General features: G+C 61.6%; 50 protein-coding genes. 27 read left to right on the top strand and 23 right to left on the bottom strand.

The genetic code is table 11. The features are described from left to right. Positions 1-137: 137 nt before the first annotated feature. From MESCI2_RS0105275 to MESCI2_RS0105320, 10 genes are all read right to left on the bottom strand, one after another. Entirely contained in the window at positions 138-1,592 is a 1,455-nt protein-coding gene (locus MESCI2_RS0105275) for an NAD-dependent succinate-semialdehyde dehydrogenase (RefSeq protein ID WP_027035656.1), read from the bottom strand. Then, on the bottom strand, positions 1,589-2,893 hold the full coding sequence (gene gabT / locus MESCI2_RS0105280) for a 4-aminobutyrate--2-oxoglutarate transaminase (RefSeq protein ID WP_027035657.1): 1,305 nt from the start codon (positions 2,891-2,893) through the stop codon (positions 1,589-1,591). The genes MESCI2_RS0105275 and gabT overlap by 4 nt, the downstream gene beginning before the upstream one ends. Positions 2,894-2,990: 97 nt before the next feature. Further along, positions 2,991-3,182: a hypothetical protein gene (locus MESCI2_RS01000000134300; protein ID WP_024502248.1), complete on the bottom strand. Its 192-nt coding sequence runs from the start codon at positions 3,180-3,182 to the stop codon at positions 2,991-2,993. 4 nt (positions 3,183-3,186) lie between these two features. After that, positions 3,187-4,884: a hydantoinase B/oxoprolinase family protein gene (locus MESCI2_RS0105290; protein WP_032900327.1), complete on the bottom strand. Its 1,698-nt coding sequence runs from the start codon at positions 4,882-4,884 to the stop codon at positions 3,187-3,189. 11 nt (positions 4,885-4,895) lie between these two features. Continuing rightward, positions 4,896-6,926 carry a hydantoinase/oxoprolinase family protein gene (locus MESCI2_RS0105295; protein ID WP_027035659.1) on the bottom strand — a complete coding sequence of 677 codons (2,031 nt, stop codon included), beginning with the start codon at positions 6,924-6,926 and terminating at the stop codon, positions 4,896-4,898. Positions 6,927-6,952: 26 nt separating this feature from the next. Then, complete coding sequence (locus tag MESCI2_RS01000000134305; RefSeq protein ID WP_024502245.1) at positions 6,953-7,654, bottom strand: GntR family transcriptional regulator; 702 nt, start codon at positions 7,652-7,654, stop codon at positions 6,953-6,955. Next, the gene (locus MESCI2_RS01000000134310; protein ID WP_032900328.1) at positions 7,647-8,699 is read right to left on the bottom strand and encodes a branched-chain amino acid ABC transporter permease; all 1,053 of its coding nucleotides are present in this window, start codon (positions 8,697-8,699) and stop codon (positions 7,647-7,649) included. The genes MESCI2_RS01000000134305 and MESCI2_RS01000000134310 overlap by 8 nt, the downstream gene beginning before the upstream one ends. Further along, a complete protein-coding gene (locus tag MESCI2_RS0105310; RefSeq protein WP_027035660.1) occupies positions 8,699-9,613 on the bottom strand; it encodes a branched-chain amino acid ABC transporter permease in 915 nt (304 codons plus the stop codon). The genes MESCI2_RS01000000134310 and MESCI2_RS0105310 overlap by 1 nt, the downstream gene beginning before the upstream one ends. Before the next feature lie 11 nt (positions 9,614-9,624). Beyond that, positions 9,625-10,395 (bottom strand): ABC transporter ATP-binding protein, encoded by a 771-nt coding sequence (locus tag MESCI2_RS0105315; protein WP_032900329.1) that lies wholly within the window; start codon positions 10,393-10,395, stop codon positions 9,625-9,627. A gap of 95 nt (positions 10,396-10,490) precedes the next feature. Next, the gene (locus MESCI2_RS0105320) at positions 10,491-11,687 is read right to left on the bottom strand and encodes an ABC transporter substrate-binding protein (protein ID WP_027035662.1); all 1,197 of its coding nucleotides are present in this window, start codon (positions 11,685-11,687) and stop codon (positions 10,491-10,493) included. A gap of 165 nt (positions 11,688-11,852) precedes the next feature. Between MESCI2_RS0105320 and MESCI2_RS0105325 the strand changes: the two genes are divergently transcribed. Beyond that, on the top strand, positions 11,853-12,581 hold the full coding sequence (locus MESCI2_RS0105325) for an ABC transporter ATP-binding protein (RefSeq protein ID WP_027035663.1): 729 nt from the start codon (positions 11,853-11,855) through the stop codon (positions 12,579-12,581). A 26-nt stretch (positions 12,582-12,607) separates the two neighbouring features. Further along, positions 12,608-13,798, top strand: coding sequence for an L-2-hydroxyglutarate oxidase (gene lhgO, locus MESCI2_RS0105330; RefSeq protein ID WP_197031522.1), 1,191 nt, complete (start codon positions 12,608-12,610; stop codon positions 13,796-13,798). A gap of 338 nt (positions 13,799-14,136) precedes the next feature. Here lhgO and MESCI2_RS0105335 read toward each other — a convergent pair whose 3' ends face one another. Beyond that, positions 14,137-15,141, bottom strand: a complete 1,005-nt coding sequence (locus MESCI2_RS0105335) for a LacI family DNA-binding transcriptional regulator (protein ID WP_024502238.1) — start codon at positions 15,139-15,141, stop codon at positions 14,137-14,139. A gap of 179 nt (positions 15,142-15,320) precedes the next feature. On the opposite strand from MESCI2_RS0105335, the gene MESCI2_RS0105340 reads away from it, so the two are divergent. The 4 genes from MESCI2_RS0105340 to MESCI2_RS0105355 are packed head-to-tail and all read left to right on the top strand — an operon-like array spanning position 15,321 to position 19,694. Then, a complete protein-coding gene (locus MESCI2_RS0105340; protein WP_027035665.1) occupies positions 15,321-16,262 on the top strand; it encodes a sugar ABC transporter substrate-binding protein in 942 nt (313 codons plus the stop codon). Positions 16,263-16,311: 49 nt separating this feature from the next. Beyond that, complete coding sequence (locus MESCI2_RS0105345; RefSeq protein ID WP_032900330.1) at positions 16,312-17,835, top strand: sugar ABC transporter ATP-binding protein; 1,524 nt, start codon at positions 16,312-16,314, stop codon at positions 17,833-17,835. A 16-nt stretch (positions 17,836-17,851) separates the two neighbouring features. Continuing rightward, positions 17,852-18,847, top strand: coding sequence for an ABC transporter permease (locus MESCI2_RS0105350; protein ID WP_027035667.1), 996 nt, complete (start codon positions 17,852-17,854; stop codon positions 18,845-18,847). A gap of 10 nt (positions 18,848-18,857) precedes the next feature. Beyond that, on the top strand, positions 18,858-19,694 hold the full coding sequence (locus MESCI2_RS0105355; protein WP_027035668.1) for an N-acyl homoserine lactonase family protein: 837 nt from the start codon (positions 18,858-18,860) through the stop codon (positions 19,692-19,694). A gap of 276 nt (positions 19,695-19,970) precedes the next feature. Here MESCI2_RS0105355 and MESCI2_RS0105365 read toward each other — a convergent pair whose 3' ends face one another. Further along, complete coding sequence (locus MESCI2_RS0105365) at positions 19,971-20,747, bottom strand: SDR family oxidoreductase (RefSeq protein ID WP_027035669.1); 777 nt, start codon at positions 20,745-20,747, stop codon at positions 19,971-19,973. 93 nt (positions 20,748-20,840) lie between these two features. Beyond that, complete coding sequence (locus MESCI2_RS0105370; protein WP_027035670.1) at positions 20,841-21,608, bottom strand: SDR family NAD(P)-dependent oxidoreductase; 768 nt, start codon at positions 21,606-21,608, stop codon at positions 20,841-20,843. A gap of 635 nt (positions 21,609-22,243) precedes the next feature. Between MESCI2_RS0105370 and MESCI2_RS0105380 the strand changes: the two genes are divergently transcribed. The 16 genes from MESCI2_RS0105380 to MESCI2_RS0105455 all read left to right on the top strand — a co-directional run bounded on the left by MESCI2_RS0105380 (position 22,244) and on the right by MESCI2_RS0105455 (position 40,687). Continuing rightward, on the top strand, positions 22,244-23,107 hold the full coding sequence (locus MESCI2_RS0105380) for a DeoR/GlpR family DNA-binding transcription regulator (protein ID WP_050596465.1): 864 nt from the start codon (positions 22,244-22,246) through the stop codon (positions 23,105-23,107). Continuing rightward, entirely contained in the window at positions 23,094-24,188 is a 1,095-nt protein-coding gene (locus tag MESCI2_RS01000000134315; RefSeq protein WP_032900331.1) for a four-carbon acid sugar kinase family protein, read from the top strand. The genes MESCI2_RS0105380 and MESCI2_RS01000000134315 overlap by 14 nt, the downstream gene beginning before the upstream one ends. A 226-nt stretch (positions 24,189-24,414) precedes the next feature. Next, complete coding sequence (gene pdxA, locus MESCI2_RS0105390) at positions 24,415-25,446, top strand: 4-hydroxythreonine-4-phosphate dehydrogenase PdxA (protein ID WP_197031509.1); 1,032 nt, start codon at positions 24,415-24,417, stop codon at positions 25,444-25,446. 41 nt (positions 25,447-25,487) lie between these two features. Continuing rightward, the gene (gene aldA / locus MESCI2_RS0105395; RefSeq protein WP_027035674.1) at positions 25,488-26,978 is read left to right on the top strand and encodes an aldehyde dehydrogenase; all 1,491 of its coding nucleotides are present in this window, start codon (positions 25,488-25,490) and stop codon (positions 26,976-26,978) included. Positions 26,979-27,054: 76 nt separating this feature from the next. Beyond that, the gene (locus MESCI2_RS01000000134320; RefSeq protein ID WP_197031510.1) at positions 27,055-28,197 is read left to right on the top strand and encodes a substrate-binding domain-containing protein; all 1,143 of its coding nucleotides are present in this window, start codon (positions 27,055-27,057) and stop codon (positions 28,195-28,197) included. 65 nt (positions 28,198-28,262) lie between these two features. Beyond that, a complete protein-coding gene (locus MESCI2_RS01000000134325; protein ID WP_050596468.1) occupies positions 28,263-29,846 on the top strand; it encodes a sugar ABC transporter ATP-binding protein in 1,584 nt (527 codons plus the stop codon). Next, positions 29,843-30,790: an ABC transporter permease gene (locus MESCI2_RS0105410; protein WP_027035675.1), complete on the top strand. Its 948-nt coding sequence runs from the start codon at positions 29,843-29,845 to the stop codon at positions 30,788-30,790. The genes MESCI2_RS01000000134325 and MESCI2_RS0105410 overlap by 4 nt, the downstream gene beginning before the upstream one ends. 63 nt (positions 30,791-30,853) lie before the next feature. After that, entirely contained in the window at positions 30,854-32,476 is a 1,623-nt protein-coding gene (locus MESCI2_RS0105415; RefSeq protein ID WP_081714413.1) for a sugar ABC transporter ATP-binding protein, read from the top strand. Continuing rightward, positions 32,473-33,489, top strand: a complete 1,017-nt coding sequence (locus MESCI2_RS01000000134330) for an ABC transporter permease (RefSeq protein ID WP_050596469.1) — start codon at positions 32,473-32,475, stop codon at positions 33,487-33,489. Before MESCI2_RS0105415 ends, MESCI2_RS01000000134330 begins: the two co-directional genes overlap by 4 nt. Before the next feature lie 122 nt (positions 33,490-33,611). Beyond that, the gene (locus MESCI2_RS01000000134335) at positions 33,612-34,535 is read left to right on the top strand and encodes an ABC transporter permease (protein ID WP_050596470.1); all 924 of its coding nucleotides are present in this window, start codon (positions 33,612-33,614) and stop codon (positions 34,533-34,535) included. 204 nt (positions 34,536-34,739) lie between these two features. Next, complete coding sequence (locus MESCI2_RS0105430; protein WP_245265401.1) at positions 34,740-35,840, top strand: sugar ABC transporter substrate-binding protein; 1,101 nt, start codon at positions 34,740-34,742, stop codon at positions 35,838-35,840. Between the two features lie 59 nt (positions 35,841-35,899). Then, a complete protein-coding gene (gene hisD / locus MESCI2_RS0105435) occupies positions 35,900-37,189 on the top strand; it encodes a histidinol dehydrogenase (RefSeq protein WP_027035677.1) in 1,290 nt (429 codons plus the stop codon). 59 nt (positions 37,190-37,248) lie between these two features. Beyond that, a complete protein-coding gene (locus MESCI2_RS0105440) occupies positions 37,249-38,292 on the top strand; it encodes a LacI family DNA-binding transcriptional regulator (protein WP_081738599.1) in 1,044 nt (347 codons plus the stop codon). Beyond that, positions 38,279-38,842 (top strand): hypothetical protein, encoded by a 564-nt coding sequence (locus MESCI2_RS0105445; RefSeq protein ID WP_155936579.1) that lies wholly within the window; start codon positions 38,279-38,281, stop codon positions 38,840-38,842. Before MESCI2_RS0105440 ends, MESCI2_RS0105445 begins: the two co-directional genes overlap by 14 nt. 10 nt (positions 38,843-38,852) lie before the next feature. Beyond that, on the top strand, positions 38,853-39,743 hold the full coding sequence (locus MESCI2_RS0105450; RefSeq protein WP_027035680.1) for an N-acyl homoserine lactonase family protein: 891 nt from the start codon (positions 38,853-38,855) through the stop codon (positions 39,741-39,743). An 11-nt stretch (positions 39,744-39,754) separates the two neighbouring features. Beyond that, positions 39,755-40,687, top strand: coding sequence for a 3-hydroxyacyl-CoA dehydrogenase (locus tag MESCI2_RS0105455; RefSeq protein WP_197031511.1), 933 nt, complete (start codon positions 39,755-39,757; stop codon positions 40,685-40,687). 242 nt (positions 40,688-40,929) lie between these two features. Here MESCI2_RS0105455 and MESCI2_RS0105460 read toward each other — a convergent pair whose 3' ends face one another. From MESCI2_RS0105460 to MESCI2_RS0105480, 5 genes are all read right to left on the bottom strand, one after another. Then, positions 40,930-42,312, bottom strand: coding sequence for an MmgE/PrpD family protein (locus tag MESCI2_RS0105460; protein ID WP_027035682.1), 1,383 nt, complete (start codon positions 42,310-42,312; stop codon positions 40,930-40,932). Between the two features lie 33 nt (positions 42,313-42,345). Further along, positions 42,346-43,254 (bottom strand): NAD(P)-dependent oxidoreductase, encoded by a 909-nt coding sequence (locus MESCI2_RS0105465; protein WP_027035683.1) that lies wholly within the window; start codon positions 43,252-43,254, stop codon positions 42,346-42,348. Between the two features lie 45 nt (positions 43,255-43,299). Next, positions 43,300-44,100, bottom strand: coding sequence for an N-acyl homoserine lactonase family protein (locus MESCI2_RS0105470; protein WP_027035684.1), 801 nt, complete (start codon positions 44,098-44,100; stop codon positions 43,300-43,302). Positions 44,101-44,159: 59 nt separating this feature from the next. After that, complete coding sequence (locus MESCI2_RS0105475; protein WP_050596472.1) at positions 44,160-44,990, bottom strand: SDR family NAD(P)-dependent oxidoreductase; 831 nt, start codon at positions 44,988-44,990, stop codon at positions 44,160-44,162. 151 nt (positions 44,991-45,141) lie between these two features. After that, positions 45,142-46,131: a LacI family DNA-binding transcriptional regulator gene (locus tag MESCI2_RS0105480; RefSeq protein ID WP_027035686.1), complete on the bottom strand. Its 990-nt coding sequence runs from the start codon at positions 46,129-46,131 to the stop codon at positions 45,142-45,144. Between the two features lie 202 nt (positions 46,132-46,333). On the opposite strand from MESCI2_RS0105480, the gene MESCI2_RS0105485 reads away from it, so the two are divergent. After that, positions 46,334-46,810 carry a hypothetical protein gene (locus MESCI2_RS0105485; RefSeq protein ID WP_027035687.1) on the top strand — a complete coding sequence of 159 codons (477 nt, stop codon included), beginning with the start codon at positions 46,334-46,336 and terminating at the stop codon, positions 46,808-46,810. A gap of 22 nt (positions 46,811-46,832) precedes the next feature. Beyond that, entirely contained in the window at positions 46,833-47,711 is an 879-nt protein-coding gene (locus tag MESCI2_RS0105490) for an N-acyl homoserine lactonase family protein (protein WP_027035688.1), read from the top strand. Positions 47,712-47,844: 133 nt separating this feature from the next. Here the strand turns inward: MESCI2_RS0105490 and MESCI2_RS0105495 are convergent, their stop codons facing one another. After that, positions 47,845-48,627: an SDR family NAD(P)-dependent oxidoreductase gene (locus MESCI2_RS0105495; protein ID WP_027035689.1), complete on the bottom strand. Its 783-nt coding sequence runs from the start codon at positions 48,625-48,627 to the stop codon at positions 47,845-47,847. Between the two features lie 422 nt (positions 48,628-49,049). On the opposite strand from MESCI2_RS0105495, the gene MESCI2_RS01000000134340 reads away from it, so the two are divergent. The 3 genes from MESCI2_RS01000000134340 to MESCI2_RS0105510 all read left to right on the top strand — a co-directional run bounded on the left by MESCI2_RS01000000134340 (position 49,050) and on the right by MESCI2_RS0105510 (position 52,571). Continuing rightward, positions 49,050-49,979: a sugar ABC transporter substrate-binding protein gene (locus tag MESCI2_RS01000000134340; RefSeq protein WP_050596474.1), complete on the top strand. Its 930-nt coding sequence runs from the start codon at positions 49,050-49,052 to the stop codon at positions 49,977-49,979. A gap of 67 nt (positions 49,980-50,046) precedes the next feature. After that, positions 50,047-51,564 (top strand): sugar ABC transporter ATP-binding protein, encoded by a 1,518-nt coding sequence (locus MESCI2_RS0105505; RefSeq protein ID WP_197031512.1) that lies wholly within the window; start codon positions 50,047-50,049, stop codon positions 51,562-51,564. Continuing rightward, complete coding sequence (locus tag MESCI2_RS0105510) at positions 51,561-52,571, top strand: ABC transporter permease (protein ID WP_245270226.1); 1,011 nt, start codon at positions 51,561-51,563, stop codon at positions 52,569-52,571. Before MESCI2_RS0105505 ends, MESCI2_RS0105510 begins: the two co-directional genes overlap by 4 nt. Positions 52,572-52,816: 245 nt before the next feature. Here MESCI2_RS0105510 and MESCI2_RS0105515 read toward each other — a convergent pair whose 3' ends face one another. The 4 genes from MESCI2_RS0105515 to MESCI2_RS0105530 form a co-directional block, all read right to left on the bottom strand. Next, the gene (locus MESCI2_RS0105515; RefSeq protein ID WP_027035692.1) at positions 52,817-53,611 is read right to left on the bottom strand and encodes an SDR family NAD(P)-dependent oxidoreductase; all 795 of its coding nucleotides are present in this window, start codon (positions 53,609-53,611) and stop codon (positions 52,817-52,819) included. Between the two features lie 43 nt (positions 53,612-53,654). After that, entirely contained in the window at positions 53,655-54,575 is a 921-nt protein-coding gene (locus tag MESCI2_RS0105520) for an ABC transporter permease (RefSeq protein ID WP_050580522.1), read from the bottom strand. Between the two features lie 116 nt (positions 54,576-54,691). Further along, positions 54,692-56,143 carry a sugar ABC transporter ATP-binding protein gene (locus MESCI2_RS0105525; protein WP_197031513.1) on the bottom strand — a complete coding sequence of 484 codons (1,452 nt, stop codon included), beginning with the start codon at positions 56,141-56,143 and terminating at the stop codon, positions 54,692-54,694. A gap of 165 nt (positions 56,144-56,308) precedes the next feature. Beyond that, positions 56,309-57,457, bottom strand: coding sequence for a sugar ABC transporter substrate-binding protein (locus MESCI2_RS0105530; protein ID WP_197031514.1), 1,149 nt, complete (start codon positions 57,455-57,457; stop codon positions 56,309-56,311). Positions 57,458-57,671: the final 214 nt, after the last annotated feature.

Below are 57,671 nucleotides of genomic sequence, written 5' to 3' on the forward strand. Positions count from 1 at the left end.
CCCCGAGAAACCGTGGCGAATACGACGTCCCTGATCTCGGATAGCACCGGCGATGCCGAGCACGCTTATTCGCGGCGGCCGGCCCATCTCAGTCCCTTTCAAGGCCTGCTCCTGTCTCGCGAGATGGTCGTCATGTCTCATCCCACCTTCAGCCCGCCGAAGCAGGCATATTTCAGCTCCACATATTCATCGATGCCGTACTTGGAGCCTTCGCGGCCGAAGCCGCTTTCCTTGACGCCTCCAAAGGGGGCAAGCTCGGTGGAGATCAGGCCTTCGTTGATGCCGACCATGCCGAACTGCAATTCTTCCAGGACGTGCCAGATGCGGTTGACGTCACGGGCGTAGAAATAGGCCATCAGGCCGTAGCGCGTGTCGTTGGCGAGGCGGATGACTTCCGCTTCGTCCTTGAAGCGAAAGACCGGGGCGATTGGACCGAAGGCTTCTTCCTGCGCCAGCCGCATCGGCGCCAGCATTCCGCTCAGCACGGTCGGCTCGAACCAGGTGCCGCCGAGCGCATGCGGCTTGCCGCCAGTCTCGATGCGCGCGCCGCGATCCACGGCGTCGCCGACAAGCTCTGCCACCTTCGCCACGGCTTTCGCGTTGATGAGCGGACCCTGCACCACCTCCGGCGCAGCGCCGTCGCCGACTTTCAGGCTGGCAACCTGCTCGGTCAGCTTTGCCACGAAGGCGTCATGGATGCCGTCCTGCACATAGATGCGGTTGGTGCAGACGCAGGTCTGGCCGGAATTGCGGAATTTCGAGGCGATGGCACCGGCGACGGCGAGATCGAGGTCGGCGTCGTCGAAGACGATGAACGGCGCATTGCCGCCGAGTTCCAGCGACAGTTTCTTGAGCGTATCGGCGCACTGCCGCATCAGGAGCTTGCCGACGGCTGTCGAGCCGGTGAAGGAGAGTTTTCGGATCACCGGATGCTCGCAGAGCAGGCGCCCGATGCCGGCGGCATCCTTCGAGGGCACGATGTTGAGCACGCCGGCCGGAATGCCGGCCTGCATGGCAAGCTCGCCTATGGCGAGCGCCGTCAGCGGCGTTTCCTCGGAGGGCTTGACGACCATGGTGCAGCCGGCGGCGAGCGCTGCCGCTGCCTTGCGGGTGATCATCGCCAGAGGAAAGTTCCAGGGCGTGATGGCGGCGCAGACGCCGATCGGCTGTTTCAGCACCAGGAAGCGCCGGTCGCGGCCAGCGGATGGGATAACGTCGCCGTAGACGCGCTTGGCCTCCTCGGAAAACCAGTCAACGAAGGACGCTCCGAACGCGACCTCGCCGCGGGCCTCGTAAAGCGGCTTGCCCTGCTCGGCCGTGATCAGCCGGGCAAGGTCTTCCGTGTGGGCGGTGATCAGGTCGAACCAGGCGCGCAGCAGCTTGGCCCGTTCCTTGGCCGGGCGCTGGCGCCAGTCCACGTGCGCGCGCTCGGCCGCAAGGATCGCCCGCTCGACATCGGCGGCTGCAAGATCGGCGACACGGGCGAGAACCGTGCCCGTCGCCGGATTGCGGACCTCGAAGGTCGCGCCCGAGTCCGCGCCGGCCCAGGCGCCATCGATGAAGGCCTGGTCGTGAAGCAATGCGGGCGTCATTGTCCGCTCTCCACCTTTTCCAGCGCCGCCCGCAGGCTGTCCTTGAGGATGGCAATACCTTCGTCGAGATGATCGAAGGGTATGGTCAGCGGCGTCAGCACGCGCACGACATTGCCATGCACGCCGCAGGAGAGCAGCAGCAGGCCCTTTTCGGCGGCGGTGTGCGTGATGGCCTTTACCAGTTCCGGCCAAGGCTGGCGCGTCTCGCGGTCATGCACGAATTCGATCGCCACCATGGCGCCAAGGCCGCGCACCTCGCCGATGCAGGAAAACTCGTTGCCCTCTTGCCAGCCCTCGAAGACCGCCTTCAGCCGGCGCCCGACCTCGTTGGCGCGGTCGATCAGCTTCTCTTCCTCGATGATCTCCAGCACCGCGATCGATGCCGCGCAGGACAGAGGATTGCCGGCAAAGGTGGAGCCGACGCCACCCATCGGGATCTTGTCCATGACATCGGCGCGGCCGGTGACGGCGGCGATCGGGAAGCCGCCGCCAAGGCCCTTGGCCATGACGACGATATCGGCGGCGACGCCGGCATGTTCCATCGCGAACAATTTTCCGGTGCGGGCGAAGCCCGTCTGGATCTCGTCGGCGATCAGCAGGATGCCATGCCTGTCGCAGATCTCGCGCAGCGTGCGCAGGAAGGTGACGGGCGCCGGGTAGAAACCGCCCTCGCCCTGCACCGGTTCGACGAAGATGCCGGCGACGCGCGTCGGGTCCACTTCGGAGCGGAAGAAGCGGTCGAGCGCGGTCAGGGATTCCTGCTCGGAAATGCCGTGATAGGGGATCGGGAACGGCAGGTGGAAGACATCCGGCACCAGCGGACCGAAGCCGGCCTTGTAAGGATTGGTCTTGCCGGTCAGCGTCATCGCCATCAGCGTGCGGCCATGGAAAGCGCCGGAGAAGGCGACGAAGGCCGAGCGACCGGTCGCGGCTCGGGCGATCTTGGCAGCGTTCTCCACGGCCTCGGCGCCGGTGGAGACGAGAAAAGTCTTCTTCGGGAAGTCACCCGGCACCAGCTCGTTCAGCTTCTCGCAGACCGTGACATAGTCGATATAGGGCGTGGTCTGGAACGAGGTGTGCGTGACCTTGTCGAGCTGGTTGCGCACGCGCTCGACCACCTTCGGATGGCGATGGCCGGTGTTGTTGACGGCGATGCCGGCGGCAAAATCGATGTAGCGCTTGCCTTCGACGTCCCACAATTCGGCGTTCTCCGCCTTCTCGATATAGACATCGAGATGTTTCGACAGGCCAGCCGGAATGGCGGCAGCGCGCCGCGCCGTGAAGGCAGCGTTGGTGGACATGGGTATCTCCTTGGACAGTTTGTTATGGCGCGGCGCTTATCGCGGCGCTTGAAGTGGCCGGCCCCGTCCCTGACGGACGGGGCCGGCGCATCAAAGCCTAGACTGCAGCCTTGGCGCGGCGGGCGTCCCGCTCGATCTTCCAGTCGACGCATTCCTGAGAGCAATAGATGCTCCCGTCATGCGTCTTCCTGCGGGCGGAATCCTCGGCCGAGGCCTCGTAGATCAGCACGCCGCAATTGGCGCATTTCGTGTAGCTTTCGATGTAAAGTCCGTTCAGCGAAAACTTCATGGTCTCAGGCCTCCTGATAGCCGTAGTGTTTGTGGGCGGCCGCCTTCGAGACATAGCCTTCGCGGACATCCTCCGCGACAGCCGCCGGATCGCGCTTTGCAGGCTCGCCGTAGCCGCCACCGCCAGGGGTGACAAGCCGCACGCGATCGCCGCGGCGAATGGAGACGTTGGAGTAGCGGCTGGTCGAGGCCTTGCCATAGGCCTCGCGCATCGTCTGCCAGTCGCTTCGTCCGGACTTCATGACCAGCGTCGCGCCGAGACCGCCTTCCGTGCCCCCGTTCAGGCCCCAGGGGGCCAAAAGGTGACGGTCGGTCATCTGCGAACAGATGATCTCGTCGTTGAGGCACAGCATCTGCTTGGAGTAGCCGACCCCGCCGCGATATTCACCCGCACCGCCGGCATCGACGTTGAAGGCGAGGCTTTCGATGCGCCAGGGGAAGCGCGTCTCGTAGACTTCGACCGGCGTGATGCGGCAATTGCCGTTGATCGAGTCGACGCCGTCATTGCCGTCGGCAAAGGCGCGGCCGCCCCAGCCGACCGCTTCGAGGTCGTAGCAGGCGAAATACTCGCCTGTGTCGGCATCGACGCCGCCGAAGACGAAGTTGCAATGGGTGGCACCCTCCGCCGCCATCACCCGGTTTGGGATCGCCGGAGCCATGGCGCCGAGGATCGTGCCGACGATGCGTGGATGGGTTTCGGTGTTGCCGCCGACTTCCGGCGCGGGGAAGTCCACGTTGACGATGGTGCCGGGCGGCGCCATGACGCGGATCGGCCGGAAGCAGCCGGAATTGCGCGGTATCGTCGGATCGGTCATGTGCAGCACGGCGTTGTAGGCCGCCGATGTGGCAACGCCGAGCGTGGCGTTGATCGGGCCGGAGGCCTGCGGCGAGGAACCGTGATAGTCGACGATGATCTCGCCGCCGCGCTTATGCACCTCGACGGCGACTGTGTAGGTGCGGTCGGCGTCGATACCGTCGCTCTCAATCGTGTCGGAGAAGGCATAGATGCCGTCCGGGATCGCTTCCAGTTCGGCGCGCATGCGGCGCTCCGAATAGAGCAACAGGTCGTTGACCGTCTCCTTGATCTTCTCCTTGCCGTACTTCTGGTAGATCTGCGCCATCTGCTTTTCGCCGAGGTCGACGGCGGCGATGAGGGCGCGCAGATCGCCATAGTTGACGCGCGGCGTCCGCACATTGGCGAGAAGCAGCTTCCAGACCTCGATATTGTCCTTGCCGCGCTTCTTGATCTTGACCGGCGGAATGCGAAGGCCCTCCTGGAAGATCTCCGTCGCCTCGCCACAGAAGCCGCCGGGCGCCATGCCGCCGACTTCGGCGATATGGCCGATGGCGACGGCAAAGCCCATGATCTCGCCGTCGACGAAAATCGGCTTGAAGAAGGTATGCTCCGGCGTATGCAGGCCCCCGCGATAGGGGTCGTTGTGCAGGATGACGTCGCCCTCCTCGATCTCGTCGATCGGGATTTCCTTGAGGCAGGATTTGACCAGCAGCGGCATGCCGCCGATCTGCGCCGGGCAATAGTCGGCGACGGCGATCATGTCGCCGTTCATGTCGGCAAGCCCGCAGGTGAAGTCGAGCGCCTCGTTGAAGATCGTCGAATAGGACGTCTTCATCAACACGATCCCCATCTCCTTGCAGAGAGAGACCATGCTGGATTCCAGAATGTTCATCGTAACGAAGTCCATGATGGTACTCCTCAGGCCGAAATGATCAGATTGCCGAGCCGGTCGACGCGGAGCGTCTGTTTCGGCTGCAAAATGGTGACGGAGGCGCTTTCCTCCACAATGGCGGGACCGGCGACGGTCTGCCCCTGCTTGAACGTGCCGCGGTCGTAGGTCTTTACCTCGTGCCAGCCGTCCTCGAAGCGTACCTTGCGGCTGCCGGAGGATGCCGGCGTGCCTTCGCCCTTTTCGAGTTCCCGCATCTTCGGCTTTTCGGAAACGGCGACGGCGACGACCTTGAGATTGACCGTCTCGATGGTCTCTCCGGGGATGGAGAAGCCGAAGCGGTTCTGGTGCTCCTCGTGGAAGCGTTCCCAGAGGCTTGCTGTGGTTTCCTCGGTGAAGTGGTTGGCAGGGAAGCTCAGCTCCAGCTCGTGGTTCTGGCCGAAGTAGCGGGCCTCGATGGAGCGGTAGACCTCCACCTTCTGCTGGTAGCCCTGGGAGACCAGCTCGGCAATGGCGCCATCCACCAGTTCCGTCATTGCCGCCGTGGCGCGGGCACCGTCGAAGTATTTCGAGATCTGCTGTACCGTTCGATGCCGGTCGACGCGCGCATCGGTCATGATGAAGCCGAAGGCGGAAAACTGGCCGGGATAGTTGGGCACGATGCCCTGCGGAATGCCGGAAATATCCATCAGGTCGCAGATGTGCACCGGCCCCGCCCCGCCCGAGGCGACGAGCGAGAAGTCACGCGGATCGAGGCCGCGCTGGAGGAGAACGGCACGCAGCGCGCCCAGCATGTTGTTGTTGGCGATCTGCACCATGGCGAAGGCAGCCGCGTCGACCTCGAGGCCGAGCTGGTCGGCGATCGTCTTGACCGCGCGATGCGCCGCCTCGGCGTCGAGCTTCATCTTGCCGCCGAGGAAATAGTCGGGGTTGATGCGTCCGAGCACGACATTGGCGTCCGTCACCGTGGCATTCTCCCCGCCACGGCCGTAGCAGGCAGGCCCCGGCGCCGCACCGGCCGATTGCGGGCCCATGCGCAGCATACCGCCCTTGTCGATCCAGGCGATGGAGCCGCCGCCGGCGCCGATCGTGTGGATGTCGATCATCGGAATCTGGATCGGCAGGCCCCATTCGATCTCGAAGCTCGTCGTTACATGCTCCATGCCGTCCACGACGGTCGAGCAATCGGTCGAGGTTCCACCCATGTCGAAGGTAACGAGGTTCTTGATGCCGGTGAGTTCGGAGAGGACGCGAGTGGCGACGACCGCACCGGTCGGGCCGGAGAGCGTCATCTGCACCGGCGCTTCGGCGGCACCCTTCAGCGTCGATTCACCGCCGTTCGACTTGATCACGCCGATCCTGTCGCCGATGCCGATGCTATCGAGGCGCTTCTGCATGCGGTGAAAATTGTCGGAGACGATGGGCTTCAGATACGCGTCGGCAATCGTGGTGGAGGCGCGGTCGTATTCCTTCCACTTCGGCAGCACGTCGTAGGAAATCGAGATCGGCATGCCGGGCAGTTCTTCCGCGAGGATGTCGCGGATGCGCTGCTCGTGGCTCGGGTCGATATAGGAAAACAGCGTGCAGACGGCGATCGCCTCGATCGTGCCGTCGGCCTTGATCGTAGCGGCGACCTCGCGCACGGCCGCCTCATCGAGCGCCGTGACAAGCTCGCCCTTGGCGCTGAAACGCCCGCCGATCTCATAGGTGTCAGCGCGCTTCATCAACGGCTTGGTCTTGATCCAGGTGATGTCGTAGTGACTGCGGCGGTCGCCGCGCTGGATGAAGGGGACATCGCGAAAGCCGGTGGTCGTGACATAGGCGACCTTTGCGCCGCGCCTCGTCAGCAGCGCGTTGGTGGCGATCGTCGTGCCGAGACGGATCTTGTCCACGCTTGCGACATCCTCCAACTGTGCGAGCCCCTGGAGCACGCCTTCGATCGGTTCGGAGGGGGTCGTCAGGTTCTTCCAGTTTTCGATGGTGCCGGTCGCCGCGTCGTAGGAAACGAAGTCGGTAAACGTTCCCCCGATGTCGATGCCGATGATTTTCCTGTCAGGCATTATGTCCTCATTTCTCATGGATAGGATCAAGACGAGCGGGGTTTTTCCCGGTCGTAAGCTTCAAGCAGGTGACGCCAGGAATCGCGGATGTGATCGCGAATGGCATCCATCGCCTTTTGGGGATTGCGGGTGCGCAGAGCCTCGACGATCGGCCAGTGATCGACGGCCGCCGCCATCTGGCTCTCGAACTGGCGTTCCGCCATGGTGATCAGCATCTGCACTTCCGCCTGGATGTTGGTGAAGGCGTGCAGCGTCTGGCGGTTCTTCGAGAGCCGGCAGATCTCGAGGTGGAAGGCGAGGTCGTTTTCGACCAGCGCGATCTCGTCATTGGCATTGGCGGCCGCGACCATGGCATCAACGAAACCGGCAATGCGGTCGATGTCGGCATCCGTCATCTGCGGCAGCGCCTGTTCCATCGCAAAACGTTCGACGACGATGCGGAAGGAGAATATCTCATCGATATCGCTGTGCAGGAAGGTTCGAACGAAGGTGCCCTTGCGGGGAACCGCGACGAGCAGGCCGCGCTCCTCCAACCGGCGGATCGCCTCGCGGATGGGGTTGCGGCTGATCCCCAGCTGGCGGGCCAGTTCCGCTTCGTTGATGCGCTGGCCGGGCTGGAGCCGGCCGAAGATCAGTTCGCGCACGAGCAACGTCGAAACCTGGTCGGACAGCATCCGGTGGTCGATGATGCCGATCGGTTCGTCCGTATTGAAGAGATTGTTAGCCATTGATGAGCCCCTTATCGCGCTGTGGCCGCTGCGGCAGGCCAATTTCTCGCCCTGCCATGATCCCGTCTTTGCGGAAGACCAGTATCAACAGCATAAAGCCCGCGATGATAAGTTCCTGCGTGCCCGCCGGCAGCGACCACTGTTGGCCGCCGATCGAAATTCCGCCTTCGAGGCGACGGAAGATATCGACCATCGCCGTGATGACGACGACGCCGACGACCGCGCCGGCAAGGCTGCCCATGCCGCCGACGATGAGCATGGCGAGCGCGAGAAAGGTGAAGCTCAGGAAGAAATTGTTGATCGACACGGTGCCGAGGTAGTGCGCCTGCAACACGCCGCCGAGGCCGACCAGGAAACCCGAGAGCGTGAAGGCAATGAGCCGCGACCAGTAGAGCGAGATGCCCGACGCGGCGGCCGCGACCTCGTCTTCCCGCGTCGCCCGGATCGCAAGGCCGAAGGCGGAAATCTGGTAGAGATAGGCGACGACGATCGCGAGAACGGCGCAGATGAGCGCAAGCCAGGCCGTCACATAGGTTGGCAGGCCGACGATCGAGGCAGAGCCCATCGTGACGCTGTCCCAGTTGGAATAGACCACGTTCAGGATAAAGAGCACCGCAAGCGTGGAGATCGACGCCGCAAGGCCCGTGAGCCGCATGATGACGAGGCCGGTGAGGAAAGCGGCGGCGCCGGCGAGCAGCACCGAGACGATGGCGGACGGCAGCAGCGGAATGCTCTGGTCGCGCAGGAAATGCGGCAGGCCGGACATGGTGATCGGCTTCAGCATCTCGCAGCAGGTCTGCCAGGCCGAGGCATAGGCTGCGATCGCCATGAACGTGGCATGGCCGAAGGAAATGATGCCGGAATTGCCGACGAAGACGTAAAGCCCGACGACGATGACAATGCTGATCAGCATTTCGATGACGGTGCGCTGCAGGGACAGACCGCCGAATTGGCCGGTGACCACGACGATGAGCGCGAGCGGCACGACGAGCGCCAGCACCGGAAACCAGAAGCGGGCGATCACGGCAAGGGATGGCATCTTCATTATACACGTTCCTTCGCGGCGCTGGTGACGATGAGGCCTTGCGGGCGGACGAGAAGGATCAGGATGACGAGCGCGAACACACCGGCATCGCGGAAGGGGCGTAGATCGGTCGGCAGGTAGGTTTGCAGGAGCACGCTGGCGACACCCACGAGGAACCCGCCGAGTGCGGCCCCAGGCAGCGAGCCCATGCCGCCGATGACGGTGGCGAAGAAGCCATAGACGACGGGCATCAGGCCCATGCGCAGATCGAGCGTGCCGGTCTGGATCGTGAGCAGCAGGGAGACCACGCCGCTGAGCAGGCCCGAAATGGCAAAGGCGAGTGCGATCACCCGGTTCGCCGGCATGCCGAGCAGACGGGCCATCTGGAAGTTTTCCGCCGCCGCCCGCATCTGGATGCCGAGCGGTGTCTTCTTGAGAAAGAGAACCAGCGCGACGAGCAGGCCGGCCGTGACGCCCATGGTCAGGAGCTGCACGCCCGGAACGCGCACGCCGCCGATTTCCACCGCATTTGCGAGACTCTGCCCGATGCCGACCGATTTGGGCCGGCCGGTATGGATGAGCATGACGAGGTTCTGCAGGAAATAGCTGACGGCGAAGGAGGAGATGAGCAGCGTCGACGGGTTGGAATTGCGCAGCGGCCGGAAGGCCACGCGCTCCGTCAGCAGCGCCAGCACGACCACCACGGAAAGCACGCCGCCGATCATGAGGGCAGCGGGCAGCGCGCCGAGCAGCAGCGGCGGCGTGACGCTCGCCGTCGGCACGACCAGCGCATAGGCGCCGATCGTAATATAGTCAGCCTGGGCGAAATTGACGAGCCGCATGACGCCGAAGACGAGGCCGATCGCCAGCGCGACAAGGGCATAGAGGCTGCCCAGCGCGATGGCGTCGACGAGAACTTGAACGATGTTGGCCATGGCGTCCCGTCCTAGATCGCAAGGGTGCTGTCGGCCGCTTTTTCGCCCAGATAGGCGCGGCGCACGGCGGGGTTCATCTGGATGTCCTGCGGCGAACCTTCGGCGAGGCTCTGCCCGCCATCGAGCACATGGATGCGCTGGCACACCCCCATGATCACCTTCATATTGTGTTCGATCAGCAGCACGCCGCAGCCGAAGCGGGCCGGCAGTTCGGCGATGACCTCCATCAGCGCCTCGCACTCCGCGTCATTCATGCCGGAGGCCGGCTCGTCGAGCAGCGCGAAGGACGGTTGCAAGGCGAGTGCCCGGGCAATGCCGACGCGCCGCTCGTCGCCATAGGAAAGGCTGTCGCAACGGTGGTCGGCCTTCATGGCGAGGCCCATCCAGTCGAGAATGTCGAGCGCCCGCTCCCGGGCCTCCCGACGAGACAGCCCACTGCCGATCGCCGCAACGGAGAGGTTCTGCTCCACCGTCATCGTGCGGAATAGCCGCGCCGCCTGAAAGCTGCGACCGATACCGGCCTGGGCGATCTTGCGGGCGGTCAGCCGCGAGACGTCGATGCCGTCAAGGCGGATGCTGCCGCTCGTCGGCCGCTGGAAGCCGCTCAGCACATTGACCATGGTCGTCTTGCCGGCGCCGTTCGGGCCGATGAGGCCGAGGACTTCGCCGCGCCTGAGTTCGAGGTCGACCCCGCTGAGCGCCCGGATGCCGCCAAAGGCGACGGCAACACCGCGCGCCTCCAGCCGTTCTTTCGATCCCGATCTTTTCGATGGACGTGACATACCGGGCGAGACCTATCCGTAAGCTCGACTATGAATTTGCCAGGAGTTTTGGTTCCGCCAGCCGCACCACCATGCGGCCGGCGGATCGCAGCCGGTTACTGACCGACGCGGAACAGGAGCTTCATGTCCGGCTTGAACGAGTTCCGGTAGACCTCGACGGCATGGAAGGAGCCGTTCTCGACCTTCATGATCAGCCAAGGGCGGTCGACCTGGATATGCAGCTGATCGGTAAACGAGGTCGGGCCGGCCGTGAACGGCTGGTCCTTGAAGGCGTTCATGACGCCGACCACCGCTTCGGATTCAGTCGTCTTCGCCTGCTCGACCGCATACGCCCACTGCTCGATGAGGCTGTAGCCCAGAACCGAGTAGGAGGAGACCGGCAGCTCGCCGTAACGCGCCTTGTGACTTTCAAGGAATTTGTTCATCTCCGGCCGCGGATCATCGCCGTAAAGCGACATGAAGGCGGGCAGGTAGAAATCCTTCAGGCCCGGTACGGCGTTGAGCCAATAATTGTCGACCATCGCCGTGTTGGCGAGGATCGGCTGGTCGATGCCGGCGGCGCGCAGCTGGCGCACGGCAGAGGCGCCACCCGGCGTGAACGAGCAGACGAAGACCGCGTCCGGCTGCTTTGCAAGCCCCTTGAGGCGGGTGATCTGCGAGGCGATCGACGGGTCGTCGTTCTTGAAGGTGTCATTGCCGAGGATCGTTTCCTCGCCGCCACCCGCGGCCCAGGCCGCGCGGAATCCGGCGCAGGCCGATTTGTTGTATTCGATCGTAAGGTCTTCAAGCACGTAGACCGACTTCAGGTTCATCTTCTTCTGCGCATATTCGGCAATCGCGATGCCTTCCGACTGCGCCGCGCTGTTGGCGGTGAAGGTGAGCGGGCCGACGCCCTGCACGCCCATTTTCGGATCGGCGGCGCACAGGCTGAAGGCGATCTTGCCCGCCTGCTTGGCGGCAAGCGCCGACGGGGCGCCAAAATCGTAGTCACAGGAGACGACCAGCATGTCGACGCCGCCATCGACGAGTTGCGCGCCGACGGTTGCAGCGCGGGCCTGGTCCGTCTTGGTGTCCATGACGGAATACTCGATCTGGCGTCCCAGCAGGCCGCCAGCCTTGTTGATCTCCTCGATCTTCATGACCGCCGCCTTGAAGGGCGCGCTGTCGTAGTTCGAAAGCCAGCCGGATTCCGCGATGGCGAAGCCGATCTTGATCGGCTCTTCGGCACGCACGCCGGTCATAGGCAACAGAAGGGCGATTGCGGCCGAAGCGGCCACAGCAACAGATTTCATCGTCGTTCCCCTTGGCGGTGAGCAAGGCACCGCTTCAATTATTTTGCATATAGTCCTCTGTGGACAGAAGACAGAATGCGGGTTAGATTTTTTTTGTCAACGGCAAAAATGCGGCGGGCCGTTCCGAGTTCGATCGGCGCCCACAGACCGTCAAAGGGGAACGACATGCTTGAAATACGCGGCCTCACCGCCGGCTATGGCCGGCTTGCTGCCCTGAAATCGATCGATCTGGAGGTCAGAAAAGGCGAGATCATTTTCGTCGTCGGCCCCAATGGCGCCGGCAAATCCACGCTTCTGAAGTCAATTTCCGGGCTCATGGCGCCGACCGGCGGCACGCTTGCCTTCAATGGCGAGTCGATCGCCGGCCAGGCGCCGGAAAAGCTATGCCGGAAAGGCCTGGCACTGGTGCCGGAAGGCCGCAGCATCTTTCGGACACTGACGGTTCGGGAAAACCTGCTGCTCGGCGGCATGATCCGCAAGGACAAGGCTGAAGCGGCCGCCGATCTGGAACGGGTTCTGGAAATCTTTCCGATCCTCAAGACCCGCTACCGCGGCGTTGCCGGCCACCTTTCCGGCGGCGAGCAGCAGCAGCTTGCCATCGCCCGCGCTATCCTGCAGCGCCCGTTGCTGATGATGATCGATGAACCGTCGCTTGGCCTTGCGCCGCTGGTGATCGACCAGGTCTACGAAAGCCTCCGCCAGCTTAACGCCAGCGGGCTGACCCTGCTCGTCGTCGAACAGTCCACCGCCCGCATTCTCGACCTCGCTTCCCGCGTCTACGTGCTGCGCAACGGCCATGTCGCGCTGGAGGGTTCGGCAAGCGAGCTTGCAGACGGGCATGCGCTGGAAGAGGCCTATTTCGGCTATGGTGACCGTCAGACGGCGCACGCATAATCAGGCAGGCAAGGACTACAACCATGATTTTCGACTATTGCGTCGTCGGCGGCGGCATCGTCGGCCTGGCGACGGCCATGCGGCTGCTTGAGACATATCCCGGCTGCAGCCTGATCCTGCTGGAGAAGGAGGAGGCTCTCGGCAAGCACCAGACCGGCCACAACAGTGGTGTCATCCATGCCGGCATCTACTATCCGCCAGGTAGCCTGAAGGCCGAGCTCTGCCGCAAAGGCGCGGATGCCACCAAGGCCTTCTGCCAGGAGAACGGCATCCGCTTCGATGTCTGCGGCAAACTGCTCGTCGCCACCTCCGCGCTCGAAGTGCAGCGCATGGAGGCGCTCTACGAACGCTCGAAGCAGAACACGATCGAAGTCCAGCGCGTCAGCGAGGGTGAATTGAAGGAGCGGGAACCGAACATCCGCGGTCTCGGCGCGCTTTTCGTGGCCTCGACCGGCATCGTCAGCTATGCCGATGTCTGCCAGGCCATGGGGCGGCGCATCAAGGCGCTGGGCGGCGAGATCCGCCTGTCGACGCGCGTCACCGGCATTCGCGAAGTCATCGATTCCGTCGATATCGCGTCGGCCGGCGAAAACTGGCAGGCGAAGAAACTGGTGGTCTGCGGCGGTCTCCAATCGGACCGGCTGGCCGTGCTCGCCGGGCTTTCGATCGAGCATCGCATCGTTCCCTTCCGCGGCGAATACTATCGCCTTCCCGCATCGAAGAACGACATCGTCCGCCATCTGATCTATCCCGTCCCGGATCCGGCCCTGCCCTTCCTCGGCGTGCACCTGACGCGGATGATCGACGGCAGCGTCACGGTCGGGCCGAATGCCGTTATCGGTTTTGCCCGCGAGGGCTATCCACGGCTTTCGTTCAATGTTTCGGACATGGCCGACTACGCGCTGTTTCCCGGCTTCTGGAAGACCGTGTTCGCCAACCGCGGATCCGCGGCAACGGAACTCCGCAACTCGCTCTGGAAGCCAGGCTATCTGGAGGAGTGCCGGAAGTACTGTCCGAGTCTCGACCTCGCCGACCTGCTCCCGCATGAAGCAGGCATCCGCGCGCAAGCCGTGCGCAAGGACGGTGCCCTCATCCATGATTTCCTGTTCGCACAAACGGACCGCATGCTGCACGTCTGCAACGCCCCTTCACCTGCCGCCACCTCGGCGATCCCGATTGCAGAGATGATTCGAGATCGCCTCATGCAGGGCTGCTGAAACGAGGCGGTACGCACTGGAGTCGCAACGCCCGCTGAACGCTGGAGTATCCGTCTTGGCCAAGTGGACGCCGGCATTCTTGGCTGCGCAAAGATCTCAAGCAAAACGACGGCCGACGTCGTCGGCAGGGTTCGCTCCCAGCTTGCCGCAAATTTTGTTGACCGTCATAGGGGGCATAGCTGGACGACCTCCCTATGGTACCAGAATGGTACACGTCGATAGGATGCACTGACCCCAAGCCAGCTTAGCTTAGCTTAGCTTAGCTTAGCTTAGCTTAGCCTCGACGACGAAAGGTGGACGGTCTCTCATCGAAGTACCCTGGCTCGCAACTCAACATTCTATCTAACTGGGGCGCAACTTTCACCAACCACCAGCGCGGGCTGGAAGACGACATTGCGCGCCGGCAAGGTGACCTTATCTTCGATGCGATCGACTAGCATGCGCAGCGCTTCGTTTGTCATGTCGGCAACGGGATGCTCTGTACGGGTAAGCCGCGGCTTCAACCCGCCTGCTCCAGCGACTGTGTCGGTCGACGCGATCGAGATGTCCTCGGGACAGCGCAGGCCAAGATCGGCGACAGCGCGCATGACTCCAATTGCCATGACGCCATTGGCGACGTAAAGCGCCGTGGGCCGGGCCAACTGTCCAAGCAGGTCTCGCGCGACTGAATAGGCTGTGTCTTCACGGAACTCGCCGGAACGGACATGCCCGGTTTTCGGAGCGAGGCCGCGCGCGGCCATTGCCTCAAGCATGCCTTGCAGCCTGCCGCTGCCAGTCGTTAATTGCGTTGGCCCCGTGATGGATCCGATTTCGCGGTGGCCAAGGTCCAGGAGGTAGTTGGTTGCCTGCTTGCCGGCCGACACATTGTCGATCGTGACGGTATCAACACCGGCATCTCCGATCGAACGGCCAAGCAGGACCACCGGCACGCCGCCCTCGAAATCCCTTCGTTGGTATTGGCTTTCGGGACCTACCGGAACGAGGACCGACCCATCGCACCCTAGTGTTCGAATGCGCGAAAGAATGCGTTTTTCAATATCGGGCTTCTCATCGCTGTTGAACAGCACGAGAGAGTAGCCCCAGGCGGCGACCGCCGCCTCGGCTGCTGTGACGATGCGGGCGTAAAACGGGTTTGCCAGATCCGCCACGGCAAGCGCGATCAGCTGGCTGCGCCCGCTGCGTAGATTCCGCGCGACCAACGAGGGCGCGTAGCGAAGGTCGCGAACCGCGGCAAGCACACGGCCCCGCAATTCCGGACTCACATAGGCAGTGTCGTTGACGACCGCGGACACCGTCGCCGTCGACACACCGGCAGCTCTTGCGACGTCTTTTATGGTGGCCATCTGCTCTCTTAGCTAATCGTTTAGCTGTCTCTTGGCGCCAATCTCTCGCCTATTTTGTGCTCCATTGCACGAATTTTCTTGCGAAGCCGCCTAAGATGGGAAAATCTACCGAAACGGTTAGGCGGTTATCAGCTTTGAATCTGAAGATGCGCGTCCAACCTCACAAGGGAGAGAGAACAATGAAAAACCTGACGTTCGGCGTTTTCGCCGTGGCCCTAGCATTGTCCGGCGCTCACGCCAGCGCGGCCGACAAGCCGCTGCTCGGCATCGTGTCGATCAGCGCCACGGAAGCCAACAATGTCCGCTATATCCAGGGCGCGACCAAAGCAGCCGACGAACTCGGTTGGAAAGTTACCGTGGTCGACGCGGCGGGCAATGCAGACCAGGCCAACGCCGCCATCCAGAACTTTGCGCAGCTGGGCGCGCATGCCATCGTTGACATGGTGTTCCCGTTCTCTTCGATCGGCGCCGGGCTAGCCGCAGCTGGTTCCGCGAGCATTCCCGTAGTCACGTGGGGGGGTGGGCTGGGCGGCACCGTTGCCGCCACCAACGGCTCGGGCGGCCCGATGGCCATCCCGGTCGTGGACCTGATGCTCAAAAACATGAACGGCAAGGGCTCCATTCTTGCCCTCACGTATCACACGGGTGAAGTTTGCCGAAACCGCGAGCAGGTCATGGATGAAATGGCCGCCAAATATCCCGACATCAAGGTGACCAAAAACGAAGTGCGCATTCCCGGCTACTTTGAAGATGGCGCGCAGTACGCCAATGCATGGCTCGCCTCGCATCCGGCAGGCGCTGAAAACCTGGCGATCTGGGGCTGCTGGGATGATCCTGCAATCGGCGCGATCGGCTCACTGCGTGCTCAGAACCGCACCGATGTGATGGTGTATGGCATCAACGGAAATGCCCAGGCTCTTGAAAATATCAAAAATGGCTTCATGACCGCAACGGCATGGCAAGACAGCTACACCGAAGGCTACAATATGGCAAAGATGGTTGAAGAGATCACGGCCGCCGGGAAGAGCTGGACGCCGAAAGCCGCCGAAGTGCCGGCGGTGCTGGTGACCAAGGATACAGTGGCGGATTTTCTGACCAAGCATCCTGACGCGATCCAGTAGGCGCAGCCAGCTTTTGACCGATAGTGTAACAGGAGATGCGGCATTGGCGATGGGGGCGCCCGTGGTGCCTCCATTTCTTGTCGTACGCAACATCAGCAAGGCCTTCGGTGGCGCCAAAGCATTGCGAAATGCTTCCCTCGACATTATCGCGGGGGAGGTTCACGGGCTGGTCGGCGCCAATGGGGCGGGCAAGTCGACGATGATCAGGATTCTCGCCGGCCTCAACCATCCGGATCAGGGGTCGATCGAGATCGATGGGCACACAGTCGGCATCGAGACGGCGCACTGCGCGACCGCATTCGGCATGAGCTTTATTCACCAGGAACTGGCGTTCGTTCCGGGGATGACTGTCCTCCAGAACATTATGCTCGGCGTGCCAAAACGATCGCGCTTCGGCTTGACAGACTGGGCGGCCATCGCCCGCGATGTCGAGCCCATCGCAAGACGCGTCGGCATCACCGCCTCGCTCAATGCGAATGTGAAAGGGTTGTCGACCGCCGAAAACTGGTTGATCAATATCTGTCGCGCGCTGGTCCGCAAATCGCGACTTATCGTGATGGACGAGCCGACCGCCTCTCTCTCCGCCGCCGAGAGCGAGAAGCTCTTCGCTATCATCAAGGACCTCTCGGCATCCGGCGTGGCCGTACTTTACGTCTCGCACCGCCTGGATGAGATTCTGAAACTCTGCGATCGGGTGTCGGTATTGCGCGACGGCAATTCCGTCGCCGAATTCACCCGTGCTGGGTTGACCAGGAAGGCGTTGGTCGAGGCGATCGTCGGCTCTGCCCATGTCGGTAACGACAGTAGGCCTGAATATGCGCCGCAGACCCATGAGATCGTCCTGCGCGTTCAGAACCTGACACGCTTGCCCAAGGTGCGTGGCGTAAGTTTCGAACTTCGCCACGGCGAAGTTCTGGGCATCGGCGGCCTGGTCGGTGCCGGACGCAGTGAACTGGTGCGGCTGATCTATGGTGCCGATCGCGCCGACTCGGGCAGCATGACGTTCAGAGGCAAGCCCTACGCACCGAAATCGCCTCAAGCCGCGGTTGCCGCCGGGCTCGGCCTGGTGCCAGAGGAGCGGCGTACGGAAGGGCTTTTCCTGACGAAGAGCGTTGCCTTCAATCTTGGTCTGGTCAATTTGGACAAGCTTGTGCTCGGTCGCAGGGTGCCGCTTCTCAGCCGAAAGTCGCAGTCCTCGCTCGCTCGCGAGACGATGAAACTTCTGTCGATCAAGACGGCAAGCGTGGACAGCCCTGTTGGCCGGCTAAGCGGCGGCAACCAGCAGAAGGTGGTCATCGGCCGCTGGCTGCAGCGCGCGCCGCACATCCTCATTCTCGATGAACCGACCCGCGGGGTCGACATCGGTGCGCGTGCGGAGATCCACCGCCAAATCCGCGAACTCGCGGCGGCAGGCATGGCGGTTCTCGTCATCTCATCCGAACCCGATGAACTGCCGGACCTTTGCGATCGCGTGCTGGTGATGGCGGAAGGCCTTATCGTTCGCGAAATGAGCGGCGCATCGATCTCGCGCTCCGCTATTGTCGAGGCAAGCTATGGTGAGCGGAGCCATTGACCGGGAGGACGACCAGATGAGCGATGCTTCGACCTACAACAGGCGCCTCACACCAAGAGCCAAGGCTGGGCTCGGAATTTTCGCGCGCTACGCGACCATCCTCGGGCTGCTGGCGATGATCGTTGCCTTTTCGATCCTGTCGCCGAAGGCGTTCTCGACCCTGGGCAACTTCACCAACGTTCTCAACCAGGCCTCGCTTGCGATGATCATCGCCGGCGGCCTGACATTGGCGGTCGTCGTCGGCGAGCTCGATCTGTCGATTGGCTTTGCCGCCAGCCTGCACGGCATTCTCGTTACCGGCTTCATCGTCCATGACAAGCTGCCGATCCCTCTGGCCATTTTGATTGTACTCGTCCTTGGCGCGCTGATCGGCCTGGTCAACGGCTTCATCGTCACCAAGATGAAAGTCAATTCGGTGATCGCGACGCTGGGCGTCGGAACCATCATCACGGGTCTCGCCTTCGCCTACTCCGCCGGCGTGCCCATCGTTGCTGGCGTACCCGAGGCCTTCCTGCAGCTTTCGCTCGGCCGCTGGCTTTTCGGCATCCCCAACAACATCGTCGTCATGGTCTTTGTGCTGGGCATCCTGTGGGTGCTGGTCGAGCGCACCTCCATCGGCCAGGAGATCCAGGCAGTCGGCGGCAACCCTGCCGCGTCGCGCCTGGCCGGCATCAACGTCGATCGCATCAAGACGCTTGGCTTCGTCATCTCCGGCATATGTGCCGCCCTTACCGGCATTCTGCTGGCGTCGCGGCTGGGCAGCGGCACGACAAGTGCGGCCGATTCCTATCTGCTGACGGCGTTCGCGGCAGTATTTCTGGGCTCGGCGACTTTGCGCGACGGCGAGTTCCATGTCCTGGGGACTTTGGTGGGCGCCCTGATCATTGCTTTCGGCTTCAACGGCCTCAACATTTTTGGCGCGCCTACCTTTTCCCAATACGTGTTTCAAGGCGCCATCCTGATCATCGCGGTCGGGCTTTCCAGCCTTGGCCGCTCACTTGCGGAAAGCTGAGGAGGATCACATGGCTCAGACTGTACATTGGGAGATCTATGTCATCGAGTTCGCACGATCTAAGAACCAGCCATGGGTCGACCTGGTCAACGGGATGTACGATGACGGCCCCACGGACTTGCCCTTTTCCTTTGTTCTGGCGCGGCGCGGCGACCGCAACGTGCTTGTGGACACCGGCTTCATGAAGGACGAAACCGGTCCGAACTTCTCCGATAAATTCGGCATACCCTGGTGGATTTCCCCGGTTCGGATGCTTGCCGAACTGGGGCTGGCGCCTGGCGACATCACAGACATCATCGTCAGCCATGCGCATTTCGACCACATGGGCTCGATCGATCAGTTTCCGAATGCCCGCCTCTATCTACAGAAGCAGGAGCTGCTGTCCTGGCACGAGGCGATGGCGCTGCCACCGCAATACGGCTACCTGACCGCCATCATCGATCCGGACGATCTGCGCGCCGCCTTCGACGCCTCCGTGGAACACCGCCTCACACTGGTCGATGGTGACCGGGACGATCTCCTGCCAGGCATCCACGTTCGGCTGGGACAGGGCCACACGATGGGACAGCAGTTCGTAATCGTTGAGACTTCGCGAGGCCGCATCGTCCTTTCGGGCGATTGTGTCTACTCATCCCGGCAGATCACTGGTCACAAGCACGACGGTGTCTACCAGCCGCTCAACAATGCCGTCGGCAGCGTTTGGGATCAGCTCAAGACCATCGACCGCATCAACACCGAGATCGGAGGCAACCTCGACCGACTGATTATCCTGCATGATTCCGACCGCTGGAAAGGCCTTCCGGTGATCAAGGAGATCGAAGGGTTCCGCATCGTCAAGGCAGCATAAGATCGGTATTTTTCGAAAGACGGTTGGTTCGAAACCCGGCCTTCAGCCGCTCATCTCAGCCCCCGGCAGTTCAGCCGAGTCTTCCATGATGAGGCGGGCCGGAATTGCTGGAGTTTTCGGTCTCGACTTCGATATCGCGGATGGTCACCACACGGCTCATTTCGACTTTGATGGGACGGCACTTGCTCGCGGTACTTTGTTGTTGAGCGGCTTGCTCACCGCCGTATTGTCCATCGGTTGAACTTCTGTTGGCAACCGGCCAGAAAACGGCGCGCGTCACACTACAATCGGCACCGACGCGCCATCCATATTGATAACAACACCGGTCACGTAGCTCGCTTTCGCGGAACACAGGAAGGCGACGACCGATGCGATTTCGGCGGGATCGGCCAATCTGCCGATGGGGATGGAGTCGGTCGCCCGGCGCAGCGCTTCGTGCTCACTTATCCCCTGGCTTGCCGCAACCGCTTTCATTCCTTCACTCACCCGGCCTGTTTGCGTGAGACCGGGATTGAGCCCGACGATGCGCACACCGCGACCGGCATAGGCGTTTGCGAGACCGACCGTCGCCAGCATCAGCGCCGCGTTGGCGGCGCCGCCAGCCAGATGGGTCGGCGAGGCGACTTTGCCGCCGTTTCCGATGATGTTGACGATCACGCCCGAGCCGCGGTCAGCCATCTTCTTGACCACTGGATCAATGACGTTGATGTAGGGAAAATACTTGTCATCCATCGCTGCGCGCCAGGCTTGCGGACTGAGGTCCTGTACCGGCGTGCGCTTTGCGGCCCCGGCGCTGTTGACGAGGATGTCGAAGGGACCGACGTCTTGCCACACCCTGTCCACAGCCTCTTTCGCGTCATCGCCCGATCTCAAATCCACGGCGATACCAACCGCACCCGGAAGCACGGAAAGGGCGGCATCGATGTTGGACGGCGACCGGGAGCAGATGACGATCCTTGCTCCTTCCGCCGCGAGCAACTTGGCGCAGGCGAACCCTATGCCTTTGGAGCCTCCCGACACCAATGCAATCTTGCCTTCAAGGCCGAGATCCATGTGCATTCCTTTCCGAAAGCTACGGCTCCGATCCTATCAATCTGGGCGCTGTTCGCCAGCCGCAGGGAGATCATGCGCCCCTCCAGCAGGTTCCTAGTCCGCAGTCCAACCGCCGTCGATGACCATGGACGATCCCGTCATGAGAGAGGATGCATCGGACGCCAAGAAGACAACCGCCCCGGTTATGTCGCCGACATGACCTATGCGGCCAAGCTTTATCTTGGACAGCACCTCCGCCTTGAAGGCCTCATTCTTCAGGAAATTCTGAGCGAGCGGCGTTTCGACAAACGTAGGGCAGACGGTGTTGACACGGATCTTGTGTGGCGCAAGGTCGATTGCCACCGCCTTGGTCATGCCCTCCATGGCCCACTTCGAGGCGCAGTAGACGCTGCGCGTCGCGGCACCCACATGGCCCATCTGCGACGACATGTTTATGATGCTGCCACTCACGCCTTGCTCGACCATGCGTCGCGCGACGATCTGCGCAACAAAGAAGGAAGCACGCAGATTGAGTCCCATGATATCATCGAAATCGGCCTGCGTTACATCAAGAAATGGGTTGGTGCGGTTCATCCCGGCATTGTTGACCAGCACATGAAATGCCGGCCTGTGTGAAACAGCTTCACTCACTGCCGAAACGTCCCGGATATCGAGAGCGATGGCTTCGGCTCGTCCGCCCGCGCGAGTGATATTGGCCGCGGCAGCCTCCACCTCGCTCAATGTGCGGGCGGCCAGAACAACCTCGGCACCAAAGTGGGCGAGCGCATGGGCAGCGGCCAGTCCCAGCCCCCGCCCAGCTCCCGTAATGAGCGCTCGTTTTCCGTCCAGCCTGAAATTTGGCGCGACTTGATTTTCCTCCATAAATCTCTCTCCATTTGTTTGAAATTGGGAATACGTATGCGCACGCATTTGCTAAATGAGACTCTGGCGTTGATAGTTCAGGCGGTTGCCGCACCGATGTTGGTAGAGCCGTGAATGATCAGTTCGCCGGGTATGCGAATAGCCGCTGTTGTCGGCATTGAGCACGACGAGCTTTAGCCCAAGCTCGTCCGCTCCCTTCTTCATGAAAGCGACATAGCTGTTCCAGAATTGCGCATCCAGGGTCGGCACGACAACGCCGACGTAGGTTGATCGGCGGCGACAGCCGCCGTTGACAAGGAAAGCATGGTTCCTCCAACCCGGTTCGCAACAGAGCCCAAACGCTCCAAATCGCTGACTTGATTCCTTTTTTGACAAGAACTGCGTGGTTATGAGGGTCAACTGACGCTGTTTGACGACCTATCGCTTACCACATGCGGTCAAAATCAGTCAAAATAATTCCAATAAGACCAAAAGCGATAGAAATTCGCTCATCGGGGATGACAAACCAGTGGGCTCGCCGGATAAATTCGTGATATTCGCGATGCTGGGCTCGCTGTGATTCCGGTGAGCGCGTTGCTGCACTGTGCGGAGATACGAACGTGGCTAGGAATGTTCGAAAATCAACGGTGGAAGAAATGGGATCCTCACCTTCCGGCGGGTCATGGGAAGACGATGGCGGGCGTGGACGGGTCGATCTTATTCCGGCCAAGCGTCATGCTTTCATTCTCGAATGCCTTAAACGGGAAGGAACCGTCGGCATTCAGGAACTCATCGATCTCATCGGGGCGTCACCTTCAACCATCCGGCGCGACCTCGAGACACTGGAACGGCAAGGAGCATTGGAGCGAACGCATGGCGGAGCAATGCTTCACCGCACGGAACTCGCCACCTTCGAGCCGGATCTCGCCACTGCCGCACACTTCGCCAGGGCTGAGAAGGAGGCCATAGGTGCGGCCATGATGTCGGAACTTCGCCCCGGGCAGAGTGTCATTTTCGACGCAAGCACGACTGTTCTGGAAGTCGCCCGCGCCATCGCGGCTGCGCCCATCGCGCTTACGGCCGTCACCAACAGCCTGGCGATCGCCCAGATCCTCGCAACCGTGCCGGGAGTACGCCTCGTCATGCTTGGAGGCACCTGCAAGCCGGGTTCTCTAACTCTGGTTGGCCAGCCTGGCGAGAATTTCCTGCGCACCATCTACGCCGATGTGGCAATTCTTGGCACTCATGCCATCACCGGAGACATGCTCACGGAGACCTCTCTTGAGGTCGCGGCGATGAAGCAGGCGATGATCGCCGCGGCGCGCCGCGTCGTCGTGCTTGCCGACAATTCCAAATTCACCACTCCGAATTTCTGCACCATCTGCCGGCTGGCCGATATCCACCAGATCATTACCGACGAGGGCATCGATCAGGCCAACCTCACCAATCTTCGGACGCTCGATGTAAACGTCCGAGTCGTTCGCGTCAGCCGTTCGGGTTCTTCCGTTGAGCGCTCTTGAGGCTGTGGACATCCGGATCGTCGCCGACGACCTGACCGGCGCCCTGGATAGCGCGGTTTGCTTCGCCTCGCCGGGCCAAGGTGTTGCGGTGAGTTGGCAACTGGATCGCGCGTTCTCGGGCCGTTTGGCTGTCGATATCGCCACACGTGAGGGCGCCGAGACAACGGCCGTCGCCAGACACTTGAAGTTCGCGCCATGGCTGGCCGCCGGACAGCTGAGCTTCAAGAAGGTCGACAGCCTTTTGCGCGGTCACGTCATTGCCGAAATAGAAGCCTGCATCGTCGAGGGTGCGTACCAGCGGGTTGTTCTGGCACCAGCGTTCCCATTTCAGGGCCGAGTTACACGCCTTGGGCGTCAATGGCGGCTCGATCGGCCCGAAATGGTAGGTCCCGACATCGTCTCCGGACTAGGCCAGCGCTTTTCGTCCGGCCGGGCGGTACCGGGGGCGCGACCACTTCATTTCATCACCCTCTACGACGCCGAAACGGACAAGGACCTGGACGAGATCGTTGCAACGGCGGGCGCGCCCAGCACGCTCTGGGTTGGTACGGGCGGCCTGGCTGCAGCGCTGGCGCGACACCTGAGCATACCACACAAGCCTGCTCCGGCATTGTCCGCCCCGTTCCTGGGCCTTGTCGGCACAAATCACGAAGTCACGGCGGGACAGGTGGCCTTTTTTGCCGCCAAGCATGCTGATGGGCATATCGTTGTGGAACGCGACATCGACAAAGCGAAAAGGGATCTGGCAAAACGGATCATGCGAGGTGCGCCGTCGGTTGTCACCGTCATTGCATCGGGTGATCGCCACGCAGTTGCAGATCATATCGGCAAGGTGTTTGCGTCGCTTCTCGACGGTTTGCCAAAGCCCGGAACGCTGCTCGTCACTGGCGGCGAGACATTGCGATCGGTGTGCTCCAGCCTCGGCGTCGTCGAACTCACGGTCGAGAGCGAGATTGAACCGGGGCTTCCGATCTCCAGAATCAAAGGCGGCGTTTTCGAAGGGCTAGCCACAATTTCCAAATCTGGCGCGTTCGGCGACAGCGCCCTCTTCTGCAGGCTGGCGGCTCTCGCGCGTCGCTGATCAAGATGGTCGCCCGCAAAAGCACCGGGCGGTTCATTCCCGCCGGTCAAATGACGTCAAACGATCTTTCAGCAGCCGGCTACACGGGGACTGCTCCCACAGAAAGGTGGGAAAACAGGCGGATTTCACCGCGCGGCTGATTACGAATGACTGCAAAAGAAATCTATTGCGCATCCCTGGTTATAAGGATTAGAATATGATCACAATTGACCGATTAGAGGCGTTCATGTCTGGTCCAAGACTCGGCATCACAATGGGTGATCCTGCGGGCATCGGCCCCGAGATCATCGCAAAGGCGTGCGCACGGCTGAAACCGCGTCTTGCCGACGGATCGTTGTCCCTTCTCATCATCGGCAGCGTCGCCGCGATGCGTGCAATGGAGTCGATTTCCGGACGCATTGAGGAGGAACAACCGTCAGCTTCGGCCGCGGGGATTTTTCCGGCTGTAGCCATTCTCGAAGCCGGCCCCGAACGAACCCCCATTGAGACAGGCATCATGTCGGCTGAAGGCGGGCGCCTCGCCTATCTGGCGATCGAAAAAGCTGTTCGCCTGGCACAGGCCGGTTCAATTGCCGGTATCGTCACGGCTCCTCTCAACAAGGAAGCGCTCAACCTGGCCGGCTACCACTATGCCGGCCACACCGACATGCTGGCTGAGCTGACAGGCGCGCGCGATTCCGTGATGATGCTTGCCCATGGCGATTTTCGCGTCAGCCACGTCTCGACCCACGTCGCGCTGGCCCAGGTTCCATCGAAACTGACCGAACCTCGGTTGCGGCGGGTTATCCAATTGACGGTTGAGGCATTGCGCGGCCTTGGCATTTCCCATCCCCGAATTGCGATTGCCGCGCTTAACCCGCACGCCGGCGAAGGCGGCATTTTCGGCCGGGAGGATATCGACATCACGACCCCGGTCGTCGCCTCCTACAACTCCGCCGATTTTGCCGTGTTTGGGCCTGTTCCCGGCGATACGGTTTTCGTCAAGTTGCGCGCCCGCCAGTATGACGCGGTGGTCGCGATGTATCACGATCAGGGCCATGTCCCGGTGAAACTGCTCGGCTTCAATGTCGATCCCGAGACCGGTGAGTGGAAAGCGCTCTCCGGTGTCAATGTCACGCTCGGCCTTCCGATCATCCGCACCTCCGTCGACCATGGCACGGCCTTCGACATCGCCGGCAAGGGCATCGCCAATGAGGACAGCTTGGTCGAAGCGATCGAGTTCGCGGTCCAGATGGCCGCGGCGAAATCCAACCCTTAGGCGTCGGCACGCCTGCAACGCACGCAGAACCGGATTGAACCATGTCAGCAGAAGAAAAGACATCGTATCTCATGTTGATCGACGGGAAGTTCGTCGTCGGCGAAGCTGGCACGCGCTCGGTTATCAACCCGGCCAACGGCAAGGCCTTTGTCGACGTTCCCGAGGCAAGCCCAGACCAGGCTCGCCAGGCGATAGAAGCCGCCCGCAAGGCGCAGAAGGCTTGGGGGCTCAAATCGCCTCTTGCCCGTGCGGCGATCATGAAGCGGATCGCGGTCTTGATCCGGCAGAACGCCCGGCATCTGGCCGAGGTGGTGGTCAGGGAACAAGGCAAACCGATCAACGAAGCAATAGGTGAAGTCGGCGGCGCAGCCGAGTTCTTCGACTACTACGCCGAATTTGCCCGTCGCATTCAAGGTGAGATCCTGCCGTCCGACTACGCGGGAGAGCAGGTCTGGATACAGCGTGTGCCGGTAGGCGTTGTCGCCGCCATCATTCCGTGGAATTACCCGAGCGCCCTGGTCAGCCGAAAGGTGGCGCCCGCCATGATCGCCGGCGACACCATCGTCCTCAAACCGCATGAAGACACGCCGCTTTCGGCGCTCGAAATGGCTCGCATCTTTGTCGAAGCGGGCGTGCCGGCCGGCGTCGTGAACATCATAACGGGACGAGGTGAAACCATAGGCGAAGTGCTCTGCACGGAACCCGGCGTCGACCTCATCACCATGACTGGAAGCGTACCGACCGGTAAGCGCATCATGGCGAATGCTTCGCGTAATCTGACGCCTGTCTCGCTGGAGCTTGGCGGCAAGGCGCCATTCATCGTCCTGGCTGATGCCGATCTCGAGCTGGCGGTTCGTTCGGCAGCCACGTCGCGCTACATGAACTGCGGACAGGTCTGCATATGCAACGAACGCACGCTCGTTCATCGTTCGATTTACGATCAGTTCGTCACACGCTTTGTGGAATTCTCCAAGTCGCTGGTCGTCGGTGATCCGATGCAGGCAAATACCGATATCGGCCCGAAAGTCAGTCGTGAAGAGTTGGAAAAGGTCGAGGCGGTGCTTGCGGAAGCCGTAGCGGGCGGCGCGAGGCTTGCTCTCGCCGGTGGGCGCCCGGCCAAGGCGCCCATCGATGGCGGCTACTGGCTCAATCCGACCGTACTGACCGACGTGACGGCTGACATGCCGATCATGACGCGCGAAATCTTCGGCCCGGTCGTGCCGATCATGCCCTTCGACACTTTCGAGGAGGCTGTCAGCATCACCAATGCCAGCAACTATGGCCTGTCGGCCTATCTTTTCACCAATGATCTGGGCCGCGTCATGAACGCCGTCAACGAGGTTTCGTTCGGCGAGATCTACGTGAACCGGATCGGACCGGAAATGCTGCAGGGTTTCCATGTCGGCTTCCGCGAAAGCGGACTGGGCGGCGACGACGGCGTGCATGGGCTTGAGAGCTACATGCGCAAGAAGACGGTCTACGTGAACTATTCGGGTGCCGCCACGGCGGCATTGATGCCTTACGGGCGCTGAACAGCGCCCAACCAGTACGACCAGCCAGGTCGCCACCCGGCCGCTACGGCCGTTTCATATGATCGGGAGGAATGAAATGCACTATCGTGGATTTATGGCGGCCGCCTTGGCCTTGGCGCTATCGGGACTGGCCGCATCGTCGGCTCTCGCCGATGACACCATCCCACCGGAAGCAAAAGCTCTGCTCGAGCCGCTGCCCCTGTCGCCGAGGGGCCAACCCGTCCCAGGCTTCCCGGATGGTCCGCCGGCGGTGTCGCCGGACGTGCTGAAATTCTCCGATGAGGACCTTGCCAAGCTCAAGACGGGCAAGTTTACCGCCGGACTGGTGATGCACACCATGGATGCGGGCTGGCCTCAGTTGCAGGTTGCCGGAATCAGCAACACACTCAAGGACCTTGGTATCGAAATTGTTGGAACCACCGACGCCAAGTTCCAGCCCGGTCAGCAAATCAGCGATCTGGAGCAGATGATCGCCCGTAAGCCCGACGTGATCTTCTCGATCCCGATTGATCCGAAGTCTGAGTCCGAAGCCTACAAGAAGGCGGCGGCAGCCGGCATCAAGCTGGTTTTCATGGACAACGTCCCGGTCGATATGGCGCCGGGCAAGGACTATGTGACCGTTGTCGCCTCCGACAATGAGAAGAACGCCTACTTCGCCGCGCAGGAACTTGTCGGGGCGATTGGCGGCAAGGGAGAGGTCGGCATCATCACGCTGGTTTATGACTATTACTACTCCGTCGCAGCCCGCAAGATCGGTGCCTTGAAGGCGTTCGGCGAACATCCCGACATCAAGGTCGCGGATGTCGGCACCTTCACGGCGCCCGAGAAGGCTTACGAGGTTGCCACCGCAATGTTGACGGCGCATCCCGACATGAAGGGCATCTTCGTTGCCTGGGACACGCCCGCCCAGCAAGTCGTGGCCGCGGCGAAGACACTCGGCCGCGATATCGTCGTCACCACGAATGACATTGCCGCTGACAGCGCGCTGAACGTTGCACGTGGCGAATTTCTGGCCGTAGGCGCGCAGCGCCCCTACGACCAGGGCGTCGCCGAGGCCAAGGCGGCCGCGCTTGCATTGCTTGGACATGACGTCCCGCCATACATTTCGGTGCCGACGTTGCGTGTCAAGAAGCTCGACCTTCTCAGTGCCCTCAAGCAGGTCACCAAGGAAGATGCTCCAGCCTCGGTGGTAAAAATCTGCAACGGCGAGTGCTTCTAGCCCACTTTTTCGTCGGCGGGCTCCAACAGGCCGCCGACGCTCCCCTAGCGATCGAGAAAATCGTCATGGCCGAAGCGAAAACGTCACCGTCCCAGAACGCGATCGTAGCGATGCAACGCATCAGCAAGTCGTTTGGCGCAAACCGCGTGCTGTCTGATATTTCGTTCGAGGTCATGGCCGGTGAAACGCACGCGCTGCTCGGCGAGAACGGTGCGGGCAAATCGACGCTCATGAAGATTCTCATGGGAGCCTATCGAACGGATGAAGGCCGCATTCTGTTCGCCGGAGAGGACGTCACGGCCTTGTCGCTTCGCGAGAGGATCGACCGCGGTATTGCAATGATCTTCCAGGAACTGAGCGTCTTGCCGAACCGCTCGGTTGCCGAAAATCTGTTCATCCTTCGCGAGCCACTCGCCTTCGGCATGCGCGTCGACACCAGAACAATGGTTCGCGATGCCCAGGCTCTGATCGAGCGGTACGCCTTCTCGCTTGATGCTTCCGCGCGTGTGGGCGATCTGGCCTTCGCCCAACGCCAGATGGTCGAGATCCTCAAGGCGATCTCGCGGGGCGCCAAGCTGCTCGTCATGGACGAGCCGACTTCATCACTGACCATCCACGAGGAAGAAACGCTTTTTCGGACCATCGGTCAGCTCAAGCAGGGCGGAATCGGTATCGTTTACATCAGCCACCGCATGGCCGATGTGCTGCGGCTTTCGGATCGCATCTCGATCATCAAAGATGGCCGGCTGGTTGGCCCACTTGATCCGAGCAAGACATCCATCGAGGATATCGCTGCGATGATGTCGCGGCCGAGGGGCGACGCGCCTTTGCCGACCGCCACAGTGCCCGCGAAACGCCACCCGGCAACGTCGATCGGGGCGTCGGCTCTTGAGGTCCGCGATCTAGCCACGTCGCGCAAGCTGTCCGACATATCGTTCTCGATCGATCCAGGCGAGATCGTCGGACTTGCCGGGCTTGTCGGCAGCGGCCGCTCGACCTTGGGCAAGGCTTTGTTCGGCATCCTTCCAGACGTATCCGGCCACATCAGTGTCGCAGGCGAACCCGTTCGGCCGGGCAGCGTAAGCAGAGCGATCGCTGCTGGTGTCGCGCTTGTTCCCGAAGACCGTCGGCTCGAAGGGCTTGTTGGCGGGCGCTCAATCGAGGAGAATCTTGCGCTTCCCCGCCTTTCCGATTTCTCGCTCGCGGGTCCCCTTGGGCCGATGGCGAAGGCGCGGATAGCGGCTCTGTTCAGACAATACCGCGACGACCTCAACATCCTGTGCCGCGGCCCCTTACAGAAAGCCCAGGAGCTTTCAGGCGGCAATCAGCAAAAGATCGTCTTCGCAAAATGGCTGGCAATGAAGCCTAAGCTGTTGATCCTCGATGAGCCAACTTCCGGCGTGGACGTCAACGCCAAGCGCGATATGCGCGAGCTTGTGCGCCGCACGGCGGGCGATGGCGTTGCCGTGCTGCTCATCTCTTCGGAACTCGAAGAACTCCTGGATTTGTCCGATCGCATTCTGGTGATGGCGCAGGGGCGGATAACGCGCAGCATGGGCAGCGCGCACGACGAGACCGGGCTTCGCGCGTTGCTGCAGGCCGAGGCCGCCAGACAAACCAGCGTACACGCTCAGGGAGTTGCAGCATGAAATCGTCCTCGATGCCGATGCGCGCTAGTGCGATGAATTTTTTCCGCGATCACATCACCTATGTGATCTTCCTGGCGATCACCCTCTATTTCGTCTTGTTTGCCCCCCACTTCGCGTCAGTCTCAACCGCAAGCGCCGTTCTGCGTATCACAGCCATCGTTTCCGTGATGGCGATCGGCATGACGTTCGTCATCATCTGCGGTGAAATCGACCTGTCGGTCGGTTCGGTTGCCAGCTTTTCAGGTATGATCGGAGCGTTGCTGCTCGATCAAAGTGTCCCGGCCTATGTAGCCGCCCTTCTGGTGTTGGGCGCGGGGGCCTCGATCGGCGCGGTGTCGGGCGTGCTTGTTACAAAACTGCGCATTCCATCGTTTCTCGTAACGCTTGGGATGTTGTCCATCTTTTCCGGACTGGCACTGACCATCACCGGCACCCGGCCCGTGTCGATCGTCGATGATGACTTTTCGAATCTGTTCTGGAACGGCAGTTTTCTGGGCATGCAGGCACCAATCTGGTGGACGATCGTCCTTACGGCCGTCGGCTACTACCTGCTGCATCAAATGCCCTACGGCAGGCGTGTTTATGCGACCGGTGGAAATGCTGTTGCCGCGCGCTTTTCCGGTGTGCGCACGGACGGCGTCAAAATCTTCGCCTTTGCGATATCCGGCATGACCGCATCCCTTGCGGGCCTGATGCTCGCGGCCCGCTCCACAGCTGGCAATCCCAGCCTGGGAGCGGGTCTTGAACTGGATGTGATCGCGGCCGTGATCATAGGCGGGACAAGTCTCTTTGGCGGTTATGGATCAATCGTCGGTTCCGTCGTCGGCGCAATCTTCATAGGCATTCTCGGATTTGGTCTTCTCGTGCTCGGTCTATCGACCAGCATCCAGGAGGTCATCAAGGGAGCCATCATCATCATTGCGGTCTCGTTGAACCGCCGTTGAAAGCAGCAGCCCGGCATGAAATCGGAAGATATGCGGCTCCGCAATTAAAGGGTCGATGATCTGTTGATTACAGCGCATTTCGATGAAATAGTAAAAAGAGAACGTTCTCACTGCGTGTTTTGGGATGGAAGAGGGCGTTTTGGAGGAAATCTGTTGAGTGTGTCGCCGCCACGATTGCAGGCCGTTGCCGTTACCAAATCCTACGGCGCGACCACAGCATTGGAAAATGTGTCGCTGGATCTGGCGGCGGGCGAAGTCCATGCGGTGCTCGGCGAAAACGGCGCCGGCAAATCCACGCTGGTCAAGATCCTCAGCGGTGTGATTGCGCCAAACAGCGGTCAGATGCGTCTCGACGGTGCGGTCTATGCGCCGCATTCGATCCTGCATGCGCGACAAGCAGGCGTCGCCACGGCTTTCCAGGAATTGAGTCTCGCGCCCAACTTGACCGTTGCCGAAGCGCTGCTGCTGCCCGCCATGAAGCGCGGGGCGTTCGGCCTGGTCTCTCCCTACCAGACAGCGCGAGCCGCAGCTGAAATCCTGCATCGCTATCGTTTGGATGACGTCTCGCCGATCGCCGGCATCGCCAGCCTGTCGCTCGCCCACAGGCAGCGGCTCGAGATCGCCCGAGCCATGCACTATGCCGAAAAGGTTCTTATCCTTGACGAGCCTACGGCGGCATTGACCGATGTCGAATGGCTGTTCGATCTGGTTCGCAGCACGACTGCGGCCGGGACCGCCGTCCTCTATATTTCACACCGCCTGGCCGAGGTGCGCACCTTGTGCAAGCAGGCAACGGTGCTGCGAAACGGCCGATCCGTGGCAAGCGTCGGACTATCGGACGCCAGCGATGCCGATATTTTCGAGCTGATGGTCGGCCGCACGGAGATGGCGCACGGGCGCCGCACCCACTCGTTCGCTCGCGAGACGCGTTCCGCGCTCGAACTGAACAATGTCACCGGCGCAAAGCTCAAGGGCGTCACACTCGACGTGAAAGAGGGCGAGATCGTCGGCATCGCCGCTTTGGAAGGCCAAGGCCAGCGCGAACTTTTCCGCACCCTTGTCGGCCTGGATAAAGCGACGTCGGGACAAATCCTGGTCGGGGGAAAGCCCGTACAACCTAAGAGCCCACGTCATGCCATCGCGGCCGGACTGAGCTTCCTTCCCGAAGAACGCAAGGTGGAGGGGATATTCTCGACACTGTCGACGGCAGCAAACATCGTGCTGCCCGTCATCCAGAACATCAGCCGGACCGGTTTTGTCTGGCCCGCGCTGGAACGGCACAGTGCCGCACGGGCATCCGAAGGGGTCGAACTCAATCCTCGCTATCTCGATTTTCGTATCGCCGACCTCTCCGGAGGCAATCAGCAGAAGGCATTGCTTGCGCGTGCGATGTTTACGGGCGCGCGTACATTGCTTCTCTACGATCCGACCCGAGGCGTCGATGTCGGTACCAAGCAGGCTATCTACGCGGCCATTCAGGCCTTCGCCGACAGGGGTGGATCGGTGCTTCTCTATTCATCGGAACTTACAGAACTGACGCGTCTGGCCGACCGCTGTCTGGTGCTCTACGGCGCACGAATTTTCGAGCAGTTCACGGGCGAAGCCATCGAAGAGCGTGCGCTGGTCGCAGCCCTTACCGGTCATTCCCGAGACCCCGCAAAATCAAAGCGCGAGGCCGCGGCATGAGCATTCTTGCAACCAAGGCGGCAGCCACCTCTCACCGCCTCGCCCCGTCAATGCCGGCAAGGGCAAAAGCCTTACTGGCCAGCGGCACCGGCATCATCATCGTTCTCTACATCATCCTGTATGGCCTGTATTCCATATGGGATCCTACCGCGCTGACCGCCGACACAGTGCTCAACCTGACGAACAATGCCGTTCCCCTTGCGATCGCGGCGGCGGGTCAGACGTTGATCGTGCTGTCCAGAGGCTTCGACCTTTCCGTCGCCGGCGTCATCTCGCTAACCAATGTCATCATGGCGGCTTATCCGCTGGACGGCCCGTTGGGGGCAGTCGAAAGCCTTGCCATCTGCCTGGCGATCGGGGGCGTGGTCGGCCTGGTAAACGGTTTCCTGGTCGCTGTGCTGCGTCTCCAGTCGATCGCCGCCACGCTGGCGACGATGATCATCTGCCAGGGCCTTTCATTGGTGATCCTCGACGCGCCGGGAGGCACGGTCGCGGATTTCATCTCCTATGATCTCACCGACGTGCTTTTCGGCGTGATCCCGATCTCGGGGCTCTTCGTCGCGGCCGTTGTCGTTCTCTGGATGATTTGCCGACGCACGGCGTTCGGCACAGGCCTTTATGTCGTGGGGGCTGATGAAACAGCTGCGCATCTGTCAGGCATCAATGTCAAACGCGTCCGAATTCTAAGCTTTGTTATCGGTGGCATGCTCTACGGCCTCGCGGGTTTCATGCTCAGCGCTCAAACTGCGACAGGAAATCCCAACGCAGGCGCCTCTTTCCTGATGCTGACCTTCGCTGCCGTGGCGCTCGGCGGCACGTCGCTGAGCGGTGGGCGCGGCAGTGTCATCGCCAGCATCATCGGCGCCGCCACGCTCATGTTGCTGCAGAAGGTGCTGTTCGCCGGCGGCGTGTCGTCCTTCTACACCGGCATTTTCCAGGGCGTGGTGCTCGTGCTGGCGGTGGTGTTTGGAAATGTCGTGACGCATTTTGTTGAACGAAGAGGTGCAACGTGACCGAAGCGCACCCTCCCGGGGCGACTGTAGCCCCTGCCCCGCGGGCCCAACGGCAGACGGAACGTGTCGCCGACAATAGGCGTACCGCACGCTTGCGGCCAGAGACAATCACGGCGGTCTGCGTGTTCGGTATCAGTATCCTGCTGGTGCTGGGTTCACGCTTCGTCAGCCCGGCACTCGGTTCATGGGATCACGTCAACACCATAATCCTTCTGGCGTCGTTCCTGATCGTCGTGGCCTTCGGCCAGGGGATCGTCATCATGATCGGAGGTCTCGACCTTTCAGTCCCGGCGCTCATAACGCTTGGCGGCGTGCTGACGACCAGTTGGATCGATGCCTCCAGCGGCATGAGCTTGCCGCTGATACCAGCGATCTTGCTGATCTGCGCGTGCATTGGCGGGATCAGCGGCCTTGGGGTGACCTTGCTGCGTATCCCGCCCTTTATCATGACCATGGCGACGGGGATCATCACCGCTTCCGCAGCACTTGGGCTTACGAGCGGCACACCGCGCGGCGCGGCTCCCCCAATCCTGACCGCTCTGATGAAAGCGAGTTGGATCGGCATCCCGGTCATCCTCCTATTCATCCTGGCTTTCGCCATCCTCGGCTCAGTGCTGCAGGGTCGAACATCCTACGGTCGCCGCCTGACAGCCATCGGCGCGAATCCGGTCGCGGCTCATGTCGCGGGCATTGCGGTGCGCAGTTCGGTTCTGATCGCCTATATGCTGAGCGCAGCCGCATCCGGGTTTGCCGGCATGATGCTGGCGGGCTACGCAAACGGCGCAACGCTACGCATGGGCGACGACTATCTGCTTCCCTCGATTGCGGCCGTCGTCATCGGCGGCTCGTCCATTCTTGGTGGCAGCGGCTCTTTCGTCGCCACGATAGGCGGTGCCATCCTGCTCACCGCGTTGAGTACGGTGATCTCGGCGCTTGGCATTCCACAGGGCTGGCGCACGGTCATCGAGGGCTCGATCATCCTCATTGCCCTGCTCCTGCTGAGGGAAAACACCTTCGCGTTCCTAAGACGCCGACTGGCGCGGTAAAGACCGCCCGCGCCCGGCGATCCGGGACGTTCAGTGAGAACGTTCCCATCAACAAGCGGTCAACGATCTGGGAGACCTTCGATGCCAAACTGGAAGAGAAAACTAAGTCTATGCGCAGCCGCTCTTTGTACTGCCGCGGTCAGCCTTTCGCTCACCGCCCCGTCGGCGTCAGCGCAGGACAAGAAGTTCAAAATCTACCTGAGCATGAGCTACAGCGGCAACTCTTGGCAGTCGGAGGCAGCCAACATCGTCAAGGCGCTTGCCGCCACCCCACCCTACGACAAGACCGTGGAACTGACCCAGGTGATCTCGGGCACGGATCCCCAGGCTCAGATCGCTGCGTATGAGAGCATGATTGCCGCCAAAGCCGACGGCATTATCAGCTTTCCGATTTCTTCCACCGCCCTCAATCGCGTCATCCACAAAGGCTGCGAGAAGGGCGTGAAGTTCTTCATGTACGACGCGACGGTCACCGAGCCCTGCGCCTACAACGTCAGTTACATTACCGCTGGCTTTGGCGAGAACAGCGCTCAGGCCCTGGTCAATGCGCTCGGCGGCAAAGGCAAGATCTTCCTCAGCCGCGGCGTTCCCGGCAACTCGGTCGACAAGCGCCACACCGATGGAGCCATGTCGGTCTTCAAGAAGTACCCCGGCATACAGGTCGTGGACGAATACTATTCCTTCTGGGACGACCGTACGACCCAGCAGGAAACAGCCAAGGCGCTCGCAGCGCATCCCGACGTCGACGGCATCTGGGCTCAGGCCGGTGAATACGGTGCGATCCAGGCCCTCATGGACAAGGGAAGCAAACTGGTGCCGATGACGGGCGAAAACTCGAATGGCTTCCGCCTTGCGCTGGCCAATCCAGATTTCCAGAAGCGTGGCCTGAAAGGCGTTTCCGCCGGCTCGCCGCCGGCCAGTGCTGGCTATGCTTTCAAGCTGATGATGGAAGCCCTGACTGGAAAGCGCGATCTCAAGCCGGGCAACATCGAATATCCTCTGCCATGGGTGCCCGCCGACCAGGTCAAGCTGTGCAAAGGCCAGACGTTCGAAGATGGTTGCAACGCCTTCCCGGAAGGCGTCGTGCCCAGTTCCTTCGTGACGGAGGTGTTCAGCCCGACGCTGCTGCCGGAGCTTTCCATCCAGTCGGCGCTTGAAGGCAAGCCAACCCCAGGCGCGACCATCCAGCCTTTGCCGGCCGATGTTCCGAAAGCCGCCGACGAGCCCGGCATCAACTGCCAGAAATGCGAGCCGCCGGCAGACCAGTACAAGCTCACCAAGGTTCAGCCAACCGTCAATCCGTAATGGCCAAGGCGGGCGGCGTCACGCCGCCCGCTCCACCTTTTTCAAGAACGAGGACGAACATGCCCAGTTATCTCAAGCGCGGCCAGGACGCGAGCACAGTGGCGGCGGTCGACGCCAGAACGCGATTGACCGTTGAAAATATTCTCGCCGACGTCGAGGCGAGAGGTGACGCGGCCGTGCGCGAGCTCTCTGAAAAATTCGACAACTGGTCGCCCGAAAGCTTTCGCCTTTCCGAGCAGGACATTGAAAAAGCCCTGTCCGCGGTTGCTCCACGCGATCTCGAAGACATCCGCTTCGCCCAGGCGCAAGTGCGCAATTTTGCCCAGCATCAGCGCGATTCCATCAGGGATATCGAAGTCGAGACCCTGCCCGGCGTCGTACTCGGCCACCGCAACATTCCAGTCAATGCCGTTGGCTGTTATGTGCCCGGCGGCAAATATCCGATGGTTGCTTCGGCGCATATGAGCGTGGTCACGGCGCGCGTAGCCGGCGTGAAGCGCGTGATTGCCTGCGCACCGCCTTTCCACGGCGGCCCGCATCCGGCGATCGTCGCCGCCATGCATCTGGGCGGTGCCGACGAAATCTACGTGCTTGGCGGTGTGCAGGCAGTAGCCGCCATGGCGCTCGGCACCGGTACTATCGCCCCGGTCGACATGCTGGTCGGTCCCGGCAATGCCTTTGTCGCCGAAGCCAAGCGCCAGCTCTTCGGCCGCGTCGGTATCGACCTCTTCGCCGGCCCGACCGAAACACTGATCATCGCCGACGAAAGCGTCGACGGCGAGATCTGCGCAACCGATCTCCTCGGCCAAGCCGAGCATGGGCCCACCTCGCCCGCCGTCTTGCTTACCACCTCCGAGAAGCTCGCCCGGGCAACGATGGCCGAAGTCGAACGGCAGCTTCTGCGGTTGCCGACAGCGGAACTCGCCGGCAAGGCCTGGGCAGACTACGGCGAAGTGATCGTGTGTGAGTCCGATGAGGAGATGGTGCGCGAGGCGGACCGCATCGCTTCCGAGCATGTGCAGGTCATGACGAGCGACCCCGATTACTTCTTGAACAACATGACCAACTACGGCGCCTTGTTCCTTGGGCCCCGCACGAATGTGGCATTTGGCGACAAGGTCATCGGCACGAACCACACGCTGCCGACCAAGAAAGCAGCGCGCTATACCGGCGGACTGTGGGTCGGCAAATTTCTCAAGACCTGCACATACCAGCGAATCCTCACCGACGAGGCCAGTGGACTGGTCGGCGAATATTGCTCGAGGTTGTGCATGCTGGAAGGTTTTGCCGGACACGCCGAGCAGGCCAATATCCGCGTGCGGCGCTACGGCGGCCGAAACGCCGCTTGACGACCTTGAACAAAGCACGTCGAAACATGGTTCGCCGCTAAAACTGGAGCCTAGCAGCCATGACCGAAGTCGCCCTGAAGCAGCCTCACACGCCCCGCATAACGGTGAAAGATTTGGCAAGACAGTTGGGCATGTCGGTATCCACGGTTTCGCGAGCCTTTTACGAGGACGCCGTGATCGCGCCAAAGACGCGCGCGAGGATCCTCGCGCGCGCGGCGGAACTCGGCTACCAGCCCAATCCGCTCGCACGCGGCCTCATCACCAAGAGCAGCCGCATCGTCGGCATCGTCGTGTCCGACATCACCAATCCATTCTATCCCGAAGTGCTGACGCGGCTGACAGGAAAGCTGCAAGCCCTGGACCTGAATGTGATGCTGGTGGTGACCGACCCAAAGCGCAGCGAGGATGAGACGCTTCGCGTCCTGCTCTCCTATCACCCCGACGTGGTGATCATCCTGGCCACGACGCTTTCTTCGGCATCGTCCGATGCCTGCCGCAAGGTCGGTACACCCGTCGTGTTCTTCAACCGCTACGATGCAAGCCAGCGCTCCTATGCGGTGACCTGCGACAATGAACTCGGCGGCAGGACGGTCGCCGACCACCTGATCGATCTCGGACACAGGCGCCTGGCCTATGTCGCCGGCTTGCCGAATGCCTCGACCAACGTCGATCGCTGGAAGGGTTTTCATGCCCGCTGCCTGGAAAGAGGCGTGCAGGCTCCTCTCAGCAGCGTAGGGCAGGAATTCAGCTACGCGGCCGGCCATGCCGCCGCGCATGGGTTTCTCTCGTCCGACGAACCACCGACCGCGCTTTTCTGTGCGAACGACATCCTGGCGATCGGCGCCATGGACGCGGCAAGACGCGATTTCGGCCTTTCGATACCGGACCGTCTGTCCGTCGTTGGTTTCGATGACATCGCGATGGCCTCCTGGCCGTCGCATGATCTCACAACTGTTGGTCAGCCAATGGAACTGATGGTGGAGCGCACCGTGGACCTGACGCTGTCCCTGTCGCGCAACGATGCCAGTCAGCCCGCCCTGCAGCGCATTCCGGGAAAACTCGTCGAACGCAGCACCACGAGGGCAATCGATGGCAGGCAATGAGTCTTCTCTGTCGATGCTGGACTGGGCGGCGCAAATTCATGGCCCGGACTGTGCTGGCTTTGGCCCCGCTCGCGAAGTCGCGGCCTTGTCTCTGCCTGAAGGTGTGGCGGATGAGGTGGTCGCCTATGGTCTCGAGGCCCGCCAAGTCTACAACGGTCTTAAGCGTTTAATCGGGCAGGTCGCTGGCCTGATGATCCTGCTGCAGGCAAGCGGCCGCCGCGAAGTGCTCGATCTTCCGTCTATCGCCAGTGCCGCGGAATTGTTCGACGAACTCCGCGAACGCCTTTCAAAGTTGCGGACAACGTCTCGCCTTGATGTGCATCTGCAGCAGTTGATCAGCGCACACAGGCTCGTGGGCACCTGCCTCGCTGTTTTGCGCGAGCAGCAAGCTGCCAAGAGCACCCCAGACCTCGCCGAGCCGCTCGGCAATTTGTCGGCGGCTTACAGGCATCTGCAATCGGCATCCGAGGATCGCTTCGGAATGACCATGGTCGACTTCAGGCATTCCTGTTGCAACTGCGGGGCCGAAGGTCGCTTATCATCAGTCTAGGGAGGAAATAATGTCACAGTATTCGATCTGGATTCTCGAATATTCCTACGTCACCAAATACCATAAAAGTGGCGTTCTTTATGGCGCGCACAACCAGGGCTACGTCAAACTTCCGTACTGCTACGCCCTGATCAAAGGCAACGGACACGTTGCCATGGTGGATGTCGGTTACAACGACAAAGACTATGGAAAGCACCTTGGAGACAAGTTCGGTGTCGAGAACTGGCGCTCCCCAAAGGAGGTTCTCGCCGGGGTCGGCCTGACACCCGAGGAGGTCGATACGGTCTTCATCACCCACGCCCATTTCGACCATTTCGGCAATGTCGAGGATTTTCCGAAGGCGAAATTCTACATTCAGGAGCGCGAGATCGCGAAGTGGACCTGGGCGATGTCGCTGCCTGACAGGCTCCGCTGGATGATGGTGGCTGTCGATCCCGGTGACATCATCCGTGGCGTCGATCTTGCGCGCCAGAAACGGCTCATTTGCGTCGATGGCACCGTAGAGAACGCTCTTCCGGGGATCGACCTTCATGTCGCCTACGACAGCCACACCTTTGCGTCCATGTGGGTCAATGTCCGCAACGACGGCAAGGCGCGGTCTTCCGACGCCTGGGTGCTCGCCGGCGACCTGGTCTATGTCTTCGAGAATGTCGAAGGCCCAGGGGGCGTCGTCGATGTCGATACGCCGATGTATGTGCCGGTCGGTCTTGCTCTTGGCAGCCAACAGAACCTGCTGCTGGCCACCGAAGCGATGATGAAACAGGTCGGCTATGAAGCGCAACGTGTCATTCCAGTACACGAGGAAAGGCTCAAGGACCGCTTTCCGTCGCGGATCACCAAGGACGGACTGCGCATTTCGGAAATCTGCCTGGCTGACGGCGAGACATCCAAGGTACGATGATGTCAACAAACTTGAAGCAAGTCGCCGTTGTTGGCGGCGGCCTCGTCGGAAGCGGCTGGGCGCTGGTCTTTGCGCGTGCCGGCATCCCGGTTCGCCTATTCGACGCAAATGAACTCATCCGGCAAACCGCGCCCTCTCGTATCCGCGCCAGTCTTTTGGACATGCTGGAATTCGGCTTGGTCGATGACGTCGATGCAATCGCGCGACGCATCGAAGTGGTCGACAGCATGGTCGATGCGGTATCGGCGGCCGACTACGTGCAGGAATCGGTCTTCGAACGCGCCGATGTAAAAACCGCCGTTTGCGCCGAGATCGGTGCAGCCATACGTGACGATGCGGTGGTAGGCAGTTCCAGCTCCGGCATACCGGCTTCGATGTTCACTGAACAGGCCCCAAGGCGATCGCGCTTTCTGATCGCCCACCCGGTCAATCCGCCGCATCTGGTACCGCTTGTCGAACTGGTACCCGCGCCATGGACAGATCCGGAAATCGTTCCATGGCTGCGCGAGGCGATGGAGCAAGTCGGACAGGTACCGATCGTCGTCAACCGTGAGATCGAAGGCTTTATTCTCAACCGCCTCCAAGGTGCGCTGCTGAACGAGGCCTGGGCGCTGTTGGATGCGGGCTTGGCAAGTGTGGCCGACATCGATCGAACAGTTGCTCATGGTCTCGGGCTGCGCTGGTCGTTCATGGGACCGTTCGAGACGATCGATCTGAATGCGCCCGGTGGCATAGAGGATTACGCGCAACGTTTGGGAACGCTTTACCACTCGATCGCGCAGGATCGCCGCGATCCGAAACCTTGGTCTCCTGATCTGATAGAATTCGCCACGGCCGAGCGCCGGGAAGTACTGGCAAAGCCAGAGCTTGAGGCCCGTTCGGCATGGCGCAACCGTCGGCTTATGGCTCTGATTTCTCATAAGCGGGCTCAGCCGGAACGTTAGATTTTCCTCCTCCGCAAGAGGCGATCGAGGTCACATGACGTGTATGGGAATGGGGGGTTGAGAGGCCGGCGAAATAGCGCCGTTCCCGACCTTCGTCGCACTCCAGTAAGGCATCCTTTCACGACGCCTAGAGCAGTTCACCGTTTCACGGAAACGGCGACCCGCTCTAACTCCTTGTTTTTACGCAATTCCGGACGGAAAACCGTTTCACACTTTTCCTGGAATTGCTCTAGAGCAAGTGCCTATGGATATGCCTCTTCGGGGCGAGCGAGCATCATGAGATCACCGACGTTTTTCTGATCGGCAAGCGTCCAAAGCCGATCGGCAAGCGAACGTACGGCAAGTTTCGGGCAACCGTAGCGGGCCAGGGCGGCAAATTTCTCCTGGAGCGCTGCGTCCGACATAGGTCGAGAGAGGCTGCCGGTAGCAACGCCTTCGGATACCGCTACGGAAGAGCCATCCGTGTACCGGATTGAGACATGCGCGGATTCGACCGACGCGCTGGCGTCGACCTCGACTGGGCGCACCTTGGCACGGAGGGCCTTGACCTGCGGATCGTTCACCGCGGCATCGCTGAAGTCTTCCGCACCAGCATGGCCGCGCAACAGACTGACGGCCACCGCATGCTGGGCGCTCACCTGCGCCTCGCGCCCCGTGGTGACTTCGGGGCGATCGGCGCGGGCCTTGAGCAAGGGGGCGCCGCGCACGACAACCCCGGCAATCTGGCCTGCTGAGAAATTGGGGGTGGCACGAGCGGCGAGGCAAGCGTCGATCACAGGGTTCAGCACCACTCCGCAGGGGTAAGGCTTGAACATATTGCGCATGATTTCCCACTCAGCGCCCAGTCCGTCCTCGATCCGCTCAGGCTTAGGTTGGTCCGAGCAGACTTTGAGGAAGCCGCGCGGCCCTTCGAGCGGCTGCGGCGGCCCTTCGACCCCGCACTGCGCCATCAGGGCGGAGATGAGACCACCACGGGCGGCATTGCCGACGCCAGTGCTCTTGGCCATGAAGCCGAGGGTCTCGACGAGACCTGAAGCTTGTGCCGAGGCATTGCCGAGTGACCAAAGTATCTCGTCCTCGGTCAGGTCGAGGAGCTTCGCCGCAGCCACGGCGGCGCCGAAGATCCCGCATGTGGAAGTGATGTGCCAGCCGCGGTCGTAATGGCCAGGCGAGACTGCATTGCCGATGCGGCAAGCGACCTCCACTCCGAGAGCAAAAGCATGAAGGAGTTGCGCACCACTGACCGCTCGCGTTTCCGCAAGTGCCAGCACGACGGGCAGGATGGGCGCGGTGGGATGGATGATCGTGCCAGCATGGGTGTCGTCGAAATCGAAGACATTTATCGCTGCGGCGTTCAGGAACGCGGCTGTCAATAGGTCCTGCCGCTGGGCATGGCCGATGACGGTCGCCGTCTCGCCGGACGAAAACGGCGCGAGGCTCTTGGTCAGCCGCAGCACTGCCTGATCGGACGAGCCACCAAGAGCCGTTCCAAAGCCATTGAAGACGGCCTTCATCGCGTGTGCGCGCACCGGCTCCGGGATGTCCTCCCAGCGTGAGCGATGCACAAAAGCCGCGAGCCGGCGCGAGAGGCCCGCGACGGCAGGCTGTGAAACGTCGCCGGTCATGAGCCGTGTCTCCGATCTGCAATTGCCAAGGGATCAAGCCCTCGCCTTCGCACCGGCGACCGTAACGCCAGCCCAACCCTCTATCGGCTTGATGATTTCGGTAAGGTCCGCATCGGCGCCAAGATCGCTCTTTGCCACCGTCAGAAGTTGCCGCACCGCGCCGCCCACGATCATCGGAACGCCGAGCGCATCGCTTTCCTCGAGGCAGAGGCGGATATCCTTTGCCGACAGACCAATCGAGAAGCCGAAATCGAAGCCGCGCGTCAGGACGAATTTCGGTATCTTGGTCATCGTCGCATTTGAGCTTCCGCTGCCCGAATTGATCACTTCGATCAGGATATCGGGATCGAGCCCGGCCTTGGTGGCGAGCACCAGAGCCTCGGATGCAATGGACAGCGCCGTGACGGACATCAGATTGTTGATCACCTTCATCATCTGCCCCATGCCGGGCTCGGCGCCGACGTGGATCGGCTTGCCGAGTGTTTCCAGGATCGGTCGCACCGTCTCCATCGTCGACACGTCGCAGGCAACCATGATGGCGAGCGTGCCTTTCTCGGCGCCGCCGACGCCGCCGCTCACCGGACAGTCAACCGTAGTAATGCCAGCGGCCTTCAAGCCTTCGGCCACCTGCCGCTCGGTGCGCGGGCCGGTTGTCGACAGGTCGACGACGATTTTCGCCCCCTTGCCCGACACGAGCCCATCCGGCCCGAGCGCGATCGCGTGGACTATCTCAGGCGTCGGAAGCGACAGGAGAACCACATCCGACAGGCCCATCAGTTCCGCCGGGGTCTTGGCCCTTCCCGCGCCCTCTCTCGTCAACGCCGCGACAGCGACGTCATTGGTGTCGTAGACGCTTACGGTGTATCCGGCCGCCATGAGCCGTTTCACCATCGGCGTTCCCATGCGTCCAATACCGGCAAAACCCAGTTTAAGGTTGGTCATCGTGATCTCCGCTTTATAGGTTGGGTGCAGCTCGTGTCCGCGCGCTCAGGGCGCTGCCGCAATCGGATCGAGGTCCAGGCGCACGATATCGTCGACCCCTGGCAATGCGGCCGGATAGCGCGTCAGGACGAGCGGGTCGTGGCCGGGGATGATATGTTTGGGCGAACTCGCGAGCTTGCGCATCGTGTCGTAGCCCTCCAGCATGTCGGTAGCGCTTTCCAGCACCGGGAAGGGTCGGTTCTGCTCGAAATTGGCATAAAAGTGCGAAGCATCGGAGCCGAGCACCACCCAGCCGCGCGCCGTCTTCACCCGGACCACCTGCAATCCCTTCGAGTGGCCGCCGACGCGATGCACCGTGAGGTTCGGGGCGACCTCGCTGACCCCATCATGGAACGCCACCCGCCCGGCGAAGAGCTTGGCGACCATGCTCGCCACGTCCTCGTAGGCGAAAGGGTGGCGCAGATAGTCGTGGCACATGCAGCGCCCGGTGCAATATGCCATCTCCACGTCCTGGACGTGGTAGCGGGCATTGGGAAACAGATCGTGGTTGCCCGCATGGTCGAAATGCATATGCGACAGGATGACGTCCTCGACCTTGCCAGGCTCGATCCCGATCATCTTCAGCCCCTCGCCGACCGGACGCAGCAAATGCCGTTGCCGCTTCTGCGCCACCTTGGCGTCAAAGCCGGTATCGAAGACGAAGGTCCGCGTCTTGCCGACGATGGCCCAGACAAAGTAGTCGAGAGGCATTGGACCGTCATGGGGATCGCCGCCGATGAAATTCGCGGCTGCATTGCGGTCGTGGTGACCGTAGCGAACGGCGTAGAGTTCGTAGATATCATCCATCTGTGGCTCCTTTCGCTGCCAGGCCGCCGTGGTGCCGGATCATGCAGATCCGGATCCGATCAGCTGGCAAGCCATCCTCCCTCGACCGGAAGCATCGCTCCCGTCATGTCACGGCCAATCGGTCCACAGAGAAAAACCAGGAGATCGGAAACGCTCTGCGGTGAGACGAAGCTGCCGCCAGGCTGTTTACCCTCGAGAAAGAGGCGCTCCGCCGCACTGCGGTCGATGCCTCGATCCGCCATCAATTCTTCCACCCGGCTCTCGGTACCGGGTGTCAGGACCGAACCCGGACAGAGACTATGGCAGGTGACGTCAACGTCCAAATTCTCCAACGCCACGGCCCGGGTAAGGCCCAGTATGGCCGATTTCGTCGTGACATAGCCGACACGGCCTGGTGTGCCGCGCATGCCGTAGACGGAGGTTATGTTGAAGATGCGCCCGAAATTCTGCGCCCGCATCGGCGGCAGCAACAGCCGGACCGCATGGAAAATGGCCGAAAGGTTCACGGCCAGCGCCAGATCCCATTGCTCGGGCGGAAAATCCATGATCGACGCGAAATGCCGCACGACCGCGTTGTTGATAAGAATGTCCACCCCGCCAAGTTCGGCGCCGGCGGCCGCGACAAGCGACTCCACGCCCGCCGACGTGGACAGGTCGGCCATGTGGTAGGCAATTTGCGCGCCCGTCCGGTGGGCCAGGGCTTGACGCTGCGGCTCGACCGTTTCGGGCGTTTCCAGCCCATGCAGCATGACGCTGCAGCCGGCCTCGGCAAGCCGGGCGGCGATCGCTTGTCCCAACCCTGCGGTGGAGCCGGTGATCAGCGCGCGGCGCTCGCTCAGGACTTTTGCCGGGGCAGGAAGCACCAGCGGTGCCGTCTCCTCCACGCTCATACCCTGCTCCGCTGCTCTGTGAGCATCATCAACGTCCTCGTCCTTGGCCGAATAAAGGGCTGCGCGGCGATTTAAATCTGTTACCGGTAACAGATTTCGAGTTTAGAGCAGCGATGTCAGCGATGCAACGGGTGATACCGGATATCTGAAGTCAGGTGCTTTCGCGCTGGATCAATTCAAATTTCAGATCGATCACGCTGCCGCGCAGATGCTCGGCGCCGTCGATGATTCGACTCAGCAGGATTCGCGCCGTCCGTTCTCCGATGTCATAGCGCGGCAGCCTCAGCGTGCTGACGGATGGACTGACGTGACGCAGAAGGTCCACGTCGTCGAAGCTTGCCAGGGCGATCCGGCCCGGGACCGGCCAACCCCGTTTCTGGCACTCAAACAGAGCGCCAACCGCCAGCACGTCGCCCGCGCAAAACAGCGCGTCGACTTCCGGCACGCTCTGCACCACGCGTGCCATCACTTCCGCCCCGGCGGCGAGGCCGCGCTCGGTTTCCAGGACGATGCGAGGGTCGGGATCGAGCCCGAGCTGGTTCAACGCGGCATGATAGCCCTGCAGCCGATCCTGCGAGCGGTCGTTGTGCACCGAGTAGAGACTGGCGAAAGCAATCTTGCGGTATCCAAGACGGCCGAGATGCATCGTCATCGCATAGGACGCTTCGCGGTTGGAAAAACTGACCACCATATCCAGCGGTTCTTCGGGTATATTTCCGTTCTCGACCACAGGTATGCCTGATTTCCGGATCTTCTCCGCCGCTTGCGGTGTATGCTCGGTGCTGTGCAGGACCAGGCCGCTCACCCGCTGACTGAGGAAGATCGTTATCAGTTCTTCCTCTTCGTTGGGGTCGTAGCCTGACTCCGCGATCATCAGCTGGAAGCCCGAGCGCTTGAGCACTTCCGACAGGCCCTTGACCGTTTGCGTATAGATAGAGTTGTCGATGCTTGGCACGATAAGGCCGATCGTCGTCGAGCGGCTCGACGAGAGGCTGCCTGCCAAATGATTCGGCAGATAGCCGATCTCGCGAACCACCCGGAGCACCTTTTCGCGCATCTCCTCGGAGACTTTGCCGGGTCCATTCAGCACGCGTGAAACGGTCATGGTGGAGACGCCGGCGCGCACCGCCACGTCGCGCATCCTGGCGCTCCCGGCCTGCGTGTTTCCGTCTCCAGACGATTTTTTTGGCATTCCTGTCACAGTCCGATGTAGCGGCAGAAATCAAATCATTGCGCACGCTCACAAACAAGCCTTTGCCGCAGAATTTTGAGATTTTGTTGTTACCGCTACCAAAAACAGCTATGGCTAAAGGGGGGCACCTGCAGGTGCCGCGGAGATCGCAATGGACAAAACGGCAGACAGCCGAGCGGACGAGACGGTGCTGCGCTATGTGGCGGCTGCCCGGCCAGTTCAACAGCTCATCAGCGACACGCTGACACAAGTCGCTGGCTTTGCGCTGCTTCTGATGACCTCGCGCAACCGTGCCCCGCTCGCCGAAGGCGCGCTCGCCGGCGCGCGCGAGGCGGCAATGCGAGCATCCGAAGCGGTGCGCGCGCTTGCGGTCCCCAAGATTGCCGAACATCATCATCATCACCTGCGCGCTGCCGCCGCCGCCCTCCTCCAGGCCTGTGCCGCGACATTGGATTGCCTTCGGGTCGATGCCTCCGAGCAAAGCGACGCACTCGTGCGCATGCTGCGCTCGTCGAGCGATCACCTTCGGACGACGGCCCGCCTGTTACCGGGATTCGAACTTGTCGATTTCGGCCAGGCGTGCTGCGCGGCCCACGCGCCGCAGCGCCTGCTGCAGAACGTCACTTAGGAAAATTGTCAGGGAGGACAGGATGGCGGACTACTCGATTTGGGTGCTCGAATACGCGGCGGTGGAAAAATTCCCCTTTAGCGTCATGATGTACGGCCCACAGCACCAGGGCACACGCAAGCTGCCCTATGCCTATGTGTTGCTTAAGGGAAAAGGCGAGACGATCCTGATCGACACCGGCTACGACCACGTTGCCTATGGCGAACAATTGGCGACCGCCTATGGCGTGTCAAACTATCACGGGCCGCGCGCGGTCCTGGCCGAGTGCGGCGTTGCCCCGGAAGACGTGACCAGCGTGTTCATCACGCATGCCCACTTCGACCACATGGGCGCCATCCATCTGTTTCCAAACGCAAAATTCTATGTGCAGAAGAGCGAACTGGACAAATGGGTCTGGGCTCTGACCTTGAGCCCGGAATATCGTTTCCTGACCGGTGGCGGCGATCCGGCTGACATCGTGCGCGCGGTCGAGGCGGCGAAAGAGGGGCGGATGATCTGCATCGACGGCGACCAGGCGGATGTCCTGCCGGGTATCGATGTCCATCTGGCGGCGGATACCCACACCTATGGCAGCATGTACGTCACCGTCCGCAACGACGGCGCCAGGGACGGCGAGGACAAGTGGGTCTTCGCCGGCGACCTCATCTATACGTACGACAATCTGACCGGCCTTGATCCCGAGGCGCCACAGATCGTGCCGATTGGCCTGGCCGTCGGGAGCCAGCACAATTTGATATTCTCCAGTGCGCAAATGCTGAAGTCGGTGGGCGGGGAAGTGCGGCGGGTGATCCCGGTCCACGAGGATCGGCTGCGCACCACGTTTCCTTCGCGCCTCACCGACAAGGGCTTGCAGGTGGTGGAGATCGCGCTTGCGAAGGGCGAGGAAAGCCGGGTCGGCTGAGCCAAGACGGGCGGGCGCGCAAGCACCCGCCCAAACGATACCAAGTCTCGACAAGAACCCAACGGCCTGGGACACTGCCAACCAAATGCTGGGGTCTTGAAACCCGACCTGCGGATAGTGTCCGGACCTGTGTTCAGAGCTGGTCCGCGCCGGCGACGAAGCCGCCGCCATCGATCACGATGGCCTGGCCGGTGATGAACGAGGCCGCATCCGAGGCGAGGAACAGCACAAGCTGGGCGATCTCCGACGGATCGCTGATGCGCCCCATGGGAATCATCGGCAAAACGGTATCTTTCGCGCTCTGCTCGCTACCGAACATGCCGCTCAACAGCGGCGTCATCACAGAGCCGGGCGCGATGGCGTTGACCCGGATGTTCTTGCGAGCCACTTCCAGCGCCACCGAGTTGGTCAGCCCGATCACGCCCCATTTGCTGGCGCAATAGACGGCGGTGGTGGCAAAACCCATGACGCCGAACAGCGAGGAGGTGTTGACGATCGCACCGCCGCCCTTCGCTGTCATATGCGGGACCTGATGTCTCAGCCCGTTGAAAATCCCACGCAAATTGACGTCCATCAGGAAATCGTAGTCCGCGTCGTCGAGTTCGTGCACGGGCGCCGTCTTGCCGGGCACGCCCGCATTGTTGAAGGCGACATCGATCCTGCCGAAGCGTTCGAAGGCCTTCTGGTGCAGCATGGCCATCGCCTTGCTGTCGCGCACGTCGGTTTCCGTGAACTCTATCTCGACACCCAGCGGCCTCACCTCTTCCTTGAGGCTCTCTCCGAATTTGGCGCCGATGCCCGAAACATAGAGATTGGCACCCGCCCGGGCGAAGGCCAGCGCCGTGGCGCGGCCAATGCCGGTCGTTCCCCCGATCAAAATGACGTTCTTGCCGGAAAAATCGTACTTCACTTGCATGGTTGATCCTCCTGTAGCCATGACCGCAAGATATCTGCGGCAAAATTCACCTACGCCCTCGCCATCCATAGCCTTGACGTGATACCGCTAACAAGAGAAAATAAGCAAAGACGCAAGAAGGCGATGACGGCTGTTCGTTTTTGAGCCAAAGCCGGATTTTCGCGTGATTTCAGACTGTCCGGTTTCCGACTTTTCAAATGTGAACGTGATACCGCTATCAAATACGGGCTAAACTCCGAGCAAAGCCGTAGAATCCGATCTGCTGGCGCCGCTCGATTTTGGACAAGCATACCGCTTCGGCACTCTTCGGCGGCCGCGCTGGTCTTTAGGATACGAGGGCAAACCAATTCACGACCCCTCGTGCAAGCAAGGAACCGGCCTCGTCGTGGGGACGGACTGAAACGAAAGGGAGGAGTTTCCAAATGTATAAACTGCTGCTTGCCGCTTTGACGGCCAGCGCCATGATGGTGGCCACCGTCGCCGAGGCGAAAACGCTTGGCGTCGTTGCACTTCTGGCCAACGATGCGCTCAATATAGCCGTCATCGGCGGCGCCACCGAGGCCGCCAAGGCTGCCGGCTGGGATGTCAAGGTGACGGACACCCAGGCGAGCGCCGACCAGGCGAACGCTGCAATGAATTCTTTCGCCGCGCAAAAAGTCGACGCGATCTTCGTGCTTGCCTTCGCCAGCAGTTCCATCGGCTCCGGTCTGGCCGCGGCGCGCGACGCTGGCATTCCAGTCGCCACATGGGGCGGCGAAATCGTTCCCGGCATCGTGGTGACGACAAGCGGCCGTCAGGTCGGCGACGACTCGGTGAAGTTCCTGACCGACAAGGTTGGCGACAAAGCCAACGTCCTGGCGATGACCTTCCATCCGGGAAAGCTCTGTATCGACCGCGGCGTCGCTTTCGACGAGGGCGTGAAGGCCAAGTCCGACGTCAAGGTGGATTACAGCGAAGTGACGGCGCCGGGACAGGTCCAGTTCGGCAACGCGACCGCCGCGGCCTGGCTCACCGCGCATCCCGCCGGCGGGGACAAGCCGCTGGCCATCTGGGCCTGCTGGGACGAGCCGATGCAAGGGGCCGTCGCCGCGATGCGCCAGGCCGGACGCACCGACGTCACCACGGTCTCCATCAACGGCAGCCCACAAGCACTGCAACTGGTCAAGGAAGGCGACCTCACGGCGACCGTCTGGCAGCCGGCCTTCCAAGAGGGCAAGGAAGTGTTCCAGGCGGTTCTCGACTCGATCAAGGCCGGCGCTTCCTGGCAGCCGAAGGATATCCAGATCCCCGGCATCGTGGTCACCAAGGACAATATCGACAAGTTCATGGCCGAACATCCCAATGGACTGTGAGATCAGTTCGCGGCGCCTGGCGGGGCGGCACAGCTAGATGCCGTCCGTCGCGCCAGGCGGGCCCTGGATGCGCATCCGAGGCCTGACCAAATCCTTCGCTGGAGAACTTGCCCTCGACCACGCCGATCTCGACATCGAGCGCGGCAAGGTACATGGCCTGGTCGGCGCCAACGGCGCCGGCAAGTCCACGCTGATCCGCTGCCTCGCCGGGGTGACGGTGCCTGACGAGGGCAGCGTCACGGTGGCGGGCGAGGATCTGCCAAAGGGGTCGCCGAGAGCCTCGGAACAGGCCGGGCTTGCCTTCATCCATCAGGAGCTGAACCTGATCCCGCATTTCAACGCGCTGCAGAACATATTGCTCGGCGCACCCAAGGTCACGCGTTTCGGCGTGATCGACTGGCAGCGTTCCGGTGTCGCCGCCCGCGCCGCCGCCGAGCGTGTCGGCATCCGTTTTCCACTCGAGACAAAGGTCTCCGAGCTCTCTGTGGCCCAGCGCTGGCTTGTCATGATCAGCAAGGCTCTCGTGCGCGACGCCAGCATGATCGCCATGGACGAGCCCACCGCATCGCTCTCGGGGCCGGAGAGCGAGCAGCTCTTTGCCATCATCCGCGATCTCTCCGCCCAAGGCGTCGCCATCCTCTATGTCTCCCACCGGCTGGAAGAAGTGCTTCAGCTCTGCGACAGGATCACCGTGTTGCGCGATGGGCGAATCGTCGATGCCGCGGAGCGCGGAACGCTCGACAAGAAGGGCCTGGTCAGAGCCATCATCGGCCATGACATACGCCCACCCGACGAGCGCGCCCGTTTCGCCGCCGACCGCAGCCGGCAGCCGATCTTCTCGGTCCGCGACGTCGCCTGGAAGAGCGCCGTGAAAGGCGTGAGTTTCGATCTCCACAAGGGTGAGGTCCTTGCGCTCGGCGGCCTCGTCGGTGCGGGACGGACCGAACTTGCCCATCTCGTGGCTGGCGTTGCCCGGCCGGATGCAGGTCATTTCGAACTCGACGGCAAAAGACTAGACATCGCCAACGAGGCACAAGCGGTTCGCGCCGGTATAGCTCTGGTTCCGGAGGAGCGCCGCTCGCAGGGAGTAATGCTGCAGCAGTCGGTGGGCTTCAACATCAACATATCCACCTTGAAGAAGCTGCGCGCCATTCCAGGTCTGCCGTTCGTCTCCGGCCGGAAGGCCCGCCGTCAGGCGGAGGGCCTCGTAGCTCAGCTAGGCATCAAGACGCCCGGCATCGAGACGAAAATCGGCGGCCTTTCAGGCGGTAACCAGCAAAAGGCGCTGATCGCCCGCTGGCTCAATGCCGGAACCAAGCTCCTCATTCTCGACGAGCCGTCGCGAGGTGTCGATGTTGGCGCTCGTGAAGAAATACACGATGCGATCCGCGCGCTTGCCCGGTCCGGTGTCGGCATCCTGGCGATATCATCTGATGTCGAGGAACTCGCGCTTCTCGCCGATCGTGTCCTTGTCATGCGCGAAGGCCGCATTTCCGGCGAGTTGACCGGCTCCGATATCACCGAGGCGCGGATCATCGAGCTCAGCTACCACGACACCAATGACGCAGAAGGAGAAATCGCATGATGGCCCAGGCCGGAACCGCGGCGAAGGACGCGCCGCTGCGCAAATCCTCATGGAAGCGAACCGCGCTGATATGGCTCTCTCGCTACGGCACGATTGTCGGGCTCCTGCTGATGGTGGTCTTCTTCTCGGCGAACGCACCAGGAATCTTCCTGTCGCGCGCCAACTTCCTCAATATTCTCAGCCAGGCTTCCCTCACCGCGATCATCGCCTCCGGGCTGACCTATACGCTTGTTGTTGGTGAGTTCGATCTGAGCATCGGCTATGTCGCGAGCTTCGTCGGCCTGATCGTTACCGGCCTGATGGCTTACCAGGGTTTTCCGATCTGGCTCAGCATTGTCTGCGCACTGCTGCTCGGTGCGGCGATCGGCGCCTTCAACGGGATACTGGTGACCAAGGTGAGGATCAATGCCGTCATCTCGACACTGGGTGTCGGAACGATGCTGACGGGTATAGGCTTCACCTATAGCTCCTTCCCGATCGCGACCGGCATCCCGCGTGCCTTCACCGATATTGCGCTCGGCCGGCTGGTCTTCGGCCTGCCCAACCCGGTGATCATCATGGTGATCGTGCTGATTGCGCTTTGGGTCATCTTGAACAAGACCGACATCGGCCAGAAGATGCAGGCTGTCGGCGGCAATCTGGAGGCAGCAAGGCTGTCGGGCATCCGGGTGGACCGCATCAAGATCTTTGCCTTTGCCACCGCCGGCTTCTGCGCCGCATTGACCGGAACGCTGCTGTCCTCGCTGCTCGGCAGCGGTACGCTGGCGGCCGCCGACGGCTATCTTCTCGACGCCTTCGCCGCTGTATTCCTGGGGTCGGCCACGCTCAAGGAGGGTGAGTTTCACATAACCGGAACGTTGGTCGGCGTGCTCATTCTCGCGGTAGGATTCAACGGGCTCAGCATCTTCGGCGCCCCCACCCATTTTCAGCCGATCTTCAAGGGCGGAATTCTCGTGCTCGCGGTCGGTATGTCCGCGCTTGCCCGGCGCTACGCCGCTTCGGCATAGCAGAGCAATTCCGGGAACGGTGTAAAGCGGTTCTCCGTCGGGAATTGCGTCAAGACGAAGAGATGGAGCGGTCTTGCGTTTCCGCGTGAGACGATGAACCGCCCTGTCTAAAGCGCGTCGCGTTCTACCAAAACCGAAGTCTCTTCCAGGCGACATGTCTCGGGAGACGTTGGTGAGACCGTTCCAGTTGGCTGGAGAGGCCCCACTTTCGTCCAATGCCTGCGCGGCTCGAAGATCGGTAGAGGCTAGGCGACGGTCTTATCGGCGCCGGCGACAAAGCCGCCACCGTCGATGATGACAGCCTGTCCGGTGATGAACGAGGCTTCGTCCGATGCCAGAAACAGCACCAGGCGGGCTATCTCCGACGGGTCGGCGATCCGCCCCATCGGCAAGGACGGCACGACCGTGTCCCTTGCACTCTGCTCGCCGCCGAACATATTGGTGAGGAGCGGGGTCATGGTCGAGCCCGGTGCAATCGCGTTGATACGGATATTCGATCTTGCGACTTCGAGGGCGGCCGAATTCGTCAACCCGATCACGCCCCATTTGCTGGCGCAGTAGACGGCCGTGGTGGCGTAGCCCATCACGCCGAATAGCGACGAGGTGTTTACGATCGCGCCGCCGCCATTCGCCAGCATATGCGGGATCTGGTACTTCATGCCGAAGAAGATGCCGCGCAGATTGACCTCGGTGATCAGGTCGAAGTCGGCCTGGTCGAGTTCATGGATCGGCGCCGTCTTGCCGGGAACCCCTGCATTGTTGAAGGCGACGTCGATGCGCCCGAAGCGCTTGTAGGCAGTTTCGTGAAACTTGCGGACCGCGTCCTCGCTGCGGACGTCGACCTCGGCGAACTCGATGGCGATGCCGGGATGACGCTTGCCGACCTCTTCGATCAGGCTGCGGCCTTCAGCGGCGCCAAGGCCGGCCACGTAAAGATTGGCGCTGGCCTCCGCAAAGGCCAGGGCCGTCGCACGCCCTATTCCGGTCGTACCGCCGATGACAAGCACCGACCGTCCGGAGAAGTCATATTTCGCTCGCATTATTGCCTCCTGAGCAACTGAAAGATCGTCTCATGTCTATCGGTCATTTAACCGACAAGAGCCGCTTGCGGTCCATGTTGACGGCAACGGCCGCGATGACGCCGGCGCCAAGAACAACGTTCTGCAGGAAGGGGTTCACATTGGCGAGATTCATGCCGTTCTGCAGGATCGTTATGATGAGAACGCCAAGAATCGTCCGGTGCGGTCCGCCGACACCCCCGGTGAGCGGCGTACCGCCCATGACAACAGCGGCGATCGCCGGCAGCAGCATCGGGTCGCCCATCGTCGGGTCGCTGCCGCCGATCCGCAGCATAAGGAATATCCCGGCCACACCGGACAGGAAGCCGGAGACCAGAAAGGCGTAGAGCTTGTAGCGCGCCACCGGCACGCCGCAGAGTTTGGCCACGGTCTCGCCGCCGCCGATCGCATAGATGAACCGGCCGAAACGGGTCCGTCTGGCGACGAAAGTGGCTGCAAGCGCGATACCGATCGCCCACAGCGCGACCGTGGGCACGCCCAGCAGACTGCCGTTGAAGATCGATCCGATTACCAGGTCCGTCGGAAGGTTGATCGCCGCGCCCTGCGTGACATAGAGCGTCATGCCGTTGATCGCGTAGAGCATGCCAAGAGTGGTCAGAAACGACGGAAGCCTGGCGTAGGCGAAAAGCACGCCGGCGATAGCGCTGACGAGCATGGTGATGAAGGGCACCAGAATGACGGCCCATTCGCCGTGATCGCGGATCAGCATCGCTGCGCTCATTCCGGCCAGTGACACCATCGAGCCCACGGCGAGGTCGATGCTGCCCATCAGGATGATGAAGGTGCCGCCAACGCTGAGCACGATAAGAACGGCCGCCTGCTGCAGGATGTTGATGGCATTGCCAATGGTAAGGAAGCGGCCGTTCAACGCCGTAAACACGATGATCATCGCGATCAGCGCCAGCCACGGACTGATGGCTGCCACGGAGATTTGCGGCCGCCAGGATTGTTGCCGAAGGCTGGAATGGCCGGTGGGCCGCGCCGCGGCGGATGGGTCCTGCGTTGTAGGTTGAATTGTCCTGCTCCCTGATTGCCCGCGACCTAGACCATGTCCGCGACGAGTTCGACCTCGCCGGGCTTACCGTTCGGCGGCGCCGGCACCTCGCGCACCAGGGTGCCGCCGCGCATGACGAGAATGCGGTTGCTGAGCCCGATCAACTCGAGCAGGTCATCACTGACCAGAAGGATGCCCACGCCCTCGGCGGCGATGCGCCGGAGGACGCCGTAGATCTCTTCCTTCGCCCCGGCATCGACACCGTTGGTCGGGTTGTCGAGGATGAGAACCTTGGTCTGACGGAGCAGCCAGCGTGCGAGCAGGACCTTCTGCTGGTTGCCGCCGCTCAGGGTCGATATCTGCGCGTCGATCCCCGCCGTCTTGATGCCCAGTGTTGCGACGAATTCGACCGCGTCGCGCCTCTCGCCCGCCAGGTTGAGCCAATAGCGTTCGCCGTGGCGGGTCAGCCGGGCAAGGCTCATATTCGAGGCTACGGAAAGCGGCGGTATCACGCCGTCCCGGCGATCGGGCGGCAGATAGCCGATGCCTAAGTCACTCATCACCCGGATTGAGAGGTTCTTCGGAACGATCGTGCCGCCGACCCTGATGGTTCCAGTGGCCCCGGACAAAGCGCCCGCAAGCACCCCACCAAGATCGGATTTGCCCGAGCCGAGCAGACCGGCCACACCCAGGATCTCCCCGCCACGAAGATTGAACGCCACATCGGCGAAAGACCCGGTCCGGGACAGGCCGCCCACCTCAAGCACCACCTCGCCCTGCGGCTCCTGCTGCTTGTGCTCGCAATAGAAGAATTCATCGCGCGTACGTCCGACCATCAATTCGTGCAGCCGGTTCTCGGCCAAGCCCGTTGCCGGCAGTTCGGCAACCATGGCGCCATCCTTCAGCACATAGAGGCGGTCGCTGATCTCGATGACTTCGGACAGGCGATGCGAAACATAGATGATCGCCGCGCGCTCTCGCGTCGCCTGGATGAGCCGCATCAGGAATTCGACCTCGTCACCGGTTAGCGCCGCCGTCGGCTCGTCCAGCAGCATCACCGGCGATTCAATTCCCGCCAGTTTCGCCAGCGCAAACGACTTGATGATTTCAATGACCTGCCGGGTGGAAAGATCGTAGGTTTCGACCTTCCGCGACGCATCGATGCGTTCATGACCGAACTCAGCAAGGAGGTCGGTGACATGCCGCAGCATCGCGCGATTGTCGACCACGCCGAAGCGGGAAAACGCCCCCTCGTGTGCCAGCAGCATATTCTCGTAGACCGACAGGGTCGGGATCAGGGCGAGATCCTGATAGATGTGGAAAATGCCTTCGCGGTTGGCATCGGCATAGTTGCGGAGCGAGACATCGCGGCCGTTCACGAGCAAGGCGCCAGAGTCGGGCCGGAGGTTGCCGCTGATCGTCTTCAGCAGCGTCGATTTGCCCGCGCCGTTCTCGCCGACGAGGCCGATGACCTCGCCCTTGCGCAGCGTCAGGCTCACGCCGGAAAGCGCTCGGACGCCGCCGAAGCTTTTGCCGATGTTCCGTATTTCCAGGAGCGGCGGCGATGCGCTTCCAATGCGCTCGCTCGCAGCCGTGCGGCCGGCACCAAGTGTGCCGGGCCGTTCAGTCGCTGACGAAGAACCTGCCATGGCCGCCTAGCGCGTCTAGTTCGGCCCGATGACGATCGGACCCTTGTTGGAAGTCAGCTCGCGCACCGGTGAAAACGGATCCGACGAGAAGCGATCGGCATAGAGCTTGGCGACGCGTTCGAACTCGCCCTTGTCCTTGGCCTGCGCATATTCCTTCGGCAATTGATAGCTGGCAGGCTTCTCGCCCCGCCATGTCCAATGATCCTCGGGCACCAACGGAATGAGCAGGTTCTGCGGATTCCAATCGTCCGGATGCAGGACCTTCGACATTTTCAGGAAGTCATAGGGTGAAGCCGATCCCGAATTCAGTTCCTTGTACTTCTTCGCAGCCTCGGGCGTATCCAGTATGTAGCCGCCGAAAATCATCATCCGTTCGGGTAGCGAGGGACGCCATCCGTTGACATAGTCGAACACGGCCACCGTCGAATAGGCGCCCAGCCAGGCCGGACCATAGGCATAAGTGTTGAAGGCGCGTCCGTTGGCGATCATGTCGATCATATCGGGAATTGCGTCGCAGCCGCTGACCAGCGCCTTGATGCCACGCTGCTCCAGGGCGTTGACGACGGCGACCGCGGAGTCGTCGTTGGAGACGATCACGGCGTCGATGTCGGGATGCGCAGTCAGGATATCGGCGATTGCCGGCGCGGTCGTGGTGCGGCTCCAACCGCCGGGGCGACGGGCCACGAGTTCGATGCCCGGATAGTCCTTCAGCGCGAGGTCGAAGCCATGACCGCGCTCGGTCTCGACCGGATTTCCGAGGATACCTTCGATATAGACAACCTTGCCCTTGCCGCCCAGCCTCTCGAACACCTGTGCCGACCGTGCCCGGGTGGCCGTGACATTCGCGGGAGCATGGAACGCGACATAATAATCGCCACTGTCGACCGGCGTATTCCAAACCGCCTTTGTGTGATTGTTGACGGTCGGGATGCGCAACCGGTTGACCAGCCGCAGCAGATCGATCTCCGACCCCTCGGTCGCGGCCACCATTGTGATGCCGTCTATGCCGAGGTTCGGGGCGTTCTCCACATGGCTCTTCTGGACGTTGACGTCGCCATTGTTCAACTCACGCGATTCCGCGATGTTGAGCACCGCGGCGGCCTGCCCGGCGCCACTGTCCATCTGATTGAAGTAATCGTTGTTCAGCGTGTAGAACGAATCCATGAAGTTCAGGCGCTTCTTCAGTATGCCTGCAGAGTCTGCGGCATAAGCCGACCTCCCCATCAACGGAACCGCCAACCCGGCGGCGGCGAGCAACTTGAAAAATTCCCGCCGCGAGCGGCCTCCCTCCATTTTGCTCGCAAGCAATTCCGCGAGCGCCACATCATTGCGCATGAAAAACCTCCCCAGGCCGTTTGGAATTCTTTGCCATCCGTTT

Source organism: Mesorhizobium ciceri WSM4083 (assembly GCF_000519305.1).
Classification (GTDB): Bacteria; Pseudomonadota; Alphaproteobacteria; order Rhizobiales; family Rhizobiaceae; genus Mesorhizobium; species Mesorhizobium ciceri_B.

What these genes read in the sequence shown, in the direction of transcription:
- MESCI2_RS0105275 (WP_027035656.1), bottom strand. Translation starts at nt 1,592, where the DNA reads ATGACGCCCGCATTGCTTCACGACCAGGCCTTCATCGATGGCGCCTGG.
- gabT (WP_027035657.1), bottom strand. Translation starts at nt 2,893, where the DNA reads ATGTCCACCAACGCTGCCTTCACGGCGCGGCGCGCTGCCGCCATTCCG.
- MESCI2_RS01000000134300 (WP_024502248.1), bottom strand. Translation starts at nt 3,182, where the DNA reads ATGAAGTTTTCGCTGAACGGACTTTACATCGAAAGCTACACGAAATGC.
- MESCI2_RS0105290 (WP_032900327.1), bottom strand. Translation starts at nt 4,884, where the DNA reads ATGGACTTCGTTACGATGAACATTCTGGAATCCAGCATGGTCTCTCTC.
- MESCI2_RS0105295 (WP_027035659.1), bottom strand. Translation starts at nt 6,926, where the DNA reads ATGCCTGACAGGAAAATCATCGGCATCGACATCGGGGGAACGTTTACC.
- MESCI2_RS01000000134305 (WP_024502245.1), bottom strand. Translation starts at nt 7,654, where the DNA reads ATGGCTAACAATCTCTTCAATACGGACGAACCGATCGGCATCATCGAC.
- MESCI2_RS01000000134310 (WP_032900328.1), bottom strand. Translation starts at nt 8,699, where the DNA reads ATGAAGATGCCATCCCTTGCCGTGATCGCCCGCTTCTGGTTTCCGGTG.
- MESCI2_RS0105310 (WP_027035660.1), bottom strand. Translation starts at nt 9,613, where the DNA reads ATGGCCAACATCGTTCAAGTTCTCGTCGACGCCATCGCGCTGGGCAGC.
- MESCI2_RS0105315 (WP_032900329.1), bottom strand. Translation starts at nt 10,395, where the DNA reads ATGTCACGTCCATCGAAAAGATCGGGATCGAAAGAACGGCTGGAGGCG.
- MESCI2_RS0105320 (WP_027035662.1), bottom strand. Translation starts at nt 11,687, where the DNA reads ATGAAATCTGTTGCTGTGGCCGCTTCGGCCGCAATCGCCCTTCTGTTG.
- MESCI2_RS0105325 (WP_027035663.1), top strand. Translation starts at nt 11,853, where the DNA reads ATGCTTGAAATACGCGGCCTCACCGCCGGCTATGGCCGGCTTGCTGCC.
- MESCI2_RS0105335 (WP_024502238.1), bottom strand. Translation starts at nt 15,141, where the DNA reads ATGGCCACCATAAAAGACGTCGCAAGAGCTGCCGGTGTGTCGACGGCG.
- MESCI2_RS0105340 (WP_027035665.1), top strand. Translation starts at nt 15,321, where the DNA reads ATGAAAAACCTGACGTTCGGCGTTTTCGCCGTGGCCCTAGCATTGTCC.
- MESCI2_RS0105345 (WP_032900330.1), top strand. Translation starts at nt 16,312, where the DNA reads ATGGGGGCGCCCGTGGTGCCTCCATTTCTTGTCGTACGCAACATCAGC.
- MESCI2_RS0105350 (WP_027035667.1), top strand. Translation starts at nt 17,852, where the DNA reads ATGAGCGATGCTTCGACCTACAACAGGCGCCTCACACCAAGAGCCAAG.
- MESCI2_RS0105355 (WP_027035668.1), top strand. Translation starts at nt 18,858, where the DNA reads ATGGCTCAGACTGTACATTGGGAGATCTATGTCATCGAGTTCGCACGA.
- MESCI2_RS0105365 (WP_027035669.1), bottom strand. Translation starts at nt 20,747, where the DNA reads ATGGATCTCGGCCTTGAAGGCAAGATTGCATTGGTGTCGGGAGGCTCC.
- MESCI2_RS0105370 (WP_027035670.1), bottom strand. Translation starts at nt 21,608, where the DNA reads ATGGAGGAAAATCAAGTCGCGCCAAATTTCAGGCTGGACGGAAAACGA.
- MESCI2_RS0105380 (WP_050596465.1), top strand. Translation starts at nt 22,244, where the DNA reads ATGGGATCCTCACCTTCCGGCGGGTCATGGGAAGACGATGGCGGGCGT.
- pdxA (WP_197031509.1), top strand. Translation starts at nt 24,415, where the DNA reads ATGTCTGGTCCAAGACTCGGCATCACAATGGGTGATCCTGCGGGCATC.
- aldA (WP_027035674.1), top strand. Translation starts at nt 25,488, where the DNA reads ATGTCAGCAGAAGAAAAGACATCGTATCTCATGTTGATCGACGGGAAG.
- MESCI2_RS01000000134320 (WP_197031510.1), top strand. Translation starts at nt 27,055, where the DNA reads ATGCACTATCGTGGATTTATGGCGGCCGCCTTGGCCTTGGCGCTATCG.
- MESCI2_RS01000000134325 (WP_050596468.1), top strand. Translation starts at nt 28,263, where the DNA reads ATGGCCGAAGCGAAAACGTCACCGTCCCAGAACGCGATCGTAGCGATG.
- MESCI2_RS0105410 (WP_027035675.1), top strand. Translation starts at nt 29,843, where the DNA reads ATGAAATCGTCCTCGATGCCGATGCGCGCTAGTGCGATGAATTTTTTC.
- MESCI2_RS01000000134330 (WP_050596469.1), top strand. Translation starts at nt 32,473, where the DNA reads ATGAGCATTCTTGCAACCAAGGCGGCAGCCACCTCTCACCGCCTCGCC.
- MESCI2_RS0105430 (WP_245265401.1), top strand. Translation starts at nt 34,740, where the DNA reads ATGAGCTACAGCGGCAACTCTTGGCAGTCGGAGGCAGCCAACATCGTC.
- hisD (WP_027035677.1), top strand. Translation starts at nt 35,900, where the DNA reads ATGCCCAGTTATCTCAAGCGCGGCCAGGACGCGAGCACAGTGGCGGCG.
- MESCI2_RS0105440 (WP_081738599.1), top strand. Translation starts at nt 37,249, where the DNA reads ATGACCGAAGTCGCCCTGAAGCAGCCTCACACGCCCCGCATAACGGTG.
- MESCI2_RS0105445 (WP_155936579.1), top strand. Translation starts at nt 38,279, where the DNA reads ATGGCAGGCAATGAGTCTTCTCTGTCGATGCTGGACTGGGCGGCGCAA.
- MESCI2_RS0105450 (WP_027035680.1), top strand. Translation starts at nt 38,853, where the DNA reads ATGTCACAGTATTCGATCTGGATTCTCGAATATTCCTACGTCACCAAA.
- MESCI2_RS0105460 (WP_027035682.1), bottom strand. Translation starts at nt 42,312, where the DNA reads ATGACCGGCGACGTTTCACAGCCTGCCGTCGCGGGCCTCTCGCGCCGG.
- MESCI2_RS0105465 (WP_027035683.1), bottom strand. Translation starts at nt 43,254, where the DNA reads ATGACCAACCTTAAACTGGGTTTTGCCGGTATTGGACGCATGGGAACG.
- MESCI2_RS0105470 (WP_027035684.1), bottom strand. Translation starts at nt 44,100, where the DNA reads ATGGATGATATCTACGAACTCTACGCCGTTCGCTACGGTCACCACGAC.
- MESCI2_RS0105475 (WP_050596472.1), bottom strand. Translation starts at nt 44,990, where the DNA reads ATGAGCGTGGAGGAGACGGCACCGCTGGTGCTTCCTGCCCCGGCAAAA.
- MESCI2_RS0105480 (WP_027035686.1), bottom strand. Translation starts at nt 46,131, where the DNA reads ATGCGCGACGTGGCGGTGCGCGCCGGCGTCTCCACCATGACCGTTTCA.
- MESCI2_RS0105485 (WP_027035687.1), top strand. Translation starts at nt 46,334, where the DNA reads ATGGACAAAACGGCAGACAGCCGAGCGGACGAGACGGTGCTGCGCTAT.
- MESCI2_RS0105490 (WP_027035688.1), top strand. Translation starts at nt 46,833, where the DNA reads ATGGCGGACTACTCGATTTGGGTGCTCGAATACGCGGCGGTGGAAAAA.
- MESCI2_RS0105495 (WP_027035689.1), bottom strand. Translation starts at nt 48,627, where the DNA reads ATGCAAGTGAAGTACGATTTTTCCGGCAAGAACGTCATTTTGATCGGG.
- MESCI2_RS01000000134340 (WP_050596474.1), top strand. Translation starts at nt 49,050, where the DNA reads ATGTATAAACTGCTGCTTGCCGCTTTGACGGCCAGCGCCATGATGGTG.
- MESCI2_RS0105505 (WP_197031512.1), top strand. Translation starts at nt 50,047, where the DNA reads ATGCGCATCCGAGGCCTGACCAAATCCTTCGCTGGAGAACTTGCCCTC.
- MESCI2_RS0105510 (WP_245270226.1), top strand. Translation starts at nt 51,561, where the DNA reads ATGATGGCCCAGGCCGGAACCGCGGCGAAGGACGCGCCGCTGCGCAAA.
- MESCI2_RS0105515 (WP_027035692.1), bottom strand. Translation starts at nt 53,611, where the DNA reads ATGCGAGCGAAATATGACTTCTCCGGACGGTCGGTGCTTGTCATCGGC.
- MESCI2_RS0105530 (WP_197031514.1), bottom strand. Translation starts at nt 57,457, where the DNA reads ATGGATTCGTTCTACACGCTGAACAACGATTACTTCAATCAGATGGAC.